This window comes from Brevundimonas sp. MYb52 (assembly GCF_002979535.1).
GTDB lineage: Bacteria > Pseudomonadota > Alphaproteobacteria > Caulobacterales > Caulobacteraceae > Brevundimonas.
In genome coordinates, this window is record NZ_PCPB01000018.1 from 1 (window position 1) to 45,033 (window position 45,033).

Below are 45,033 nucleotides of genomic sequence, written 5' to 3' on the forward strand. Positions count from 1 at the left end.
GCCTGGGGGCGGCTGCGGCGGGTGGGGGCGTGGGTGGCGTTGGCCAGCAGGCGTTGGGAATAGGGGTGCGTCATGCCGGTGCGGATGCGCGCGACGGGGGCTTCTTCGACCAGTTCGCCGTCCTTCATCACGGCCACGCGGTCGGCGGTTTCGGCCACCACGGCCAGGTCGTGGGTGATGAGGATCAGGCCCATGCCGTCCTCGCGCACCAGCCGCTTCAGCAGGTCCAGAACCTGGGCCTGGGTGGTGACGTCCAGCGCCGTCGTCGCCTCGTCCGCGATCAGCAGTTTCGGCGTCAGGGCGATGGCGATGGCGATGGCGACGCGCTGTCGCTGGCCGCCCGACAGTTCGTGCGGATAGCGGCTGAGCGGGAAGCGTTCGGCGGGCAGGCCGACGCGGTCCAGCACGGAACGGGCGACGGCGAGGGCCTCCTTGCGCGAGGCGCCCTTGTGCAGGCGGACTGTTTCAGCGACCTGATCGCCGATGGTCATGACGGGGTTCAGGGCCGTCATCGGCTCCTGGAAGATGATGCCGACATCGCGCCCGCGCACCTTTTGCAGGGCGGCGTCGGGGGCGTTGGAGATGATCTGGCCGTTCAGGCGGATCTCGCCGGTCATCGTCGCGCGCGGCGGCGTCAGGCCCAGAACGGCCAGCGCCGTCATCGACTTGCCCGAGCCGCTTTCGCCGACCAGGCCGAGGATCTCGCCGGGGCCGACGGACAGGTTGACGTTTTTCAGGATCGGCGTCGAACCGATCGACAGGCTGAGGTCGCGGATGTCGAGGACGCTCATGGTCAACGCTCCCGCCGCACGCGCGGGTCGAACAGGTCGCGCAGGCCGTCGCCCGTCAGGCTGAGGCCCAGGACGGTCACGAAGATGGCGAGACCGGGCATGATGGCCAGCCACGGCGCGAAGCCGATCATGGTCTGGGCCTCGGCCAGCATCCGGCCCCAGCTGGGCGCGGGCGGCTGGGCGCCCAGTCCGACGTAGGAGAGGCCCGCCTCGGCGACGATGCCGACGGCGAACTGGATCGCCGCCTGCACGACCAGCAGGCTCATCAGATTGGGTAGGATGTGCTGGAGCGAGATCAGGGCCTTGGACTTGCCCGCCGTGCGCGCCGCCAGAACGTACTCGCGGGTCCATAGACCCAGGGCCGCGCCGCGCGCGACGCGGGTGAAGACGGGGATGTTGAACAGGCCGATGGCGATGATGGCGTTGATCGCGCCGGGGCCGAAGACGGCGGTGATCATCACCGCCAGCAGCAGGGCCGGGAAGGCGAAGATCAGGTCGTTGCCGCGCATGACCAGCTCATCAACCCAGCCGCCGCGCGCCGCCGCTGTCAGCCCCAGAGGCACGCCGATCCCCGCGCCGATGCCGACCGCCACCAGAGCCACGGCCAGCGAGTTCTGCGCCCCGACCATGATCATCGACAGGACGTCGCGACCGAAATGGTCCGTGCCGAACGGGTGGGCGGCGTTGGGGGCGGTCAGCTTGGCGGCGATGTCCACCGCCTCGACGTCATAGGGCGTCCAGATGAAGGCGATCAGGGCGGTCGCCAGGACCACGGCGGTCAGCACGGCGCCGACGATCAGAGACAGGGGCCAACGCACGCGGGCCTTGGCGACGGGGATGGCGGGGGCGTCGGTCATGCGCGGCGTCCCCTCAGGCGCGGATCGGCGAACAGATAGGCGAGGTCGATCAGGAAGCTGACCAGAACTACGGCGAAGACCAGAACCACCACCACGCTCTGCACCACGATCAGGTCGCGCTGGGTGATGGCCTGGAACACCAGTCGGCCGAGGCCGGGCAGGGAGAAGACGTTCTCGATGATGATGCCGCCCGCCAGCAGGAAGGGGAACTGCAGGCCGAGGATGGTCAGGACCGGAATCCAGGCGTTCCTCAGGGCGTGACGCCACAGGGCCTGATTGACCGACAGCCCCTTGGCGCGGGCGGTGCGAACATAGTCCTCGTTCATTGTGTCGAGCAGGGCGGTGCGCAGGACGCGGGCGAGGATGGCGGCCTGCGGCGCGGCCAACGCCACGGCGGGCAGGATCAGGGCCTTGAAGGCGGGCCAGAAGCCCTGGCCCCAGCCGGGGAAGCCGCCCGCCGAGAACCAGCCGAGGTTCACCGAGAACAGCAGGATCAGCAGCATGGCGATCCAGAAGTTGGGCAGGGCGACGCCGACTTGCGTGACGCCGATCAGGCCGGTGTCGATGGCCGTGCCGCGTCGGCTGGCGGCCATGACGCCAATGGGCAGGGCGACGGTCAGCGACAGGACGGTGGCCATCAGGGCCAGGGGCGCCGACACCGCCAGACGTTCCGCGATCAGGCCGCCGACCGGCACCTGATAGGTGTAGCTGGTCCCGAACTTTCCGGTCAGCAGGTCGCCGAGCCAGGCGAAGTAGCGCTCCAGGCCCGAGCCTTCGAGGCCCATCTGCTGGCGCAGGGCGGCGATGCTTTCGGGGCTGGCGTTCAGCCCCATCATGTAGCTGGCCGGATCGCCCGGCACGACCTGCAGCAGCAGGAAGATGACCACGGTGGCCGCCAGCAGGGTCAGGGCGTGGCCGCCCAGCTTCTTCAGCAGCCAGGCTGCGCCGAAGCGCCAGGCGACGAAGGCCAGCAGGGCGACGCCTGCGATCAGGCTGATCCAGCCCCAGGGCAGGCCGCCGCTCGCGCGTTCGGCGCTGGCGGTCTCAGCCGCGCCCGCGCCGGTCCATCCGGCCCCGGTGACGTCGTTGGCGGCGATGGGACCGTTGATCCACAGGCCGTTCACGTCGGCCTTCCACACGCCGATGCGCGAGGACTGGAACAGGAAGCCGTTGACCGCGTCATCGGCGATGCGGCGTTGCAGGTCGCCCAGCAGACGCAGGCGCGTCGGCTCGTCCGGGGCGGCGTTCACCTGGGCCAGCAGGGCGTCGAAGGCCGGGCTGTCGTAGCCGAAGTAGTAGTCCTTGCGGCCGTAGATGTCGTAGTCCATCGGCTCGACGTGCTCGACGATGGTCAGGTCGAACTGGCGGCGCTTGAATACCTGGTCCAGCCACTGGGCCCACTCCAGATTCTCGATCTTCGCGCGGATGCCCGCCTGGGCCAGTTGCGAGATCAGCACTTCGCCGCTGCGCCGGGCGTAGGGGCGAGGCGGCAGGCGCAGCGTTACGTCGATGCCGTTCGGATAGCCCGCCTCGGCCAGCAGTCGCCGCGCCTTGGCGGGATCGTGGGGATAGAGGCCGGTCAGGTCGACATAGCCCGGCGCCTGACGCGAATAGTGGCTGCCGATCGGCTGGCCGAAGCCGAACATGGCCCCCTGGATCAGGGCGTCGCGGTCGATGGCGTAGGACAGGGCGCGGCGTACCCGCACGTCGTTGAACGGCGCCTTGGTGTTGTTGATGCCCAGAATGACCTTGCCCTCCGACGCGCCGACGACGACGCGGAAGCGCGGGTCGCGCTGGAACTGGGCCACGTTCTCGGGCGCCGGATAGTTGGGGAAGGCGTCCACGTCGCCGGCGCTGACGGCGGCGAAGGCGGCGGTCGGGTCGCTGATGAAGCGGAAGACGACGGTGTTCAGACGCGGCGCGGCGCCCCAGTAGCCGTCGCGGCGCACCAGGGTCAGCTGGCTGCCGCGTTGCCAGGCTTGCAGCGTGAACGGGCCGGTGCCGACCGGGTTAACGGCGTTGGTCGCAGCGCTCTTGGGCGAGACCATGACCGCGTCGCCCCAGGCCAGGACATAGGAAAGGGTCGCCATGGGGCGCGACAGGCGGATGCGCAGGGTCGCCGGATCGACGACCTCGACGGATCGGGTCGGCGCGAACAGGGCCTTTTGCGCGTTGGTCGAGCCCTCGGCGGTGATGCGGTCCAGCGAGAACTTGGCCACCGAGGCGTCGAAGGGCGAACCGTCCGAGAAGGTGACGCCGCGCCGCAGATGGAAGGTCCAACTGAGGCCGTCGGGCGCGGCCTCCCACGACTCGGCCAGTGCCGGGGCGACGGCGCCGTTCTGGGTCAGTTTGGTAAGGCCCTCGAAGACGTTGCCATAGACGACTTCATCCACCGCCGCCGCGGCGCCCGAGGTCGGGTCGAGGTTGGGGGGCTCAAGCGGCAGGCCCAGCACCAGACGGTCGCGGGGGGCAGCCTGGGCGCTGTGCGAACCCAGGGGCGCGAACATCGTCAGGACGACAAGCAGCGCCGTCGCCAGCAGCGACCGCTGCAGCCAAGTCCTTGCGCCTCTCGCTACGCCCTTGTTCACGCCGTCTTGCCTCCCCGTTTCGACCGCTGATCTTCGTCAGCCTACGTCATTCGTTTTCGATCGCATCACTCAATATGGGCAGCTCACCAGGGCTGGCGGGCCAGCGAGGCGGGACAGGCGGCTGTGGCCTCGGTCACGGCGGCGCGGGCGGCCTCGAACTCGACCTTGGCCTTGGCGAAGTCGGCCTGGAAGGCAGGATCGGCCTTCAGCCGCGTGACGATGGTCGCGCCGACGATGCGACCGGCCTCGACGTCGCTGGCGTAGTGGACGCCGCAGACCGCGCGGCTTTCGCCGTAGGCCAGGCCGCGACGCAGGATCTGATCGGCGCGGTCGGGCGCCAGCTCGGCCAGCACCAGCGACCATGCCCAGCCGAGGGCCGAGTGGCCGGACGGATAGGAGCCGCTGGCCCCCAGCCAGCTTTCCGGCGCGATGCAGGTCGGCAGGGATTCGACTACGAAGGGCCGCTTGCGGAAGTAGCCCTTCTTGGCCGGGGTCTGGATCATTTCCAGATCGCCCAGCATCTTGCCCATCAGCAGGGTCAGGGTCGGCATCTTCTCGGGCTCGAACTTGAAGCCCAGGGCGCAGTCGAAGGCGCGCGGCGCGCCGGGCGTCTCGATCTCGTTGTCGGCGCGGGCGATGTCCCAGCGTTCGGTCCCTTCCAGGGCGCGCATCTGGCGATAGGCGGCGATGTCGGCCTGTTCGCGCAGCGAGCCCTCGGCGGGCGGCGGCGGCAGGAAGTTGGCGGCGTTGGGCGTGTTCTCGGCGGTCAGATAGCCGTGCGGATGGTCGCGGAAGCCGGTCCAGAAGGTCACCGGGCCAGCGGCCGGAATGGCCGCGACGGCTTGCGGCGCCTCGACCTGACCGGCGCAGCCGCCGAGGACGAGGGCGGCGGCGAAGGCGGCGGCGCTGATCCGAACGAAGGGCTTGGGCTGCATGGGGGAACTCCTGAAAATCATGCTTCGACGGCGCCGGGCTTGCCAGCCTCGACCACCCAGGACCTGAGCGTCGAGATCGAAGCGTTCGGATCGCGCACGTCGGATATGGCGCGATAGCGGGTGCTCATACGGTCACGCTCGACGTCTATGGCCATATAGCCGCGCACGCGACTGTCGAAGAATTTGACCTGGGGGTTGTTCGGCATGGTGGCCATCAGGCCGTCATAGGTCGGGCCGGTCGAGGTGATGGAGGTGCCGACGAACTCGGTCGCCAGGGTCGGCGAGCCGGGATCGCGGCTGTCGGCCTTGACGTCATTGGTCCAGAAGGAATGGTAGTCGCCGCTGAGGACGACCGGGTTCTGCGGCTTGATGGCGGCCAGGGCGCCGGTCAGACGGTCGCGGGCGGCGGGGAAGCCGTCCCAGGTGTCGGTCCAGTAGCGCGGCTCGGAGCCGTCGGCGCCGCCGAGGCGCAGGCCCGCCATCACCAGGTTCTGACCCAGGATGTTCCAGCGGGCCTTTGACTGGGCCAGGTTGTCGTAGAGCCAGCGCTCCTGCTCGAAGCCGAGGAAGGTGCGCGACGGGTCGAGGCGGTCGGTGCAGGTCGCGTCGGCGACGATCTGGCCCTTGCCGCCGTTGGCGCCGTCGCTGCACGGCTGTTTCGAGCGATACTGTCGCCCGTCCAGCATGAAGAACTCGGCCAGCTGGCCATAGCGGACGCGGCGATAGATGGGCATCTGCATGGCCGCCGACAGCTGTGTACGGCGGATCGGCATGGCCTCGAAGAAGGCCTGATAGGCGGCGGCGCGGCGTTGCAGGAAGTCGCGCGGCGAGACGCCGGAGACCTTTGACCAGACGCCGGAATAGTCGTCCTGAACCTCGTGGTCGTCCCAGACGGCGAGGCAGGGGGCGGCGGCGTGCAGGCGCTGCAGATTGGCGTCGGTGCGGTGCAGGGCGTAGCGGTTGCGATAGCCCGCCAGGGTCGTGGCTTCCTCAAGGTTGTAGGGGCGCACCACCTGATCGGCGCGGTCCGGCCCCAGGCTGTATTCATAGATGTAGTCGCCCAGGAACAGGGTCAGGTCGGGGGCCTCATCGGCCATGTGGCCATAGGCGCTGAAATAGCCGCGCTCCCAGTGGGAGCAGGAGGCGACGGCCAGCCGCAGCTTGTCCAGATGCGCGCCGGCGGCGGGCGTGGTGCGGGCGCGACCGGCCGGGCTCTGCTGGCCCTGGGCGGTGAAGCGATACCAGTAGGGGCGGTCGGCACGCAGGCCCGCGACCTCGACGTGCACGCTGTGGGCGGCGTCGGCGCTGGCGAGGACCTGGCCCGAGGCGGCGATGCGGCGGAACTGATCGTCCGCAGCGACCTCCCAGTGAACGGGGACGGGCGCGGACAGGCCGCCCATGCCGTCGGCGGCCAGGGGATCGGCCGCCAGACGGGTCCAGATAACGAAGCCGTCGGGAGCCGGATCGCCGCTGGCGACGCCGAGCGGGAACAGATAGGCGCCGCCTGCCTGGGCCCGACCGAAGCTGAGCACCGCAGGCGCGACGACCAGGCCCGTCAGCAGGGCGCGGCGATCAAGGCGGGAGGACGGGAAACTCATGAAACAGACGGTCCGCGAGAAACGGGAAAAAGCGGGGGCGAGCCGACCGAAGCCGACCCGCCCCTTCGGGGAAGAGGGTTAGAAGTCCATCGACAGGCGCACGCCGTAGGTGCGGCCCTGGCTGGGCGAGGTGGTCGGACGAGCCGAGCCGTTGAAACCGTTGCGGGTCTCTTCGTAGTAGGTGTTGAAGAGGTTGCGGCCCCACAGACCGACACGCCAGTTGGCGCCAGTCGGGGCGACGCTGAAGTTGGCGTTCCACAGCCAGTAGGCGTCGATGATCGAAGAGGAACTGACCGAATACAGCTCGTCGCGATAGTTGTAGTTGGTCTCGGCGCGCAGCTCCCACCCGGCCATTTCCCAGTCATAGGCGACCGAACCGCCGTAGTTCATCTTGGGGAAGGACAGGCGTTCGCCGGAGCGGTCGTTGGTGATGATGATGTCCCAGGGGCCGTCCGGCGGGTTGGCGGCGTCGGTCTTGGCGCCGTCGATGGCGTTGTATTCATCATACTCGCCGGTCTTGTAGCCGATGTTCTGGCTTATGGTCAGGCCGTCCAGCGGCGCCCAGGTCAGCTCGATCTCGCCGCCGTAGATGTGCGACTTGGGCACATTGGTGATCTTGCCCAGGCGGCCGGTCAGGCGGTCGTATTCCAGGCCCTGAACCTGCTGGTCCTTGTAGTCGTAGTAGAAGAGGGCGCCGTTCAGACGCAGGCGGCGGTCGAACAGGTCCGACTTGATCCCGGCCTCATAGGCGATGACGATTTCCGGCTTGAACGGGGTCGCCGAGGTGGCGTTGTAGGTGGTGAAACCGCCCGACTTCACCCCGCGCGCCACGCTGGCGTAGAAGAGGGCGTCGTCGGTCAGCTTGTATTCCAGACCCAGGCGACCCGAGACCTCGTTCAGGTCGGTGTCGTAGCTGGTGGTCGGCGGGGGCGGATTGGGGGCGACGAAGGTGCCGCCGCTGTCCAGGGTCCGCTCTTCCGTTTCCCAGCGTAGGCCGGCGATCAGGTTCAGCCGCTCATTCACCTGATAGGAGTTGTGGGTGAAGATGCCGAAGGCCGACACCGACTGGCCATAGCCGGTGTTGATCAGGTTCGCGTTGCCCCGGAAGTTTGTATAGAAGCCGCCGTCGATGCTCTCGTCAGCATAGTGGGCGCCGACCATCCAACTGAGCGGACCGTCGCCGTTGGAGCTCAGACGCAGTTCCTGAGCAAAGACGTCAATGTCATTGTAGAAGAAGACGTTCGACTCGTTGAAGCGCGTGCTGTCCCAGTCGTTGAACTCGCTGCGCGAGAAGGTCTGATAGGCGGTGATCGAGGTCAGATCAGCCCAGCCCAGGTTGGCCTTGATGCGGGCGCTGACGTCGAAGCCGTCGTTGTCGCGGAACGGCTTGGCGTTCAGGCCGACCCCGGCCACAGCGGCCATGGCAGGCGAGATGCCCCAGCCGGTGATGCGCCAGGCGGTGTCCTTGGGATAGGTCACGGCGCCGCCCGAGACGGTGTAGGGGCCAAGCAGGCGGAAGCCGCGTCCGTCCGACTTGTCGACCGAATAGGTGGCGGCCAGATCGACGGTCAGGTCTTCGCTGGCGTCCCAGGTCAGACGGCCGCGCACGGCGGTCTTGTTGAGGTCGCCCAGCTTCTCGCCGGTGTCGCGGTGATACTGCCAGGCGCCGCCCTGTTCGGTGACGGCGGCCAGACGGCCCAGCAGGTTGGGCGCGATCTGACCCGAGACATAGCCCTCGACCTTGTAGCGGTCGTAGCTGCCATATTCGGCGTTGAAGCCGGCCTGGAAGTCGGCGGTCGGGGCGTTGGTGATGATATTGACGGCGCCGCCGGTGGTGTTGCGGCCATAGAGGGTGCCCTGCGGTCCGCGCAGGACTTCCATGCGGGCGATGTCGAACAGGGCGCCTTGGGTGGTCACCGTATAGGGGTGGGCCACTTCATCGACATAGATGCCGACGGTCGAGGCGTTGTTCGAGGAGTATTCACGCGCGCCGATGCCGCGAATGCGGAACTGGGGCTGGCCGCCGCCGAACTGGCTGTCGACCTCCATATTGGGGACGGCGTTCTCCAGGTCGTTGACGACCGAGATGCCTTTTTCGTCCAGTTGTTCGCCGCCGATGACGCTGAGCGAAACACCGACATCCTGGCTGGCCTGCTCGCGACGTTGAGCGGTGACGATGATCTCACCAATCGTCGTGGCTTGATGATTGTTGTTATTTGAAGTCGATTGAGCGTTTGCGACAGAAGATGCTGCAATCGTCAGAACGCTGATGGAAGCACTTAGCAGTAACTTTTTCATTGGTTCCCCCTCGTCGGTACGTCTTGTTTTAAGGCGTGCGGCGAATGATCTGTGATAGATGATCGATCAACTTATCGATCTGCGCGCGGCTGATAATCAAAGGAGGCGACAGCGCGATGACATCTCCGGTTACTCGAACCAAAATCCCTTCGTCGAAGGCGGCGTGGAAGACCGCTGTGGCCCGCGCGCCCGGCGCATCAGGGCGGGGCGCCAGTTCGACCGCGGCGACCATGCCCAGGTTGCGGATGTCGATGACGTTCGGCAGGCCCTTCAGACCGTGCACGGAGTCCTCCCAATAGGGGGCCATGTCGCTGGCGCGCTGGAACAGGCCTTCGGTCTCATAGACATCCAGCGTCGCCAGCCCGGCGGCGGCGGCCAGGGGGTGGCCGGAATAGGTATAACCGTGGAAGAATTCGATGCCGGGTGCGGCGGCCTGATTGACCACGGCGTCGTAGATCTCGCTGCGCACCCCGACTGCGCCCATCGGCACGGCGCCGTTGGTCAGACCCTTGGCGCAGACCAGGAGATCGGGGATGACGCCCAGGGTTTCAGACGCGGTCGCGCCGCCGACGCGGCCGAAGCCGGTGATGACCTCGTCGAAGATCAGCAGGATGCCGTGCTGGCGGGTGATCTCGCGCAGGCGCTCCAGATAGCCGACCGGCGGCACGATGACGCCCGCCGAGCCCGACAGGGGCTCGACGATGACGGCGGCGATGGTTTCGGCGCCATGCTCAGCGATCAGGACTTCCAGTTCGTCGGCCAGATGCCCGCCCCAGGTCGGCTGGCCGCGCGAGAAGGCGGCTTCATCCAGGTTCAGGGTGTGCGACAGGTGATCGACACCGGGCAGGGTGGGGAAGCCGCGCCGGTTGTTCTCAAGCCCGCCCACGGAAATGCCGCCGAAGCCGACGCCGTGATAGCCCTTCTGCCGGCCGATCAGGCGGGTGCGTTCGGGATGACCCTTGGCCTGCTGATAGGCCAGGGCGATCTTGAGGGCCGTATCGACCCCCTCGGAGCCTGAACCGGCGAAGAAGACATGGTCGATGTCGGCGGGGAAGAGCATCCCCAGCCGGGCCGCCAACTCGAACACCAGGGGATGGCCCAGTTGGAAGGTCGGGGCGTAGTCGAGCACCTCGGCCTGACGCTGAATGGCCTCGACGATGGGTTTGCGCGCGTGGCCGGCGTTGACGCACCACAGGCCGGCCGTGCCGTCCAGGATCGGGCGACCGTCGGGGGTGAAGTAGTGCATGTCCTTGGCCGAGGCCAACAGGCGCGGTTGGGCCTTGAAGCTGCGGTTCGCGGTGAACGGCATCCAGAAGGGATCAAGGTCGTTGGCGGCCCGTGCGGTCATGCATGCATCCTTTCGAGGCGACCAGTAGTCCTTGAACGGTCGAGGAAGGAAAGACTGTTATTGGTTCGGCCTAACCTGCTGATTTTGCGTCAATAGGAGGCGTGTCGATCAGGAAAGTGGGCGCCCTGATCAGGGGCGGGCTGGAAGGCGTACGGACACCTTCCAGCCCGGCGGCGGCGCTCAATACTGCAGGCTGAGACGCGCGCCGATGGTGCGGGGCCGACCCGGCTGAGCGATGTCGGCGCTGGTGAAGAAGTTGCGCGTCAGGTCGTATTCCTGATCGAACAGGTTGCGCGCCCAGAAGGTGACGGACCAGTTGGCCGTCTCTGGTCCCACGGTCACGCTGGCGTTGGCCAGCCAGTAGGCCTCGACGTCATACTTGGGCCCCAGCCACGACGGGTATTCGTCGCGATAGGAGTAGTTGGTCTCGGCAGTGACGGCGAAGCCGCTGACGGTCCAATCATAGCTGATCGAACCGGCGTAGCTCCAAGCGGGGAAGAGGATGGGGTCGCCCGCCTTGTCGTCATAGATGGCCATGTTGGCGGCGCGCGACGCGGGGACGTCGAGGGCTTCGTACTCGTCATATTCGCCCTTCTTGTAGCTGAGCGATTGACTGATGCGCAGGCCCTGGATCGGCTTCAGCACCGCCTCCAGCTCAGCGCCCCAGATGTGGGACGACGGCACATTGGTAAAGCGTCCAACCGGGCCGTTGGCCCCCCAGACCGCCGACAGCACCTGCTGGTCGGTATAGTCGTAGTAATAGGCCGCGCCGTTGAGCTGGAAGGCGCGCGACGGATCGGCCTTGAAGCCCACTTCGTAGGCCCAGAGGATTTCCGGGTTGAAGGGTTCGATGCCGCTGCGGTTGCCGGTGTTGTAGGTGGTGAAGCCGCCCGACTTGGCGCCCCGGCTGGCCGAGCCGTAGATCAGCAGGTTGTCGGTCGGTTTGAACTCCAGCGCCGCCTTGCCGGTCAGGGGGGTCATCTTGGTGTCGACCGTGGTCGGCGGCAGGGCGGTGGCGCCGCCGAAGGCCGAGCCGAAGCCCTGGAGCTCGCGGGTTTCTTCCTCGTAGCGCAGACCCAGTATGGCCTTCAGCTTGTCGGTGAAGGCGTATTCCGCCTGCCCGAACAGGCTCCATGACTCGACCGTCTGGTCGTAGGTGACCTGAGCGTAGGTGCCGTAGATGTCGATGAAGTCCGAGAAGTAGCGCTCGTTCAGGTCCTGCTTGGAATAGTAGAAGCCGGCGACCCAGGTCAGGTCGCTGTCATTGTCCGAGGCCAGGCGCAGTTCCTGAGACAGCACGTCCACGTCGCTGCCGAAGAAGGTGTCGGCTTCAACCGAGGCGCTGGAGTCCCAGTCGCCGTATTCGCTGCGGTCCAGGGTCTCGTAGCTGGTGATGCTGGTCAGGTTCATGCCCTTGAGCGCCAGGTTGGCGTTCAGCGACGTGCCCCAGGACGAGTTGTCCCGACCTGGCTTGGCGTTGACGTCACGGCCGATCGAGGCGGCGAAGCGAGGGGACAGGCCCCAGCCGGTCTTGGAGTGGTCCTTGTCGGCGGGGATGAGCGGGCCGGTTCCGCCGCGCGTGCGCAGGTCGCTGAGCAGGTAGAGGCCCTGGTTTTCGGACTTGTCGATGCCGCCGTGGACGTCCAGCAGCAGCGACAGGCTTTCGCTGGGGTCCCAGGCCAGCAGGGCGCGGGCGCCGGTGCGGTCGGCGTCGCCGAGCGATTCGCCGGTCGTACGGTTGCGCTGCCAGGCGCCGCCCTGTTCTGTCGAGACGGCCAGGCGGCCGCGCAGTCCGCCCGCCAGCGGACCGGAGACGTGGCCCTCGGCGCGGAACAGGTCGTGGCTGCCCCACTCGGTCATCAGGCCGGCTGACAACTCCTCGGTCGGGCGCTTGGTGACGAAGCTGATGGCCCCGCCGGTGGTGTTGCGGCCGTAGAGGGTGCCCTGCGGACCACGCAGGACCTCGACGCGATCGATGTCGAAGATCAGGCCCTGGGTCATGACCGGGACCGGATAGGCGACCTCGTTCACATAGACGCCGACGGTGGGCGAGTTGTTGGAGGCGTAGTCCTGGAAGCCGACGCCGCGCATGCGGAACTGGGCCGCGCCGCCGCCGAAGGCAGGTTCGACCTCCAGATTGGGCGTGGCGTTCTGAAGCTGGTTGACGTTGGTGATGCCCTGTTGCGTCAGGCTTTCGCCGCTGAGGACGCTGAGGGCGATACCGACGTCCTGGGCCGCCTGTTCGCGGCGCTGGGCCGTGACGATGACTTCGTCGATCGTCGTGGCGCGGTCAGGCGGGGCCTGCTGGGCCATGGCGGTGGTGGAACACAGGGCTGCGAGCGCCCCAACGGATACGCTGACCAAAAGACGATTCATCGTCTCATCCCTCCCATGACGCCGCGTGGACCGTTCTCAGCGGTCTTGCTGCGGCTGCGAACGGAACAGTGGTTCCGTCCTTCCTGCATCTATCCTCGGCCTCAAAAATTGTGCAACGCAGCAAGCGTCGCTATTTGCCTGACGGCTTCCCGGTGTCATCCCTTTGTCACGCACGAAGTAGCTGGCGAAATGAGATCCTCGGCAAGACTGTTTCTTGAGGGGGCCAATTCGCTGACAAATCGAGGATTTATATTTTTCTTGCTCAGTATTCCGATCAATCGCAACGCGGTCGTCAGAAGGTGGGCGGCGTGCAGGCGCTGATGACGACGCAGGGGGTGTCGCCGACATTGCGGAATCGGTGCGGCAGGGTGCTGGGAAACAGATAGCCGTCGCCCGCTTTGAGCACTCGCGATTGGCCGTCGACGGTGACTTCCAGGCGACCGGAAATGATCAATCCGCCTTCCTCGCCCTCGTGGGACAGCATCACGCGCCCGCTGTCCGAACCAGGCTGATAGGTCTCGTGCAGGATCTGCAGGCTGCTGTCCTGGCCCGAGCCGAGCTGGCGGTAGGAGACCTCGCCGCGCGAGATGTCGGTCAGTTCGTCGTGGCGATAGAAGTGCTTGGTCGGGGTCTCGAACTCGGAGCTGAAGAACTCGCCGAGCGACACCCCCGCCGCATCCAGCAGGCGCTTCAGCGAGCCGACTGAGGGGCTGGTGCGGCCGCTTTCGACCAGGCTGACGGTGCTGGACGGCACGCCTGCCTTTCGCGCCAGAGCGCGCTGCGACAGGCCGAGGCGGTCGCGAAGGGCGCGCAGGCGCGGCCCGATGATGTTGTCGCCGTCGTCTCCGTCTCCGCGCGCCATCTCACTCATCCTCGCTTGCGGGTCAGCAGGTCATAGGCCGCGCGGGCCATGACCTTGGCCGAGTTGGTCATGTCGTCGATGCCGACCCATTCGTCGGGCTGGTGCGCCAGGTCGAGCACGCCGGGGCCATAGGCGATGCAGTCCTTCAGCTTGCCGATGCGGTCGATGTGCTTCTGATCATAGGTGCCGGGCGAACAGACGAACTGGGCCTTCTTACCCAGCACAGTCTCGATGGCGGCGGCGGTGGTGCTGGCGACCGGGCCGTCGCGGTCGGCCATGCTGGGCGCCACCTGGAACAGGTCGCGCATCTCATAGCGGAAGCCGTGGCGCTGGGCCGCCAGGCCGTCGAGGATGGCCTTCACCTCGCCCTTCACGTCGTCCAGCGTCTCCTCGATCAGGAAGCGGCGGTCGATGATCATGCGGCTGGAATCGGCGACGCAGGGCGCGGGCAGGCCGTCAAAGCCCTCGGCTTGGCCGCCGTGGATGGAATTGATGTTCATCGTCGACTGACGGGCGCCTTCCGGCACGACCGGCATGTCGGAATGGCGGGCGGCCATGGCGGGATAGAGCTTGCTCTCGAACTCCTCCATCACCGCGCCCATGTGGCGGATGGCCGAGTCGCCCAGGAAGGGCATGGAGCCGTGGGCGATGCGGCCCTTGGTCTCGATCTCGGCCCACCAGACGCCGCGGTGGCCGATGCAGACCCGGTCCACGTTCAGCGGCTCGGGGATGATGACGTGGTTGACGCGGGGCTCCGAGAACCAGCCGCGCTCGGCCAGATAGGCGACGCCGCCATAACCGCCCGACTCCTCGTCCACCGTGCCGGAAATCTCCAGCGCGCCGGGCAGGGGCAGGCCGGAATCGATCAAGGCCTCGACGGCGATGATGGAGGCGGCCAGGCCCCCCTTCATGTCGCAGGCGCCCCGGCCATAGACCTTGCCGTCCTTCACCTCGCCGCCGAAGGGATCGACGGTCCAGCCGGCCCCGACCTCGACCACGTCGATATGGCTGTTGAAGTGGACGCAAGGCCCCGGTTCGGAGCCGGTCCAGCGGGCGATGACGTTGGTGCGGGGATATTTGTCGCTGTCGCCGGGCGAGCCCTCGCCGCGCACATATTCAACGGTGAAGCCGCGTTTCTTCAGCCGCTCGCCAATGTATTCGGCGCAGGGGCGATAGGCCTCGCCCGGCGGATTGACGGTGGGAAAACGGATCAGGTCCTGGGTCAGGGCGACCAGGTCGTCGGTGCGGCCGTCGATTAGCTCCATGACGGTCTGCAAGGTGGGGGCGCTCATCGGTCGGACCTCACTGGGACGCTGACAGGTGGTCGAGCGCGGCCAGCACCGCCTCGGTCATCTGAAGGGTGGAGACGGGGGCGACGCCGGCTTCGGCGATATCCGGGGTGCGGACGCCCTGGGCCACGACGCGGCGCACCGCGCGTTCCAGCAGGTCGGCCTGTTCCGGGGCGTTGAAGGAGTGGCGCAGGCACAGGGCGAAGGACAGGATGGTGCCAATGGGATTGGCGACGCCCTGTCCCGCGATGTCGGGCGCCGAGCCGTGGATCGGCTCATAGAGGGCGCGGCTGCGGCCGGGGTTTTCCAGCCCTGACAGCGATGCCGAGGGCAGCAGGCCCAGCGACCCGGTCAGGGCGGCCGCCGCATCCGACAGGATGTCGCCGAACAGGTTGTCGGTGACAATGACGTCGAACTGGGCGGGGCGGCGGACCAGTTGCATGGCGCAGTTGTCGGCGTACATATGGCTGAGTTCCACGTCGGGATAGTCGGCGGCGACCTCGCTGGCTACGGTGCGCCACAGGGCGCCCGTCTCCATGACATTGGCCTTGTCCACCGAGCAGACACGGCCCTGACGACCGCGCGCGATCTCGAAGGCGACGCGACAGACGCGGGCGATCTCGGCCTCGGTGTAGGCCTGGGTGTCATAGGCGCGGCGCTGGCCGTCGGGGCTGACTTCGTTGGCGCGGGGCAGGCTGAAATAGACCCCCGCCGTGGCCTCACGCACGATCAGGATGTCGAGGCCGCGGATCAGGTCGGGCTTCAGCGCCGAGGCGTCCAGCAGTTCGTCGAAACAGACGGCGGGGCGCAGGTTGGCGTAGAGGTCCAGCGCCTGACGCAGCCGCAGAATGCCCATCTCGGGCCGCTGGGCGCGGGGCAGGTGGTCCCACTTGGGTCCGCCGACTGCGCCGAACAGGACGGCGTCAGAGGCCAGCGCCTGCTCCACCACGTCCTCGGCGACCGGCGCGCCCACGGCGTCGATGCTGGCCCCTCCGGCCAGTCCCTCGCTCAGTTCAATTCGCAGCCCGGCGTTCCGGGCAAACCAGTCGGCGACGCGCAGGGTCTCACGGATGATCTCCGGCCCGATGCCGTCGCCCGGTAGGACGAGCAGCTTGAAGGGGCGGTCAGATGCAGCGGCCACCGTCCACCTCCATGGCCACGCCGGTGATCATCGAGGCGTCGTCCGAACAGAGGAAGGCGGCGGCGGCGCCCATGTCCTCGGGCGTCGAGAAGCGGCCGATGGGGATGGAGGCCAGGAACTTGGCCCGCACCTCGGGCGTGTCGGCGCCCATGAAGGTCTTCAGCAGGGGGGTGTCGCCCGCCACCGGGTTCAGCGCGTTCACGCGGATCTGGAAGGGCGCCAGTTCGACCGCCATGGCCCGCGTCGCCGTGATGACCCAGCCCTTGGAGGCGTTGTACCAGGTCAGGTTGGGCCGGGGGCTGACGCCGCCCGTCGAGGCGATGTTGAGAATGGCGCCGGACCCTTGCGCCTTCATCGCCGGGACGAAGGCCTTCGACATCAGATAGATGGAGCGCATGTTGACGTTGGCGATGCGGTCGAACATCTCGTCCGACAACTCGTCCAGCGGCTGGGGCGTGTGGCCGACGCCGGCGTTGTTGACCACGATGTCGACCCCGCCCAGCAAGCGATTGGCGGTCTCGGCCAGTGCGGCGACATCGGCGGCGCTGGACACATCGACCTGTACGCCCAGTTCCGCGTCGCCCAGTTCAGCGGCCAGGACGCGGGCTGCGTCGCCGTTCAGGTCGGCGACGATGACGCGGGCGCCTTCCTCGGCGAAGCGACGCGCGATGCCGGCGCCGAAGCCGGAGGCCCCGCCCGTGACGATCGCTCGCTTGCCCTCCAGCCGCTTCGATCTGTTCTCCCCCAAGACGCTACTCCCTGTGCGCTATCCGTGATGGGCCGCGACGGTCTTGAGGGTGGTGAAGGCGTAGAGCGCTTCGAACCCCTTCTCGCGACCGTGGCCCGATTTGCCGACACCGCCGAAGGGCAGTTCAACCCCGCCCGCCGCGCCATAGTTGTTGATGAAGACCTGTCCGGCCCGCAGCCGCTTCGCCAGCCGCATCTGCCTCCCGCCGTCGTTGGTCCAGACCCCGGCGACCAGGCCGTAGTCGGTGCCGTTGGCGATGGCGACCGCGTCGTCTTCGGTGTCGAAGGGGATGACGACCACGGCGGGGCCGAAAATTTCTTCCTGCGCCAGGGCGTGATCCGGGGCCACGCCCGCGAACAGGGTGGGGCGCACATAGTGGCCGCCGGCGGGGGCGTCGGCGACGATCTCGCCCTGGGCCGCGATCAGGCCGGCCTGCGCGCCGAGGTCCAGATAGCGGTCCACCATCGCCTTCTGCTTGGCCGAGATCAGCGGCCCCACGTCGCGGTCGTCGATGGCGGCGCCGACCCTGAGCGCGCGATAGCGTTCGCTCATCCGCGCTACGACCTCGTTATAGACGCCGCGCTGGACAAGGATGCGCGATCCGGCGGAACAGGTCTGGCCCGCGTTCTGGACGCCGGCGTTGACCAGGAAGGGCAGGGCCTTGTCCAGATCGGCGTCGTCGAACACCAGTTGCGGCGACTTTCCGCCCAGTTCCAGCGTCACCGGCACGGCGTTGATCGCCGCCGCCTGCTGGATGGCCACGCCCACCCCGGTCGAGCCGGTGAAGGACAGGTGGTTGATCCCCGGATGGGCCGCCAGCGCTGCGCCCGCCTCGGCCCCCGTGCCGGTCACGACGTTTAGCGCGCCGGCGGGCAGGCCGCAGTCGGCGGCGATATGGGCGAAGGCCAGGGCCGTCAGCGAGGCCTGTTCAGCGGGCTTCAGCACCACGGCGTTGCCGACGCACAGAGCGGCAACGACCGAGCGGCCGATGATCTGCATCGGATAGTTCCAAGGGATGATGTGGCCCGTCACCCCGTGCGGCTCGCGCAGGGTGTAGACCGTGTAGCCGTCGAGGAAGGGGATGGTCTCGCCGTGCAGCTTGTCTGCCGCCCCGGCGTAGAACTCCAGATAACGGGCCAGGGCGACCACGTCGGCCCGCGCCTGCTTCAGCGGCTTGCCGACATCCAGCGCCTCCAGTTGGGCCAGCATGTCGATGCGGGCCTCGACCTCGCGGCCCATGCGCGCCAGCACCCGGCCGCGCTCGGCCGCTGTCATCCGGCTCCAGGGGCCGTCCAGCGCCGTGCGCGCGGCTTGAACCGCCGCGTCGATGTCTTCGGCGCCGCCCGCCGCCAACGCGCCCATGGGCTCGCCGGTCGAGGGGTTCTCAACGGGCAGGACGCCGCCGCCGGCCGGCGCGCGCCACTGGCCGGCAATGAAGACCTGATCGGTAGGGAAGGGCGCGATCATAAAACCAAGCTCACCATCATCGCTCGCCGTCGCGAACGCTCACGGATCAGTGGGCATGATTATCGATTACGCAACAAGCCCTTTATGGCGTGAAGCTAAGTCACTGATCTTTGGTTTCGAGTGATCGGAATCATGAGCGAATGACGCGATCATGATCATGATCGACAGGCCATCCGCGCCGCCACGACGGCATGGGCCCGAAGGCCTGACTATCGGTTCTGATGGTCTGAAACGGCCTGAAAGGCCGGTGGCGGAGAGGGTGGGATTCGAACCCACGGTACGCTTCCACGTACGCCGCATTTCGAGTGCGGTACATTCGACCACTCTGCCACCTCTCCGCGGGGCCGATATTCGCTTGGTCGAGCGAGGGGCTTCTCTAGTCAAAGGCGCGGCGGGCCGCAAGCGATTCTGAGCAAGAAATTCGATAAAAGTTTCAGCGCTGTCCGGGCAGGGTCAGGCCGGGGGCGGGACCGCCCAGGGGATCGGCGCCGACGAAGCGGAAAAGCTCTGCCGGACGACCCCCGGTATCGCTGGCAAACACCCCCGTGGCCTGGACCAGGCCGGCGCGTTCGACGCCGCGACGGAAGTTCTGCTTGTGCAGGGAAAGCCCGGCCACGGCCTCGGCGGCGGCCTGCAAGGCGGACAGGGTGAAGGTGTCGGGCGTCAGGTCGAACAGGACCGGCCGATACTTCAGCTTGGAGCGCAGACGGCCGAGCGCCGTGGCGACGATGCGGCGGTGGTCCGAGGCCATGGGCAGGTCGGGCAGGGCGGTGGAGGCGGGCCGGTCATGGTCGCGGGCGGACTCGGCGACCAGGCCGGCCTCATAGAGCAACTCATAGCGTTCCAGCACTCGTTCCTCGTTCCAGCGGCGATCCGGCGTCAGGGCGAACAGACTCTCGGCCCGGCCCAGGCGGCGGGCGTCGTCGGCGGCCCAGGCGCGCAGGGCGGCCTCCAGCGTCGCCATCACGGCGGGCGGACCGTTGCGCCAGTCCTCCCACGGAAAGATGTCGAAGGCGGGGGTCCAGGCGGCGTCCAGGCCGGGGGCCTCGGGCGCCTCGGCGGTCAGGGCCAGATAGCCCACCGAGACCTCGCGGGCGCGCTCAGGGCCGGGCGTGGCGCGCGGTGAGGCGCGGCCCGCGTCGCCGAAGGTGTAGAGCTGTTCGACAAAGCCGAGCGGAAAGCCTGTCTGTTCAGTGACGAAGGCACGCAGGGCCAGCTCGAAGGTGCGGTCGCGCGCCGGGTCGAAGGGGCCGAAGGGAAGCGCCGGGGCGCCATCGGCGGCATGGGTGGTCAGGACCACGGCCTGGCCGGCGCGCAGGGCGATGACCACGGCCGACAGGCCGATCCGCACGCCTTGTTCGCCCCCTTGCGCCATTCAGTCCCTATTCCGTGTGCCAGGCGTCGGCGCCGGGCAGGATGCCGACAGCTTCGGCCAGAACGCGGTAGCGGTCCAGATAGCGTTGCTGCGCCACCGAGGCGGGCAGGGGGTCGATGATCAGGTCATAGCCAGGAGGCGGCGCGCCGAAGATCTGCAGCGACTCGCGGCGGTTGAAGCCGGCCAACTGCGTGGCCTCATAGAAGGCGCAGGCGCGGTCGGCCTTCTTGATCAGGGTCTTGATCGTCTGGGGCGTCTTGGGCGGCAGTTGGAAGCGGACGTGGATGGCGGCTTCCAGCCGGGCCTCGAAGTCCTTGTAGCCGGCGCCCAGGGCCGACTTGAACGGCGAGATCATGTCGCCGATCACATATTCCGAGGCATCGTGCAGCAGGGCGGCCAGGCGCCATTTCGGCTCCAGCCCCGGCCGGATGTGGGCGGCGATTTCCTCGACCACCAGCGAATGCTGGGCGACCGAGAAGGCGTGCTCGCCGATGGTCTGGCCGTTCCAGCGCGCGACGCGGGCCAGGCCGTGGGCGATGTCCTCGATCTCGATGTCGAACGGCGAGGGATCGAGCAGGTCGAGGCGACGTCCTGACAGCATCCTCTGCCAGGCGCGCGGGGGCTTGGGGGTTCTGGGCTTGGGCTTGAGCGCCAGGTCGTCGTGTTCTTCAGCCAAGGTCGGGGTCCTGCGCATGGGGCAGGTGAGGTGACGCATCCCGAACGCCCGATCAAGGGCAGGCGTTGCGATTCGTGGGGGTTAATCCCCGACGTTCAGCGTCACCAGGGCCTTGGCGGCCTCGAACACACGGTTTTCATTGCGATCCTTGCCGCGCACGGTGGCGACGACGATGGGGCCGCCCGAGGGGCCGCGCGCTTCATAGCCGACCACGCGCCAGCCGGTGCTCGACGACTGATCGGCGGTCATCATGAAGGTGGCGCGGACCGCCTCGCCCGGCGAACTGGTGCGAATGCGGGCGCCGCTGTCATTGGCGTCGATCGCCACGGCGTCGGCGTCCGAGCTCGAGCCTGAGTTGGTGCGGACATTGACCTGGCTGTTCTTGTCGTCGGCGCGGATCGTGATTCCGCCTATCCGAATGTTGGCGCGGTCGCCGTCGGCGTCGATATGCATGCCGGGCAGGCGAACCGTCGCCTTGTCGCCCTGGGCGTCGATACGCACGCCGGGGGCGCTGATGTGGGCCGAATCCGCAGTTGCGTCGGCAGCAGCTTCCGCCTGGGCGGCGGCGCGCTCGGCCTCCGCGCCCGCCCGTTCGGCGTCCGCTTCCGCCCTGGCGGCGTCGGCTTCAGCGCGCGCGGCCTCGGCGCGGGCGCGATCCTCGCTGGCGCGGGCTTCGGCCAGGGCTTCCGGCAGGTCGGCGCTCAGACGGTTCTCGAAGCCCTTCAGGGCGTCCTGCACCGAGCCGCCGTTCAGGGCCACCAGGTGCAGGGTGACTTCGGACCCGCGTGGGCCGCTATAGACGCAGGTGGCGCCGTCGGCGCGGGCCGAGCCCTTGCGGGTCAGAACCCCCTGGGTTTGCGGGCATTGCAGGGCGTCGACCACCTTCAGGACTCCGGCGACGTCCTTGCCGGACGAAGTCGTGGTGATGCGCACCGTGCCGCCGTTGTCGCAGGCGGCGGTCATCAGCGCGAGGGCGCAGGCGGGCCAGAGGAGATGATGCATGGTCGGCTCCTTTTCGGCTCCGATTGTGCGCGCAAGGCGCAGCTATTCCAGTGAAATCGCGGTAATCGAAGGCGGCGGGATCGCGGCTGGTTCAGGAACCGGGGCGGGCGCCTTCGCGACGGTTCAGGAAGGCCAGGCGCTCGAACAGGTGCACGTCCTGCTCATTCTTCAGCAGGGCGCCGTGCAGAGGCGGGATCAGCTTGCCAGGTGTCTTTTCGCGCAGGGTCTCTGGCGAAACATCGTCGACCAGCAGCAGCTTCAGCCAGTCCAGCAGTTCCGACGTCGAGGGCTTCTTCTTCAGGCCCGGCGTGTCGCGGATCTCGTAGAAGGTGCGCAGGGCCTCGGCCACCAGTCGCGGCTTGATGCCGGGGAAGTGCACCTCGACGATGTCCTGCATGGTCTCGGCATCCGGGAAGCGGATGTAGTGGAAGAAGCAGCGGCGCAGGAAGGCGTCCGGCAGTTCCTTCTCATTGTTGGAGGTGATGACGACCACGGGACGGACCTCGGCGCGGATCGTCTCGTCCGTTTCCTGGACGTAGAACTCCATGCGGTCGAGTTCCTGCAGCAGGTCGTTGGGGAACTCGATGTCGGCCTTGTCGATCTCGTCGATCAGCAGGACGGGGCGGACGGGGGCGGTGAAGGCCTCCCACAGCTTGCCCTTCTTCAGATAGTTGCGCACGTCATGGACGCGCTCGTCGCCCAACTGGCTGTCCCGCAGTCGGGAGACGGCGTCGTATTCATAGAGGCCGTTGTGGGCCTTGGTCGTCGATTTGACGTGCCAGGTGATCAGGGGCGCATTCAGCGCGCGGGCCAGTTCATAGGCCAGAACCGTCTTGCCGGTGCCCGGCTCGCCCTTGATCAGCAGGGGACGCTCCAGCGCCACCGCAGCATTGACGGCGACCTTCAGGTCGTCGGTGGCGATATAGTTGGACGTGCCTTCGAACCGGCTCATGAGCGACCTGCTCCTATCGGGGGGAGTAGAGCAGGTAGCTTATCAAGACGCGCCTGAACAGACCGCGCGGCGGCGCCCGTCAGGTGATGCGCTTGGCCGAGACGGGATCGCTGGCGGGGAAGGTTTCCTCGACGCCCTCGTCGATCAGGGCCTCCTGACGGTTTTCGGCGTCCTTTTCCTTGTCCTTCAACTGGTCCGGCTTGCCTTCCTCACGCGCGGCGCGCTTGGACGGCGCGGTGTTGGGGTCGGCGTCTTCCTGGGCCTTGGTAGGATGATGTTCGCTCATGCTCGCTCCTCGTTGTCGGGGCCGTAACCCAGGTCCGCGATGTCGTCGTCGGACAGGCGTTTGGCTTCCCAATGGGCGGCGCTGGCCTGCGCGCCGCGCTGATTGCGCATCAGACCGGCATAGACCAGTTCGATTTCGTCCGGGCTGGAAGCGACTTCGCCGGCGCTGTCGGCCTCGCTCAGGCGGACCGAATCCACGCCCAGCAAGGCGTCGGCTTCGGCTTCGACGCCGTCCAGCGCCAGATCGCCGTCCAGGTCGCGATCATCCTCGTCGAAGGTCTCGTCGTCGGCGTCGCCGTCGGCCTGGGTGACGTCCAGAACATCATCGGCTTCGTCCAGCGAAAGCTCGCCTTCGCCCTCGTCGTCGATGTGGGTCTCGTCATAGACCTCGGCTTGATCCTGAGCGTCGAAATCGGTTTCCGGCCTGCTCATCTGCGCCTCCTAGCTGAAGACGTAACGGCGCAGGCTGGCTCGACGTTCCGTTCTTTCGAGGGGCTTGAAGCACGCGGGTTTTTCCGCAGCGGCGAGTGAAGGGATGGTTAACCACGTTGCTTTACAGTTCATCAGCCGCCGACCCTCCAGGTTGGGGTGCGCTACGGAGATCCCCTTTGCCGCTGAAACTATCGCTCAAGCCCGGCGAGAAATTCGTCCTGAACGGCGCTGTTGTTCAGAACGGCGACCGGCGCGGCGTGCTGGTCCTGCAAAACAAGGCCAGCGTGCTGCGTGAAAAGGACATCATGCAGCCCGAAGAGGCGGTCACGCCCGCGCGCCGCATCTATTTCCCGGTCATGATGATGTATCTGGATGAGGCCGAGGCGCCGAAATTCTATGATGAATTCGCGCTGCGCCTGACGGAGTTCATGGGGGCGATCCGCAACCCGGATGTTCTGGCGGAGTGCGTGTCCTGCTCCAAGCATGTTCTGGCGCGGCAGTACTACAAGGCCCTGATGGGCGCCCGTAAGATCGTCGATTACGAAGACCAAAGGCTCGGCAATGTCGCTTCAAGCGTACAAGACGGCGGCGACGCGGGCTGAATCACCGCGCGAAATGGAATACCGGCTGTTCGGCCAGGTGACGCGCGCTCTGATGCACGCGTCCACGGTCGACAAGTCCGACATTACGACCCGGATCGACGCGATCGACTGGAACCGCCGGCTATGGTCGACCCTGTCCAGTTCATGCAGCGAGCCGTCTAACGCCATGCCGCAAGCGCTGCGGGCCCAGATCATTTCTCTGGACCTGTTCATCGGCCGGCACAGCTCGGCGGTGATGCGCGGCGATGGCGATTTCGAAACTCTGATCGACATCAACCGCATGGTGATGCAGGGCCTGGCGCCGCCGGCCCAGGCCGCGTGACGGCCGCTTGATCACGAAGGCGGGAGCGGGCTTTACGAGGGGCCGCGACCGGTCCTAGCCTGACCTTCCTGTTCAGCAGTCGAAAGGAGGTGGCCAGTGTCTCATTGTCATCAATCGCGAGCGAAGGCCGCGATCTGGACCTCGCGTGAGGCCCGGGCCTGATCCTTAGGGAAGGCAGCGGTCAGACCGTTCGCGGTCAGACAATGAAGCGTCGCTGAGGCAACCCGGCGGCGCTTTTTTGTGAGAAGGGAAGGCGCGGCGCGGTTGTCAGAACAGCGTGCCGACCCAATGGGCGATGCCGTGAATGATGGCGACGACCGTGGTCCAGACCAGAGCCAGATAGACGCCGCAGACCGCCGTTCCGATCAGGCCGGCGATGATGAAGACGCCATCCCTCTGGATGATGGCCAGGCCGAAGATCGCTAGCGTCAGGCCGGGCAGGGCGTCGCCGAACGGCACCGGCAGAGCCATCATCAGAGCCAGAAGAATGCAGATAATCCCGACGACGACATCGGCGAGTTCACCCGTCAGGACCGGGATGCGGGGACGGGTCAGGCGTTCCACCTGACGCAGGCGCGGCAGGATCTTCTGGCTGGCGCTCTGATAGGTGGCGCGGCTGACCGAGGCCTTCATCAGCCAGCGGGGCAGCCAGACCTTGTCGCGTTGCAGAGCCAGTTCGGCGGCGATCAGGATGATGGGAACGGAAAAGACCGCCTTGCCGCCCGGCGGCCAGGGAATCAGGGCCATCAGCGACAGCATCAGGATGACGGCGCCGAAGCCGCGCTCGCCGAAGGCCTCGACCATTTCCCTGAGGCTCAGTTGAGGGTCGTCGCCATAGCCGAGAGATTCCAGAACGTCCGAAAACGTCCGGTCCTCATCCGGCGGCAGGGGCGTGGAAACAAGCGTCATCAGGCGAGACTCGGGGAGCGAAGGTTCGCCAAGTTAGGGGCGGCGCGAACCCTGCGCCATCCCTGACGCGCCGGGTGCGGCTTAATGTTTCGTCACGTGCTCGGGCTTGCCCTTGCGAGGCGTGTGGGCGAACTCTTCCAGCTGTTTTTCGCTCATCGATTCCAGCATGGATTTCGAGGCGCCCTTCAGCTTGGACTTGGGCGTCTCGCCGCGCTTGGCGGACAGAGCGGCTCCGGCGGCCTTTTGCTGAGCGGCGGATTTGGCGGGCATGGCGGCTCTCCTGCGTGAGCAGGGAAAACCGTCCGCCCGCCGTGTCGTTCCGTCAGCCCAGAAGCTCGCGTCCGATCAGGAAGCGGCGGATTTCATTGGTGCCGGCGCCGATGTCGTAGAGCTTGGCGTCGCGGACCAGGCGTTCGACCGGCCATTCCTTGGTGTAGCCGGCGCCGCCCAGGGCCTGAACGGCCTCCAGCGACACCTTCACCGCGTTTTCCGAGGCCAGCAGGATGGCTCCGGCGGCATCGTAGCGGGTGGTCTTGCCCTGATCGCAGGCGCGAGCCACGGCATAGACATAGGCGCGGGCGCTGTTCAGAGCGACATACATATCGGCGACCTTGGCCTGCATCAGCTGGAAGTTGCCGATGGCCTTGCCGAACTGCTTGCGCTCGCGGACGTAGGGCAGGACCACGTCCAGCGCCGCCTGCATGATGCCCAGGGGGCCGGCCGACAGGACGGCGCGCTCATAATCCAGGCCGCTCATCAGCACGCCGGCGCCGCCGCCGACCGGACCCATGACGTTCTCTTCGGGGATCTCGCAATCCTCGAACACCAGCTCGGCGGTGTCGGAGCCGCGCATGCCCATCTTGTCCAGCTTCTTGGAGACGCTGAAACCCTTCATGCCGCGTTCGACCAGGAAGGCGGTGCAGCCCTTGGAGCCGGCCTCGGGATCGGTCTTGGCGTAAACGACCAGGGTGTCGGCCGAGGGGGCGTTGGTGATCCAGAACTTGGTGCCGTTCAGGACGTAGCGGTCGCCCTTCTTGTCGGCGCGGGTGCGCATCGACATGACGTCCGAGCCCGAGCCGGCCTCCGACATGGCCAGGGAGCCGACGTGCTCGCCCGAGATCAGTTTGGGCAGATACTTGTGCTTCTGTTCGGGCGTGCCCCAGCGGCGGATCTGGTTGACGCACAGGTTGGAGTGGGCGCCGTAGGACAGGCCGATCGAGGCCGAGGCGCGCGACACTTCTTCCATCGCCACGACGTGTTCGAGATAGCCGAGGCCGAGGCCGCCGAACTCTTCTTCCACCGTGATGCCGTGCAGGCCCAGTTCGCCCATTTCGGGCCAGAGCTCACGCTTGAACTCGTTCTTCTCGTCGATCTCGGCGGCGAGCGGGGCCAGCCGGTCGGCGGCCCAGCGGGCGGTGGTTTCACGAATGGCGTCGGCGTTCTCGCCGAGGCCGAATTCCATGGATTGGGGCGCGAAGGGAATGCTCATGCCGCAAGGCGTAGCATCGCGCACGCGCTTCGCAAAGCGGCCTTATACGACGCGTTTATCGTTCCGCTTGCGGGTCAGGTTCCAGCCCGCCACGCCAATGAAGATAAGGCCGATGACAGCCAGAACCCCGCCGATCAGGATCGTGCCGTCGGTGGCCTGATGGCCCGCGAGCGCACGGCGGAAGGCGGCGATTCCCGCTGCGAAGGCTAGAAGGCCGATGCCGCCGATGAAGACCACAGCGCCGGTGTCGTTCAGCACCGGCGCGGCGGCGCGTTTCTCGTGGCGCAGAACCTGAACCGTGGCGGGCTGACCTTCCTCGAGCGAAGCCTCGGTGCGGGCGCCGGGACCGTGAACCGGGGCCGTCAGCAGCAGGTCCAGCGGCGCGGGCCGGTCGGGCGCGGCGTCGAACAGGGCGCGCTCGGCCGAGCGGCGGCGATAGGGGGCGTCGACGGCGGGCTGAACCCGGTCGGGCCAGCCGCTCAGGGCCTCGGCGGCGCGGGCCGGGGCGCCGGCGTTCAACTGCTCCAGCACGTCGGAGCCTTCAAAGCGCTGGACGCCGACCGAGAAGATGAAGCTGGCCAGGGCGTCGAACTGATGCTGGTTCAGGGGGATCGACACGCGGCTGTTGATGGCCTCGACAATGGGCAGCAGGTCGTACTGCAGCAGCAGTTCGGCCTCGGTCTCGGTGATCGTCGCGCCGGGGCGGGCCGATTTCACATGGCCGTAGCCGATCACCGGCGTCCCGTCGCGACGACGCACGGTCCGGGGGCGAAAGCCCTCGAAGCTCTTGATCAGAAGCAGGCCCTCGCGGGACACCTTCAGACGCTGGGACGTGGCTGCGGACACGGAATGACCCATTTCGAAACGGGCGCGCTCGCCCGCAAGGCGAAGCAGCAAGCCGCGTTCCGAACGGCGTCGGGTCAGAGCAGGACGCCTGCTCTAGAGCAGGACGATGGTCGCCAGGCCCAGGAAGATCAGGAAGCCGAAGAAGTCTGTCGTCGCCGTCACGAACACCGCCGAAGACACAGCCGGGTCGAACTTCAGCTTGGACAGGGTCAGCGGCGTCAGCACGCCGACGGTGGCCGCGACCAGCAGGTTCAGGATCATGGCTGTGGCGATGACCGCCCCGATGCGCCAGTCGTGGAACCAGAAGCCCGCCGCCAGGCCGACCAGGGGCGACAGCACCAGGCCATTGGCCAGGCCCACGGTCAACTCGCGCCAGAAGGTGCGCACGGCGTTGGACGAGGTCAGTTCGCGCGTCGCCAGGGCGCGGACCGTGACGGTCAGGGCCTGGGTGCCGGCATTGCCGCCGATGGCCGAGACGATGGGCATCAGCACGGCCAGGGCGACGATCTGCTGGATCGTGCCCTCGAAGAAGGCGATGACACCGGCGCCGAGGATGGCTGTGAACAGGTTGATGCCCAGCCACGGCACGCGACCGCGCACGATCTCCAGCACGCCCGAGGAGCGGTCCTCGTCGGAAACGCCGGCCAGGCGCAGGATGTCCTCGCGGTTCTCTTCCTGAATGATGTGGACGATGTCATCGACCGTCAGCTGACCGACCAGCCGCCCGCCGGTATCAACGACGGGAGCAGAGATCAGGTTGTACTTCTCGAAGATGTAGGCGACCTCTTCCTGGTCGACGTCGACGTCGATGGCGTTGATCGGCTCCATCAGCTCGATTAGCGGCGTCTCGCGCGGGGCCCGCAGCAGGCGGCTGATGGCCACGCCGCCGACGGGGCGGTTCACCGGATCGACGACATAGATGTCGAAGAAGAGCTCAGGCAACTCCTCGCCCTGACGCCGGACGTGGTCGATGGTGTCGCCGACGTTCCAGAACTGCGGCGCGGCCATGACCTCGCGCTGCATCAGACGACCGGCGGAATCCTCTGGATAGCCCAGGGAGCTTTCGATCGCGGCGCGATCGACCTCGGGCATGGCAGCCAGCACCTTCTCGCGCTGGTCGTCCTCCAGGTCCTCGACCACGGCGGCGGCGTCGTCGGAGTCCAGCTCCTGCAGCGCCTCGGCCAGGGTCAGGTGAGGCACTCGCTCCAGCACCTCTTCGCGGATGCCGTCGTCCAGCTCGGGCAGGGTGTCGGCCAGCAGCTCCGGCGGCAGCCACTGGACCACCACGGCGCGATGCTCGGACGTCAGGAAGCCCATCAGATCGGCGACGTCGGCGGGGTGCAGGTCTTCCAGCAGGCCGCGCAGGCGCATGCCGTCGCCGTCGTCGGCGGCGTCCACGACCTTTTCGACGAAGGACGCCGTCAGGGCGTAGTCCTCGCCCAGGGCGACGTGATCTTCGGTTTCGATTTCGTGTGCAGGGGCCGGGGAGGCGGAATCCGTGTGGGTCACGTGTCTGCCTCCCCGAATGTTTTCGGCCTTGGTAGAAAGCCGAATATCGCCCTGTCAGATCGATGGTGCGGTCGAGAAGACTCGAACTTCCACGGGTTGCCCCACAGCGACCTCAACGCTGCGCGTCTACCAATTCCGCCACGACCGCTCGCATCGGAGGGCGGGCAATAGCGGAGAGGCGACGGAAAGAAAAGGGGCTTTTGCGGAAATAGGCGAAGGCGCTGCTTTTCCTCCCCATTTCATGGGGAGGGGGACCACGAAGTGGTGGAGGGGGCGGCGCAATCGGTTGACGGGGAGTCGCCCCCTCCGTCACGGCGCTGTGCACCGCGCCACCTCCCCATTCGCTCCGCGAACAGGGAGGAAAGCAGCTCAAGCGGCGCCGGCCATGAAGTCGTAGATGTCGGCGGGGCGAGTGACGGTGATGGCGATGCGGTCGTCGCGAATCTCGATCTCGCCGCGCGCCACCGGGTGGTTGTTGGCCAGGATCCAGACCTCGTCCCGTTCCGAGGCGTCGAGCGGGATCACCGCGCCGCGACCCATGCGCAGCAGCTGTTGCATCGGCAGGACCGAACGGCCCAGCACGACCGAAATCTCGACATCGACGGCTTCGATCTGGCTCAAGACGATACTCACAATCAACGGGAGGCCCTTGCGCCGCCGCGTTCGGACACACATTGAAGCCTCATGCTTGCCGACCCGTTAAGCCTGACCGAACCTTTGCTGATCCGCGCTGACGGCCGCCTTGTCCAATGGGCGGTCTCGACCGGCTATGTCGATTATGAACCGGCTGTCGCGGCCATGGAGGCCCGCGTCGCCGCCATCGCGGCGGGTGAGGCCGAGGAGGTGGTCTGGCTGCTGGAGCACCCGCCGCTCTATACGGCTGGGGTCTCGGCCAAGGACGACGACCTTCTGGCGCCCGACCGTTTCCCGGTCCACCAGACGGGGCGGGGCGGGCAGTTCACCTATCACGGCCCCGGCCAGCGCGTGGCCTATGTCATGCTGGACCTGAACCGGCGCGGCAGGGACGTGCGCGCCTTCGTGCATGGCCTGGAAGACTGGATCATTGGCGCCCTGGACCAGTTCGGCGTCGAGGCCGGCATGCGAGAGGGGCGCGTCGGGGTCTGGGTCGAGCGCAAGGGCGCGGGCTGGAGCCGCGAAGACAAGATCGCCGCCATCGGCGTCAAGGTCCGCAAATGGGTCAGCTTCCACGGCATCAGTCTGAACGTGGAGCCGGACCTCGACCATTTCGGCGGCATCGTGCCCTGCGGCATCACCGAGCACGGCGTCACCAGCCTGGTCGATCTCGGCGTCCTGGCGACCATGGATGAGGCGGACGGGGCGCTGAAGGCCTCGTTCCAGCGGGTGTTCGGCCCGGTTCAGGACGGCGAAGCGCCGCTCTGACCCTTCGGCGGGGCGCCATAGCGATTGAACGCCTTCTGTCCCGGCGCCAGGGTCAGGTCGATGATCGCCAGGATCAGGACGGCGGCGGCGATCCAGTCCAACGGCGCCTGAGGACGCGGCCAAGCCATGGCCACGGCCAGCAGGATGGGACCGCTCCACCACCCCGACCGCCCCCGGTCATGCAGCCGCTGCGACAGGACGCAGGCGCCGCCATAAAGCAGGGCCGCCGCGACCAGCCAGCCGACGAGATCGCGCGCCTTCAGCGGCGCCAGCAGGTCGAACCCCGCCCACAGCGCCAGTAAGACGCCGCCGCCAAGAATAAAGGCGATCCGACCGATGCGGCCGCTGGACGTCAGGAACAGGTCTGAGAAGCGGTGCATCCGGCCTCGGGTCCAGGAATAGTGACCGTCTCGCTTAGGGCGCTGACCGGCATGAGTAAACCGGCGCAGATCGCGCCAAGCGCAGCGGTCAATTCGTCGCGGGGCTTTAACGCGGGGCTTTCTTGGGTTTAAACACGGCCAAACTGCGTTTCGACGGCCTACTGGGAGTCCCCACCATGCAACGTCTGCTCACCGCCTCGGCGGCTGTTCTCGCCCTGGCCTTCGCGGCCGGCGGCGCTGCGGCCCAGGATTTCAGCACTCTGGCCCGTCAGGACCTTCAGGCCATGCACGACGCGCTGAAGGCGAACCATCCCGCCGCCGTCACGCCGGGCGCCGCCAGCGAAGGTTTCCGCAACTGGATCGACGCCGGTCTGCAGGACGCCCAGGGCAAGGCCGGTCAGGTCAACAGCGGCGAAAGCCATGCCTACCTGCTGAGCTACTACGCCAACGGCTTCCGCGACTCGAACATCGCGGCCGTTCCGACGTTTGAACGGGCCAGCCCCTTCTTCGCCACCAGCTGGCCCGGCGTCGCCACGGCCTGGCGCAACGGCGAGTATGTGGTTTCCTATGTCCAGCCAGGCGTGCGCGGCGCGCCGCCGGTCGGCGCCGTGGTCAAGAGCTGCAACCTGCAGCCGATCGACGAGGTCGCCAAGACCAAGCTGGACCGTTTTGAAGGCGATCTGACGACCGAGGCGGGGCGCGTTCGCACTGCCCCCTACCTGCTGTGGAACCGCAACAACCCGATGGCGGGCGGTGTGCCCTCGACCTGCGAATTCCAGGTCGGCCGCCGCGCTCGTGAATACAAGCTGAGCCCGCAGCCGGCGACGCCGGCCAATCTTGAGGCCGCCTACCGCGCCTCGGTCTTCACGCCGGGCGCGACCAAGCTGTCGGTCGAACAGATTGACGGCCGTCCGTGGGTGCATGTGAACTCGCTGGACGACAGCGCGGGCTGGGACGCCTTCTTCGCTCAGGTCGAGGCGCAAGTCGCCACGCTGCGCGGCGCCCAGGGCCTGGTCATCGACCTGCGCGGCGCCGACGGCGATTCGATCAACGCCACCTCGCGCGGCTATGGTCTGGCCAACCGCATCTGGTCGCCGGAGTTCACCGTCAGCCGCCAGCCGGAAGCCGGTCAGATCACCTATCGCGCCACCCCGGCCAACCGTCAGTGGTTTGCCGAGACCCTGGGCCGGATGCAGGCCGACCCGCGCTTCGTGCAGGAATCGGGTCCGGTCATCGAACAAACCCAGGCCATTGTGGCCGCCTTTGACTCGGCCCTGGCCGCTGGTCAGCAGACCTTCGTCATGCCGGGCCGTCCCGCTGTGGCCGACACCGGCGCCGCCAACCCCGTCCAAGGCCAGGTCGTGGTTCTGGTCGACGGCGGCTGCACCAACGGCTGCCTGGACACCCTGGACCTGTTGACCCGCCTGCCGAACGTCCGTCTGGTGGGCGCCCCGACTGCGGTGGACTCGATCTTCATCGAGCCGACGGTGCAGCGTCTGCCGTCCAACTATTCGGACCTCAGCTATGGTCATAAGGCCTGGACCACGCGTCAGCGCGGCAACAACCAGGGCTATGTCCCGGCTCAGGGCCTGGCCTTCACGGGCAATCCCGCTGATGAAGCCGCCGTGCGCGCCTGGGTTGGAACGCTCTTTTAGGGGGCCTACCGCCCTTCGGGCTACTTGAGGCCCATGTTTCTAGGGCCTACCGCGCTTCGCGCTACTTGAGGCCCGCAAGGGCCAGGGATTTGGGCCGGACGGTGGAAACATCGTCCGGCCCTTCCTATTTTGGGCTCATGACCCAGACCGAATCCCCCACGCCGCTGCGTTCGCCCTCGGGCTTTGATCTGACGCCGCCGAGCGAGAGCCAGCGCGTGGCGCTGGAGGCTGATCTGTCGCCGGAGGAAAAGCGCGTCCTGCTGGCCCACGGCACTGAGGCGCCTTTCTGCGGGACCTTGCTGGGCGAGAAGCGGGCCGGGGTCTTCTGTTGCCGCGAATGCGGCCTGCCGCTGTTCCGCTCGGCGACCAAGTTCGAAAGCGGCACCGGTTGGCCCAGCTTCAGCGTTCCGGTGGACGAGGCGCACGTTCGCGCCGTGCGCGACGACAGCTACGGCATGGTTCGGGTCGAGACCCGCTGCGCCCGCTGTGACAGCCACCAGGGTCACGTCTTTCCCGATGGCCCGCCGCCGTCCGGTCTGCGCTACTGCATCAACTCCGTGGCGCTCAGCTTCGTGCCCGAGGGCGGGGCCTTGCCTGACCCGCTCGGGCGCGGCGATGGGACGGCCTGAGCGAATAGTCGTTTTGGGGCCGCATTTGCGGTTAGGGTAGGGACGAACGGGAGTACGGGCGCATGATGATCGAACTGACCGCCGCCGCGATGATGCTGGCGAACATGGACCCTGAGGGCGTGGTCACAACCGCGCCGCGCGGCAATGACGCGGTGCTGACGGCATCGGCGGCCACGCTGGCTGGCTCGACCAGCCACGCCTCGCCCAGCACCACCGTCCAGAGCGCCGCCCCGCATGGCCTATCCACCGACGAACAGATCGCCCGCTGGATAGGCGAACGCACCGCCGAGACGTCCAGCCGGGCGCCTGCTGATCCCTGGGCCGAATCCGAACCGCGCAAGATGCATGGCGAGTTCAGCGTCGGCATGGGGACGGGCGGCTATCAGGACTATTCGGCGGCGGTGTCCCTGCCTGTGGGCGAGACAGGCACGCTGAACCTCATGGTCAGCCAAACCAAGAACAGCCCCTGGGGCTATGGTTACGGCTCTCCCTGGGGCTATGGGGGCTATGGGGGCTATGGCCGCCCCTTCGGCGTGGTGGAAGCGCCGGGCTTCGAGGGGACCTATTTCCGCGGTCGGCCCTATGCGCCGCTGCGCGCGCGCTCAGGCTCGATGCAGGAAACGAGCACTTCGGTCGGGTTCTCGCTGCGCAGCGGCGACTGAAATCCGCAGTCCGATCCTCTGAACTGAGGCCTTCGCGCCACGGCGCGGTCGGTTTCGACCGGGGCGTCCCATCGCCGCATTCCCTTTGGGGCGCGATCTCCCATATGCGTTGGGAGATAGAGGACCAGTATGGATAGTTTGCTTAGTTCGGCCGCCGATTTCATCGCCAGACACCATGTCTGGGCCGGGGTCGTTCTGGGGTTGGTCACCTTCTTCGAGTCTCTGGTCGTCATCGGCGCCTTTGTTCCGGCGACCGGCTTGTTGGTCGCGGCGGGCGGTCTGGTGGCGGCGGGCGTTCTGGACCCGGTCTCGGTCATTGCCGGCTGCGTCATCGGCGCGGTCATGGGCGACGCCATCTCCTATTGGATCGGGCGTCGGCTGGGGACGGGCGTGCTGCGCCAGCCCATGCTGCTGCCGCATCGTCGCAAGATCGCCTGGACGCGGCTCTATTGCCGTCGCTACGGCGTGGCCTCCATCTTCATCGGCCGCTTCTTTGGTCCGTTGCGGGCCTTTGTGCCGGTCATGGTCGGCGTGCTGCGGATGCGCCAGCGCGTATTCCAGTTGGCCAATGTCACCTCGGCCTTTGTCTGGGTCCTGGCCATGCTGGCGCCGGGCTATCTGGCCGCCAAGGGCTTGGCGCAGCTGGAGTTCATGAGCGAGGCCCACGGCCCGACGCTGATGCTGATCGCCTTTGGCGTGGTGGTGATCGGGGCGGTGATCCTGATGCGCTGGCTGAAGGGCCGGGCCGCCAAGCGGTCGGCCTTGCTGGCGGCGACGGTCGAGTAGTCCACGACGTCATCCCGGTCGAAGCGTAGCGGAGAGCCGGGACCGCCCAGGAAGCAGTCGTCAGCAACCGACCATGAAAAAGGCCCGACCGGATGGTCGGGCCTTCTTCGTTTCAGGACTGACGCGGGTCAGTCGTGACCATGGGCATGGCCGTGCGCATCGGCCTCTGCCGAGGCTGCGCCCGCGCTCCAGGCCTGACCCTCGGCGCTCTGGTGCCAGAAGGGCTGACGCGGGGCCTGACCCACCTCGTTCATGTGGTTGTCGAAGATGCGGCCGTTGATCATGGTGTAGCCGATCTTGACCGTGTTCCGCAGGTTCTCCAGCGGGTTGGCGTCCAGCACGACCAGGTCCGCCAGCTTGCCGGTTTCCAGCGAGCCGATGTCCTTGTCCATGCCGAGCGCCGCCGCCCCATTCAGGGTGCCCACGCGCAGGGCTTCGTGCGGGGTCATGCCGCCCTGCTCGAACATCCACAGCTCCCAGTGGGCGCCGAGGCCTTCGCGCTGGCCGTGGGCGCCGATCTGCACCGACACGCCCTCGTCCGACAGGCGCTTGGCCTCACGCGCGATGTCGATGTGGTTCAGCTCGTTTTCCGGCACATGGACCGGGCGACGGGCGCGGCTGTCCAGAATGCGGCGCGGCACGTACTGGGTCAGGATCGGATCATTCCAGACGTCGGTGGCCTGATACCAGTAGTTCTCGCCCCAGTTGCCGCCGTAGGCGACGACGAGGGTGGGGGTGTAGGCCACCTTGGTCTGACGCCACAGCTGATGCACGTCGGCATACAGATGGGCCAGCGGGATCGAGTGCTCGATCGTGGTGTGACCGTCCACCACCATGCTCATGTTGTGCTGATAGAGCGAGCCGCCCTCGGGCACGACCATCATGCCCAACTCGCGCGCGGCTTCCAGAATCTGCTGACGCTGGTCGCGGCGGGGCTGGTTGTAGCTCTTGACGCTCCAGGCGCCGATGGCCTGCATCCGGCGCAGGTTGGACAGGGCGTCGTCCAGATCATTGACCTGAGCCGTAAAGGGCGTCGCCGCCCCATACAGGATGGTGCCGGTCGAGAAGATGCGCGGCCCGACCACGCGGCCGGCCTTGGCCAGTTCGCTGTGAGCGAAGATCTCGCTCGAATCATTGGACGGATCGTGGATGGTGGTCACGCCGAAGGCGAGCGCGGCGTAGTTGACCCAGGACTGCTGCGGAATGATCTCGTCCGAGCCCATCGAGCCGTGCCAGTGGGCGTCGACCAGGCCGGGGATGATGGTCTTGCCGGCCATGTCCATGACGCGGGCGTCGGTAGGCACCGTGACCGAGCCGCGCGGGCCGATGGCCTCGATGCGGTTGCCGTTGATGACGACCACGCCGTCCTCGATGACCTCGTCGCCCTTCATGGTGATCAGGCGGGCGCCGCTCAGGACCACGCGGCCGGTGGGCTTGGCGTAGTCGGCGCTGAAGCCGATCTTGATTCCATGCTCGGCGGGCTTGGGCAGTTCGGCCGGTGCGCCCTCGGCGAAGGCGAAGCTTTCCTGCAGCGGGCGCGAGAACAGCTCCGGGCCCATCGACCATTGCAGGCGGCTGGAATCGCCCGACCAGTGCAGCCATTCGCCGGCGTCGCGGGTGACGCGGGTCTGGGGCAGGGCCTTGGTCTCGGCGCCGACGGTGATGGCGCGACCCGTGGCGACGAAGGGCGTGACATAGGCGTTGAAGCGCTCGGTCCAGGCCACCCAGTGCTCGTCGGGCGAGACCGAGAACTCGGCCGCCCATTCGCTGCTCAGGTGGGTGCGGGGATCGTCGCCCGACAGGTTGACCGACTTCAGCACCCGCTTGTCGCCGTCGCGCGCCGTCAGGAAGACGCGGTCGTTGCGGGCGCCGAACTGCGGGTTGGAGCCCTCTTCGGTGATCTTGACCGGCTCGCCTCCGCGCACCGAGGTGCGATAGACGCCGGGCTCGCGGCTCCACAGGGCCGTGCGCAGATAGCCGTCGCTGGAGGTGCGATAGACGACCGTCTGGCCGTCCGGCGAGAACTGCGGCTCCAGATAGTGGCCGGGATGGGCGCTGATGACGCGGCCCTCGCCGCCGGCGGCGGGAATCACCCGCAGCGTGCCCAGGTCCTGATCGTTCCAGGTAGTGTAGACGATGGAGCGGCTGTCACGCGACCAGGACGGATAGAGCTCAAAGTGGTCGCTTTGGCGCGTCAGGCGGCGCGGGGCGCCAGCGACGCCGTTGCGCAGGTCGCGGATCCACAGGTTGCCCAGGGCCTCGAACACCACCTTGGAGCCGTCGGGCGAAGTTTGCGCCCAGCGGGCCATCTTCACGTCGAACTGGTCAGGCGCGACCTCGACGGGGAAACGCACGGCCTCCTGCACGCGGCGGGTGTCGGCGACGTGGAAGGGGATTTCGCTGACGGCCTTGGAGGCCACGTCGATCCGATGGATCTTGCCGCCCGCCCAGAAGACGATGCCGCGGTTGTCGGGCGTCCAACTCATGGTCGGATAGACGCCGTGGATGGCCCAGGTTTCCTGCAGATCGCGGTCCAGGGCGTCGTAGATCGGGGTCTCGCGGCCGGATTCGAGGTCCATGACATAGAGAACGGACTTGTAGCGGTCGCGCCGGATGAAGGCCAAGGACTTGCCGTCGGGCGAGGGGGTGGGGCGAATCGAGCCGCCCGGCCCGGTGACGAAGGGCGTGATCTCGCCGGTCTCGCGATCCAGACGACGGATCACATAGATCTGGGTGTTGGGGTCCTTGGAATAGTCGAACACGCCGCCCGAGGTGGCGTCGTCGCTGAAGTAGAGGTAGCGGCCGTCGGGCGAGAAGGCGGGCTCGCCCGTGTCCTTCTGCTGGGTGCGGCGTTCGGTCAGTTGCACGCCGCCGCCGCCGCCACGGTGATACATCCACATCTCGCCCGCGCCCAGCGAACGCGACGAGGTGAAGTGCTTGCGGCCGACGATGAACTGGCCGTCCGGCGACCAGTCGGGCTGGGTCAGCAGGCGGAAGGTCTCGTTCGACACCTGTTTGGCGTTGGCGCCGTCCCGATCCATGACCCACAGGTTGTCGCCGCCGCCCCGGTCCGAGGTGAAGGCGATGGAGCGACCGTCCGGCGAGAACTTGGGCTGCATGTCCCAGGCCACGCCCGAGGCGATGGCGCGGGCCTCGCCGCCGCTGATCGGCATGACATAGATGTCGCCCAGCAGGTCGAAGACGATTTCCCGGCCGTCAGGGCTGACGTCCAGCGACATCCAGGTGCCTTCGGTGACGTCGATGCTTGCGTCATGCGATGCGCCCGGCGGGTTCTGGACATCCCATTTGGGCTTGGCGGGCGTGGTCGCGGCGGTCGCCGTCGAATCGCTGGCCGGCGCATTTTGCGCGAACGCCGGGAAGGCCACGGCCAGGGCCGCGACGGTGGTCAACAAACTACGCTTCATGAAAGCCCCAACCCCCTTACAACTGAGGTTGAAAAGTCTAGCGGGCAGGGGACTGTCTTGACCAGACGTCAGGCGTCCCATGGGTGCGACAAAGTCGGCGGCTCGCAGCCTTCCTGCCTTGTCCGGCTACTGAAGCATCCAGCCGGCGGCGAAGCAGGCAGCGGCGAACAGGGCCAGAATCACCTTGAAGCCGTGCTTCTCCCAGAAGGTCTTGGGACGAAGGTCGGAGACATCATCGTCGTCGTTGTCAGGGGGGATCGCCATGCCTTCATCTCGACGTCATCCAGCGTCAGAAAACGCCTCTGGCCGAGAGTTGAACAGCGAGATCAGATTGTCGAGGAAAGTGGCCCGGACCCTTGCAAATCATTGGATCTGCAAGGGTCCGGATGGTGCCGCCGGGGGGAATCGAACCCACGACCTCAGCCTTACCAAGGATGCGCTCTACCACTGAGCTACGGCGGCCCTCAACGAGGAGAGCGGCCGTATAGCCAACGACTTCGGGGCGGCACAAGCGGAAAATGCATGCTTGATCAAAAACTTTGCTCGGGCTCTGCTGCACAACATGGATACCTCGCCCAAAGACGCCGTTCCCGCCGCTCCGGTCGTGGAGCCGACACGCGAACAGAAGGCCAAGGCTGAACGGGCCGTGCGCCTGGCCGCCGCCCTGCGGACGAATCTGAAACGTCGCAAGGCGCCGGGCGCCGCGTCACGCCCTGCTGCAGATCGCAACTGAAAGTCATCGTGTCTACGCGCATCGGCCTCTTTCGCGAGGGCCTAAGGGCTTGCTAGATAAGCGGTTCGCCGGGACGCAGGGTTTCCGGCCGCGAAAGATTCCATGGACAGCATCGTCATCCACGGCGGCAACCGCCTGAACGGCCAGATCGAGGTCAGCGGCGCCAAGAATTCGGCCATCAAGCTGATGGCGGCTTCGATCCTGACGGATCAGCCCCTGCTGCTGACCAATATGCCACGCCTGGCCGACACCCGCTTCCTCGGCCAACTGCTCCAGCAGTTCGGCGTCGAAGTGACCGAGCGTCACGGCGCCGATGGTCAGGAAACCCTATTTCACGCTCCCGAACTGACTTCGACCTTCGCCCCCTATGATCTGGTTCGCCAGATGCGCGCCTCGTTCAACGTCCTGGGCCCGCTGCTGGCCCGCTCGGGCGAGGCCAAGGTCTCGCTGCCTGGCGGCTGCACCATCGGGGCGCGCCCGGTCGACCTGCACCTGATGGCCCTGACGGCCATGGGCGCACAGATCGAGTTGGAGGAGGGCTATGTCTCCGCCCATGCGCCCAAGGGGCTGCAGGGCGCCGAGATCGAGTTCCCCTTCGTCTCGGTCGGCGCCACCGAACATGCTCTGCTGGCGGCGGTGCTGGCGAACGGAACGACGGTGCTGAAGCGCGCCGCCCGCGAGCCCGAGATCGGCGACCTGGCCCGCTGCCTGATCGCCATGGGCGCCAAGATCGAGGGCCTGGACACCGACGTCCTGACCATCACCGGGGTGTCGTCGCTGAATGGCGCGACCTGGTCGGTGATTCCCGACCGCATCGAGATGGGCAGTTATGCGCTGGCCGCGGCCATGGCCGGGGGCGAGGTGCGCCTGACCAAGGGGCGCGCCGATCTGATCAACGCCCTGACGGACAAGATGATCGAGGCCGGGGTCGAGGTCGAAGCGACGGCCGACGGCGTCATCGTGCGCCGCGATCCGACGCAGCGGTTGAAGGCCGTCAATGTCACGACCGAGATCTATCCGGGCTTCGCCACCGATCTGCAGGCTCAGTTCATGGCCCTGATGACGGTCGCCGAAGGGACGAGCGTCATTCACGAGAACATCTTCGAGAACCGCTTCATGCACGCGCCCGAGCTGGCGCGTCTGGGCGCCGACATCTCGGTCCACGCGGGCGAAGCCCATGTGCGCGGCGTCGAGAAGCTGCATGGCGCCCCGGTCATGGCCACCGATCTGCGGGCCTCGATCAGCCTGGTGATGGCCGGGCTGGTTGCGGATGGCGAAACCACGGTCGGTCGTGTGTATCATCTGGATCGCGGCTTCGAGCGGATGGAAGAAAAGCTGGGAGCCTGCGGCGCCGATGTGCGGCGCGTGAAAGGCGAGGCGGATGAGCACTGAGGTCGAGGCGATCTTCGACAACGACGCGGCGGCGGAAGCCCTGACGCCGATGGAGCCCTTGCGCCTGCTGGCCGAGGACGCTGTTGATCTGCAGATCATCTCGGCCGCGCTTCAGGACGCCATCATGCGGCCTGTCGACATCCGTTGGGAAAAGGAAGCCCGGCGCCTGACCATCGTCCTGTCGCGCTTCTGCTGGGAATGCGGCGGCACGCGCGTTATGGCGGCCATGCAGTTCGGCGACGTCGAGGCGGTCAAGAGCCGCCGCCTGCCGCGCCTGCCCGAATCGGCGCTGGAGCTTCTGGCGCTGGACTTCGAGCCGACCGAGGCGCCCGGCGGGCGGGTCATCCTGATGTTCGCCGGCGGCGGCGATCTGCGCATCGACGTGGAATGCCTGGACGCTGTGCTGACTGATCTGTCCGACCGTTGGCCCGCGCGCGTGGCGCCGACCCATCTGGACGACGCCCCTTCCGACGAGGTCAAATCGTGAGCGGTCCGCACAAGCTGTCCTCCATCGAGGTGGACGCCGCCACTCTTCCGGCCGCCACCGCCGAGATCGAGCATCAGCGCCGTGTCGCCATCTTCGACCTGGTCGAGCAGAACAGTTTTACGCCCGAAGGGGCCGAGGGCGGGCCCTACACTCTACGCCTGTCGTCGCAGGACAACCGCCTGGCTTTCGACATCGCCGGGCCGGACTTCGCCCGCACCCACGTCCTGTCGTTGTCGCCGATGAAGACGGTGATCCGCGACTACGCCCTGATCTGCGAAAGCTATTACGAAGCCCTGCGCGGCTCGTCGCCCAGCCAGATCGAGTCGGTCGATATGGGGCGTCGCGGCCTGCACAACGAGGGCGCCGAACTGCTGCGCGTGCGTCTCGAAGGCAAGGTCGAGATCGACAAGGAAACCGCCCGTCGTCTGTTCACGCTGGTTTGCGCTGTCTATCGACGCGGCTGAACTCGACTATTTCGGCGTTTTGGTGCATTAGGCGCCTCCTTCACGGCTCGCGTTCACGCCCGACGCGAGCCTTAAGCTGTTTTTCGGGCGAGAGAGACCGCATGGCCAAGGAAGAGCTTCTCGAGTTCCCCGGCGTCGTCAGCGAACTGCTGCCGAACGCCACTTTCCGCGTGACGCTGGAAAACGATCACGAGATCATCGCCCACACCGCCGGCAAGATGCGCAAGAACCGCATCCGCGTTCTGGCGGGCGACAAGGTGCTGGTCGAAATGACGCCCTATGATCTGACCAAGGGTCGCATCACCTATCGCTTCAAGTAAGGACGCGCGTGTCGCGTCCTGACCTTTCGGCTCCGAGGCTGGTTCTGGCCTCGTCGAGCCCGCGCCGCATTGAACTGCTGGCGCAGATCGGGGTGACGCCCGATCATGTTGATCCCGCCGACATCGATGAGACGCCGCTGAAGAACGAGACGCCGTCGCGTCTGGCCGAGCGCCTGGCGCGCGGCAAGGCCGAGGTGGTGGCCGCGCGCTCGCCCGACGCCATCGTCCTGGCCGCCGACACCGTCGTCGCCCTGGGCCGTCGCCTGCTGGAAAAGCCGGCGGACGAGGCCGAGGCCAAGCGCTTCCTCGAACTGCTGTCGGGCCGCAATCACCGCGTCTTCACCGGCGTCGTCGTGATCGCCAATGGTCAGGCGACCTGCCGGGTCGTCGACACCCGCGTTTCCTTCAAGACCCTGTCGCCGGAAGAGATCGCCATTTACGTCGCCTCGGGCGAATGGCGCGGCAAGGCGGGCGGGTATGGCATCCAGGGGGCGGCCGCCGCCTTCGTGCGCCGCATCGTCGGCAGCCACCCGGCCGTCATGGGCCTGCCCCTCTATGAGGCGGCGAATCTGCTACGGGGCGCCGGCTGGCGACCCAAGAGCCGCTGACGTGGCCGACGTCGAGGTCTTCCTCGATGAGACGCCGGGCGAGACCCGCGGCGTCATCGCCCGCGACGGTCTCTATACGCATCTGATCCTGCAGCGTGACAGCGATCGGCCGAGCGATCGGCTGGGCGCGCGCTGCGTCGGCCGTATCGCGCGCGTCGAACCCGGCCTGCGCGGCGCCTTCGTCGATCTGGGCGCGGGCGAGCCGTTCGGCTTCCTGCCCCTGGGCAAGGACGACAAGGCGGGGGAGGGGGCCAAGATCGAGGTCGAGGTCGTCGCCGAACCCCGCGAACGCAAGGGCCCGGTGCTGCGCCGTCTGGGCGAAGCGACCGGCGAGCTGCGCCTGTTGGCGGCGGGCTCGGACGTGGCCGCGATTCTTTCCCGTTTGGCGCCGGGCGTCGCGCCCCAGACCGGCGTGGCCGCCATTCGCGCCGTCCTGGAAGCCGAGGAGGACGCCCTGTCCGCCACTGTCGTCGATCCCGCCAGCGGTCTGGACCTGATGATCCAGCGCACCCGCGCCCTGATCGCCGTCGATATCGACCACGCCCCTGCGCCTGGCCGCGACTCCCGCAAGGGCCGCGAAATGGCCAACCGCGTCGGACTGTCGCACGCGGCCCGCTTGCTGGGGTTGAAGGGGTGGGGCGGTCTGGTCGTGATCGACCTGATCGGCGTCGGCCTGCACGGCGACACTATAATGAAGATGGTGCGCGCGGCCTTCGCCGCCGAGACCCAGGCCGCCTTTGGGCCGTTGAGTCGGTTCGGCCTGATGCAGGTGTCGCTGCCGTGGCGGCGCATGCCTTTGGACGAGCGGCTGCTGGACGCCGGCGGGAGCCCGACTCTGGAGGCGCGGGCCATCGCCGTTGTGCGTCGACTGCGTCTGGCCCTGCTGTCTGATTCCGCATCGCCGCGCCTGGTCGCGCGTTGCCGTCCCGATGAGGCTGCTGCGGCCGCTCCTCTGATTCAGGCCCTGGGCCCTAGGGCCGGCCTGGTTGTCGATGCGTCGATGGCGGCCGGCGCCGCCCGAATTGAAGAGGCCTGATTCATGTCGCTCTGCCCCATCTGCCGCCGTCAGGAGGCCGTACCGGCCTACAAGCCCTTCTGCTCCAAGCGCTGCGCCGACGTGGATCTGCAACGCTGGTTCACCGGCGGCTACGCCATTCCGACCGAAGAAGCGGTCGAAGATGAAAAAGATCGCTGAATTGAGTGAATTGGCGTCTGGACAGCCCCGCCAGCCTCGCCTATAGACCCGCCTCTCGCGACGACGTCGTGCGCCTGGATAGCTCAGCTGGTAGAGCAGCGGATTGAAAATCCGCGTGTCGGTGGTTCGAACCCGCCTCCAGGCACCACTCCCCCCTTACAAGCGAACGTCTTTCCCTTAGGGGGAAGCTGTGCCGTAAAATGGCCTAAATTTCGCCTTGGGAATTGCTTTCCCGTAACATGGCGTGATGCGACGTTTTCATGTCGCCACCATCACAAATACCGAAAATATTTTGCCCAACTTCCTGATTGCTGCAGGTGCGAAGGGGAAAAGAAACTTTGCGCACTTGACGCTAAGATAGGCGTTCGCCAAAGGGACTTAACCGCATTCCTGCTTGCAGGTCGGGGTGACCGGGATATTGTGTCCCGGACCTTGGCGGCGACGCTCGTTTTCGAACGGGAGTTGCAGGGGGGCGGCTCCACTTGTCGGCTCGATCCGACAGTGGCGCAATTTCATTATAGGGACGGCCGACTGACGCGGTCCGTGTCTTGGGTTCCACGTGTCAGACCAAAGCAGGAACTGGCGAACAATGCTCGATAGCAAGAAGACGAATATCCTCCTCGCACTGGCCGGCGCCGCCGTCCTGATGGCGAGCTCGCCGGTTCTGGCGCAAGACGCCGCAACCCCGGCCGCTGCTCCGGCAGCCGCTGCCTCGACCGCCGCTCCGGCCGCCGACGCTGCTGCTCCCGCCGCCGACGCCGCTCCCGCTGCCGACCCCTCGACGGTTGCTGACTCGGTCAGCGGCGGTCATGGCAGCGGCGGCATCACCCCCGTGTCCATGTTCATGGAAGCCACCGCGGTCGTTAAGGTCGTCATGATCGGCCTGCTGCTGGCCTCGATCTTCTCCTGGACCCTGCTGCTCATCAAGCTGCTCGAGTTCGGCGCCCTGAACAAAGCCACCGACCGCTTCCTGGAAGCCTTCCGCGGCGCCCGCACGATCGCTGACATGCGTCGTGTTTCGACCTCGGAAGAGTTTGACGGCAACCCGCTGGCCGACATGGCCGCTGCCGCCACCGAGGAAATCGAACTGTCGCGTCAAGCTGGCCTGCAAGTGACCGGCGATCACCGCGACTCGGCGCTGCTGCGCGCCCAGACCGCCGTGGCTGCTGTTCAGTCGGGTCTGCCCAAGCGCCTCTCGGGCGGCCAACAGTTCCTGGCTTCGGTCGGTTCGACCGGTCCGTTCGTCGGTCTGTTCGGCACCGTTTACGGCATCATGAACTCCTTCATCGGCATCGCCGAGTCCAACACGACCAACCTGGCCGTCGTTGCTCCGGGTATTGCTGAGGCCCTGCTGGCCACCGGTATCGGCCTGTTCGCCGCTATCCCGGCCGTTATCTTCTACAACTACTTCAACACGCGCATCTCGAACTACGGCACGCGTTCGGACGGCTTCAACGCTGAACTGATCAACGCCATCTCGCGTCAGCTCGACAAGGGAGCGTAAGACGGATGGCCGCCAAACTTTCCGGTTCCGGCGGCGGCAAGTACACCGTCGAGGCTAATGCCGAGATCAATGTCACACCCTTCGTGGACATCATGCTCGTGCTCCTCATCATCTTCATGGTGGCGGCTCCGCTCGCCACCGTGTCGGTGCCGGTGAAACTGCCTCGCGCCGTTGCGCCTCCGGGTAAGAATCCGCCGACGCCGGTCTTCATCTCCATCCAGAACGATGGCGATGTTTGGATCGGTGACCTGAAGTCCTCGCCTGCTTCTCTGGGTGACGACCTGCGGGTTCAGATCGGTCGCAGGAACCCTTCGGAAGAGCGTATTTTCATTCGTGCAGACCAACAGACCCGGTACGGCGACTTCATGCAGGTCATGAACGCCCTCCAGGACAATGGTTTCTACAGCGTCGCCCTGGTTGGCGAAGACAACTCGTAAGGGGGCGGGGCGCATAGCATGACAGCTGAACCTCACGTCCACCGCGATCCGATCCTGGATCCGCCGAAGAAGAAGAAGAAGCTTTCGACCGGCGCCATCGTGGGCATCGCCATGTCGGTGATCGTCCACGGTCTGGCGGGCCTGTACTTGTATAACAACAAGTTCGTGCTGAAGGAGATGACCTACGAGGACGAGGCCGTCGACGTCGAGCTGATGGAGGTTCCGCCTCCGCCGCCGCCGCCGCCGCGTTCAATGCTC

General features: G+C 66.9%; 45 protein-coding genes, 4 tRNA genes and 1 pseudogene. 19 read left to right on the forward strand and 31 right to left on the reverse strand.

Annotated elements, in window-relative coordinates:
* The 20 genes from CQ039_RS15050 to CQ039_RS15145 all read right to left on the reverse strand — a co-directional run.
* On the reverse strand, positions 1–791 hold a 791-nt coding region (locus CQ039_RS15050), incomplete at its 3' end, for an ABC transporter ATP-binding protein (RefSeq protein ID WP_146113546.1).
* Positions 792–793: 2 nt separating this feature from the next.
* Positions 794–1,648: an ABC transporter permease gene (locus CQ039_RS15055; protein WP_105564486.1), complete on the reverse strand. Its 855-nt coding sequence runs from the start codon at positions 1,646–1,648 to the stop codon at positions 794–796.
* Positions 1,645–4,236, reverse strand: coding sequence for an ABC transporter substrate-binding protein (locus CQ039_RS15060; RefSeq protein ID WP_233190305.1), 2,592 nt, complete (start codon positions 4,234–4,236; stop codon positions 1,645–1,647). Before CQ039_RS15060 ends, CQ039_RS15055 begins: the two co-directional genes overlap by 4 nt.
* Positions 4,237–4,319: 83 nt before the next feature.
* Complete coding sequence (locus CQ039_RS15065; protein ID WP_105564485.1) at positions 4,320–5,171, reverse strand: phosphatase PAP2 family protein; 852 nt, start codon at positions 5,169–5,171, stop codon at positions 4,320–4,322.
* Between the two features lie 17 nt (positions 5,172–5,188).
* Positions 5,189–6,769, reverse strand: a complete 1,581-nt coding sequence (locus tag CQ039_RS15070) for an alkaline phosphatase (RefSeq protein WP_105564484.1) — start codon at positions 6,767–6,769, stop codon at positions 5,189–5,191.
* A 78-nt stretch (positions 6,770–6,847) separates the two neighbouring features.
* Positions 6,848–9,067: a TonB-dependent receptor gene (locus CQ039_RS15075; protein ID WP_105564483.1), complete on the reverse strand. Its 2,220-nt coding sequence runs from the start codon at positions 9,065–9,067 to the stop codon at positions 6,848–6,850.
* 28 nt (positions 9,068–9,095) lie between these two features.
* Complete coding sequence (locus CQ039_RS15080; protein ID WP_105564482.1) at positions 9,096–10,415, reverse strand: aspartate aminotransferase family protein; 1,320 nt, start codon at positions 10,413–10,415, stop codon at positions 9,096–9,098.
* Between the two features lie 180 nt (positions 10,416–10,595).
* Entirely contained in the window at positions 10,596–12,791 is a 2,196-nt protein-coding gene (locus CQ039_RS15085) for a TonB-dependent receptor (protein ID WP_105564481.1), read from the reverse strand.
* Positions 12,792–13,083: 292 nt separating this feature from the next.
* The gene (locus CQ039_RS15090; RefSeq protein ID WP_105564480.1) at positions 13,084–13,653 is read right to left on the reverse strand and encodes a cupin domain-containing protein; all 570 of its coding nucleotides are present in this window, start codon (positions 13,651–13,653) and stop codon (positions 13,084–13,086) included.
* Between the two features lie 5 nt (positions 13,654–13,658).
* On the reverse strand, positions 13,659–14,945 hold the full coding sequence (locus CQ039_RS15095) for an acetylornithine deacetylase/succinyl-diaminopimelate desuccinylase family protein (protein WP_105564479.1): 1,287 nt from the start codon (positions 14,943–14,945) through the stop codon (positions 13,659–13,661).
* 10 nt (positions 14,946–14,955) lie between these two features.
* Entirely contained in the window at positions 14,956–16,083 is a 1,128-nt protein-coding gene (leuB, locus tag CQ039_RS15100) for a 3-isopropylmalate dehydrogenase (RefSeq protein ID WP_105564478.1), read from the reverse strand.
* A complete protein-coding gene (locus tag CQ039_RS15105) occupies positions 16,067–16,831 on the reverse strand; it encodes a glucose 1-dehydrogenase (protein WP_105564477.1) in 765 nt (254 codons plus the stop codon). The genes leuB and CQ039_RS15105 overlap by 17 nt, the downstream gene beginning before the upstream one ends.
* An 18-nt stretch (positions 16,832–16,849) precedes the next feature.
* On the reverse strand, positions 16,850–18,298 hold the full coding sequence (locus CQ039_RS15110; protein ID WP_105564476.1) for an aldehyde dehydrogenase family protein: 1,449 nt from the start codon (positions 18,296–18,298) through the stop codon (positions 16,850–16,852).
* Positions 18,299–18,546: 248 nt separating this feature from the next.
* Positions 18,547–18,636: transfer RNA gene (locus CQ039_RS15115), tRNA-Ser, on the reverse strand.
* Between the two features lie 95 nt (positions 18,637–18,731).
* Complete coding sequence (locus tag CQ039_RS15120; RefSeq protein ID WP_105564475.1) at positions 18,732–19,673, reverse strand: NAD regulator; 942 nt, start codon at positions 19,671–19,673, stop codon at positions 18,732–18,734.
* A 7-nt stretch (positions 19,674–19,680) separates the two neighbouring features.
* Positions 19,681–20,274 (reverse strand): YfbR-like 5'-deoxynucleotidase, encoded by a 594-nt coding sequence (locus CQ039_RS15125; protein ID WP_105564487.1) that lies wholly within the window; start codon positions 20,272–20,274, stop codon positions 19,681–19,683.
* A gap of 156 nt (positions 20,275–20,430) precedes the next feature.
* Entirely contained in the window at positions 20,431–21,351 is a 921-nt protein-coding gene (locus CQ039_RS15130; RefSeq protein ID WP_105564474.1) for a methyltransferase type 11, read from the reverse strand.
* 91 nt (positions 21,352–21,442) lie between these two features.
* Entirely contained in the window at positions 21,443–22,303 is an 861-nt protein-coding gene (locus CQ039_RS15135) for a MoxR family ATPase (protein WP_105564473.1), read from the reverse strand.
* 79 nt (positions 22,304–22,382) lie between these two features.
* Positions 22,383–22,589: a hypothetical protein gene (locus CQ039_RS15140; protein ID WP_105564472.1), complete on the reverse strand. Its 207-nt coding sequence runs from the start codon at positions 22,587–22,589 to the stop codon at positions 22,383–22,385.
* On the reverse strand, positions 22,586–23,020 hold the full coding sequence (locus tag CQ039_RS15145; RefSeq protein WP_105564471.1) for a hypothetical protein: 435 nt from the start codon (positions 23,018–23,020) through the stop codon (positions 22,586–22,588). Before CQ039_RS15145 ends, CQ039_RS15140 begins: the two co-directional genes overlap by 4 nt.
* Positions 23,021–23,196: 176 nt before the next feature.
* Between CQ039_RS15145 and flbT the strand changes: the two genes are divergently transcribed.
* Together flbT and flaF are read left to right on the forward strand one after the other, a co-directional pair.
* On the forward strand, positions 23,197–23,622 hold the full coding sequence (gene flbT / locus CQ039_RS15150) for a flagellar biosynthesis repressor FlbT (protein WP_105564470.1): 426 nt from the start codon (positions 23,197–23,199) through the stop codon (positions 23,620–23,622).
* A complete protein-coding gene (gene flaF / locus CQ039_RS15155) occupies positions 23,582–23,944 on the forward strand; it encodes a flagellar biosynthesis regulator FlaF (RefSeq protein WP_105564469.1) in 363 nt (120 codons plus the stop codon). The genes flbT and flaF overlap by 41 nt, the downstream gene beginning before the upstream one ends.
* A gap of 267 nt (positions 23,945–24,211) precedes the next feature.
* Here the strand turns inward: flaF and CQ039_RS15160 are convergent, their stop codons facing one another.
* The 7 genes from CQ039_RS15160 to CQ039_RS15190 all read right to left on the reverse strand — a co-directional run bounded on the left by CQ039_RS15160 (position 24,212) and on the right by CQ039_RS15190 (position 29,372).
* Positions 24,212–24,853 carry an exopolysaccharide biosynthesis protein gene (locus CQ039_RS15160; RefSeq protein WP_105564468.1) on the reverse strand — a complete coding sequence of 214 codons (642 nt, stop codon included), beginning with the start codon at positions 24,851–24,853 and terminating at the stop codon, positions 24,212–24,214.
* Positions 24,854–24,934: 81 nt separating this feature from the next.
* The gene (locus CQ039_RS15165; protein ID WP_105564467.1) at positions 24,935–25,123 is read right to left on the reverse strand and encodes a DUF3008 family protein; all 189 of its coding nucleotides are present in this window, start codon (positions 25,121–25,123) and stop codon (positions 24,935–24,937) included.
* A 52-nt stretch (positions 25,124–25,175) separates the two neighbouring features.
* Positions 25,176–26,342: an isovaleryl-CoA dehydrogenase gene (locus tag CQ039_RS15170; protein WP_105564466.1), complete on the reverse strand. Its 1,167-nt coding sequence runs from the start codon at positions 26,340–26,342 to the stop codon at positions 25,176–25,178.
* A gap of 42 nt (positions 26,343–26,384) precedes the next feature.
* A complete protein-coding gene (locus CQ039_RS15175; RefSeq protein ID WP_105564465.1) occupies positions 26,385–27,239 on the reverse strand; it encodes a lysozyme in 855 nt (284 codons plus the stop codon).
* A 42-nt stretch (positions 27,240–27,281) separates the two neighbouring features.
* Positions 27,282–28,697 carry a magnesium transporter gene (gene mgtE, locus CQ039_RS15180; RefSeq protein WP_105564464.1) on the reverse strand — a complete coding sequence of 472 codons (1,416 nt, stop codon included), beginning with the start codon at positions 28,695–28,697 and terminating at the stop codon, positions 27,282–27,284.
* Between the two features lie 63 nt (positions 28,698–28,760).
* Positions 28,761–28,845: transfer RNA gene (locus CQ039_RS15185), tRNA-Leu, on the reverse strand.
* A 221-nt stretch (positions 28,846–29,066) separates the two neighbouring features.
* Positions 29,067–29,372, reverse strand: a complete 306-nt coding sequence (locus CQ039_RS15190; protein ID WP_105564463.1) for a FliM/FliN family flagellar motor switch protein — start codon at positions 29,370–29,372, stop codon at positions 29,067–29,069.
* Between the two features lie 9 nt (positions 29,373–29,381).
* On the opposite strand from CQ039_RS15190, the gene lipB reads away from it, so the two are divergent.
* Positions 29,382–30,098 (forward strand): lipoyl(octanoyl) transferase LipB, encoded by a 717-nt coding sequence (gene lipB / locus CQ039_RS15195; protein WP_105564462.1) that lies wholly within the window; start codon positions 29,382–29,384, stop codon positions 30,096–30,098.
* On the opposite strand, the gene CQ039_RS15200 is transcribed toward lipB, so the two are convergent.
* On the reverse strand, positions 30,074–30,478 hold the full coding sequence (locus CQ039_RS15200) for a DUF805 domain-containing protein (RefSeq protein WP_105564461.1): 405 nt from the start codon (positions 30,476–30,478) through the stop codon (positions 30,074–30,076). The two genes, lipB and CQ039_RS15200, sit on opposite strands and share 25 nt — an antisense overlap.
* A 176-nt stretch (positions 30,479–30,654) precedes the next feature.
* Here CQ039_RS15200 and CQ039_RS15205 point away from each other — a divergent pair, with 176 nt between their 5' ends.
* The 4 genes from CQ039_RS15205 to CQ039_RS15220 all read left to right on the forward strand — a co-directional run bounded on the left by CQ039_RS15205 (position 30,655) and on the right by CQ039_RS15220 (position 34,210).
* Positions 30,655–32,133, forward strand: a complete 1,479-nt coding sequence (locus CQ039_RS15205; RefSeq protein ID WP_105564460.1) for a hypothetical protein — start codon at positions 30,655–30,657, stop codon at positions 32,131–32,133.
* 137 nt (positions 32,134–32,270) lie between these two features.
* A complete protein-coding gene (gene msrB / locus CQ039_RS15210) occupies positions 32,271–32,762 on the forward strand; it encodes a peptide-methionine (R)-S-oxide reductase MsrB (protein ID WP_105564459.1) in 492 nt (163 codons plus the stop codon).
* 62 nt (positions 32,763–32,824) lie between these two features.
* Positions 32,825–33,424: a hypothetical protein gene (locus CQ039_RS16720; protein WP_199183670.1), complete on the forward strand. Its 600-nt coding sequence runs from the start codon at positions 32,825–32,827 to the stop codon at positions 33,422–33,424.
* Between the two features lie 129 nt (positions 33,425–33,553).
* Complete coding sequence (locus CQ039_RS15220; protein WP_105564458.1) at positions 33,554–34,210, forward strand: DedA family protein; 657 nt, start codon at positions 33,554–33,556, stop codon at positions 34,208–34,210.
* A 128-nt stretch (positions 34,211–34,338) separates the two neighbouring features.
* Here the strand turns inward: CQ039_RS15220 and CQ039_RS15225 are convergent, their stop codons facing one another.
* The 3 genes from CQ039_RS15225 to CQ039_RS15230 form a co-directional block, all read right to left on the reverse strand.
* On the reverse strand, positions 34,339–37,623 hold the full coding sequence (locus CQ039_RS15225; protein WP_369831569.1) for an amidohydrolase family protein: 3,285 nt from the start codon (positions 37,621–37,623) through the stop codon (positions 34,339–34,341).
* Positions 37,624–37,761: 138 nt separating this feature from the next.
* The gene (locus tag CQ039_RS16660) at positions 37,762–37,899 is read right to left on the reverse strand and encodes a hypothetical protein (protein ID WP_158256016.1); all 138 of its coding nucleotides are present in this window, start codon (positions 37,897–37,899) and stop codon (positions 37,762–37,764) included.
* A gap of 123 nt (positions 37,900–38,022) precedes the next feature.
* A tRNA-Thr gene (locus tag CQ039_RS15230) sits at positions 38,023–38,097 on the reverse strand.
* A gap of 64 nt (positions 38,098–38,161) precedes the next feature.
* On the opposite strand from CQ039_RS15230, the gene CQ039_RS15235 reads away from it, so the two are divergent.
* The 12 genes and pseudogenes from CQ039_RS15235 to CQ039_RS15290 form a co-directional block, all read left to right on the forward strand.
* Positions 38,162–38,368, forward strand: a complete 207-nt coding sequence (locus CQ039_RS15235; RefSeq protein WP_105564456.1) for a hypothetical protein — start codon at positions 38,162–38,164, stop codon at positions 38,366–38,368.
* 102 nt (positions 38,369–38,470) lie between these two features.
* Positions 38,471–39,760, forward strand: a complete 1,290-nt coding sequence (murA, locus tag CQ039_RS15240) for a UDP-N-acetylglucosamine 1-carboxyvinyltransferase (protein WP_105564455.1) — start codon at positions 38,471–38,473, stop codon at positions 39,758–39,760.
* Positions 39,750–40,247 carry a DUF2948 family protein gene (locus CQ039_RS15245; RefSeq protein WP_105564454.1) on the forward strand — a complete coding sequence of 166 codons (498 nt, stop codon included), beginning with the start codon at positions 39,750–39,752 and terminating at the stop codon, positions 40,245–40,247. The genes murA and CQ039_RS15245 overlap by 11 nt, the downstream gene beginning before the upstream one ends.
* On the forward strand, positions 40,244–40,711 hold the full coding sequence (locus tag CQ039_RS15250) for a UPF0262 family protein (protein ID WP_105564453.1): 468 nt from the start codon (positions 40,244–40,246) through the stop codon (positions 40,709–40,711). Before CQ039_RS15245 ends, CQ039_RS15250 begins: the two co-directional genes overlap by 4 nt.
* A 101-nt stretch (positions 40,712–40,812) precedes the next feature.
* Entirely contained in the window at positions 40,813–41,031 is a 219-nt protein-coding gene (infA, locus tag CQ039_RS15255) for a translation initiation factor IF-1 (protein WP_003164348.1), read from the forward strand.
* An 8-nt stretch (positions 41,032–41,039) separates the two neighbouring features.
* The gene (locus CQ039_RS15260) at positions 41,040–41,639 is read left to right on the forward strand and encodes a nucleoside triphosphate pyrophosphatase (RefSeq protein WP_105564452.1); all 600 of its coding nucleotides are present in this window, start codon (positions 41,040–41,042) and stop codon (positions 41,637–41,639) included.
* A 1-nt stretch (position 41,640) separates the two neighbouring features.
* Entirely contained in the window at positions 41,641–42,675 is a 1,035-nt protein-coding gene (locus CQ039_RS15265) for a ribonuclease E/G (protein ID WP_105564451.1), read from the forward strand.
* A 3-nt stretch (positions 42,676–42,678) separates the two neighbouring features.
* Positions 42,679–42,834 (forward strand): DNA gyrase inhibitor YacG, encoded by a 156-nt coding sequence (locus tag CQ039_RS15270; protein ID WP_105564450.1) that lies wholly within the window; start codon positions 42,679–42,681, stop codon positions 42,832–42,834.
* A 72-nt stretch (positions 42,835–42,906) separates the two neighbouring features.
* Positions 42,907–42,982 (forward strand) — tRNA-Phe (locus CQ039_RS15275).
* A 441-nt stretch (positions 42,983–43,423) separates the two neighbouring features.
* On the forward strand, positions 43,424–44,338 hold the full coding sequence (locus CQ039_RS15280) for a MotA/TolQ/ExbB proton channel family protein (RefSeq protein WP_105564449.1): 915 nt from the start codon (positions 43,424–43,426) through the stop codon (positions 44,336–44,338).
* A gap of 5 nt (positions 44,339–44,343) precedes the next feature.
* Complete coding sequence (locus CQ039_RS15285) at positions 44,344–44,775, forward strand: biopolymer transporter ExbD (RefSeq protein WP_105564448.1); 432 nt, start codon at positions 44,344–44,346, stop codon at positions 44,773–44,775.
* 18 nt (positions 44,776–44,793) lie between these two features.
* Positions 44,794–45,033: pseudogene (locus tag CQ039_RS15290) on the forward strand (energy transducer TonB); the annotation flags it as partial.

Excerpts from the sequence above, each read along its gene's own strand:
- CQ039_RS15245 (WP_105564454.1), top strand. The coding sequence starts at position 39,750 with ATGAGCACTGAGGTCGAGGCGATCTTCGACAACGACGCGGCGGCGGAA.
- CQ039_RS15145 (WP_105564471.1), bottom strand. The coding sequence starts at position 23,020 with ATGAGCAGGCCGGAAACCGATTTCGACGCTCAGGATCAAGCCGAGGTC.
- CQ039_RS15170 (WP_105564466.1), bottom strand. The coding sequence starts at position 26,342 with ATGAGCATTCCCTTCGCGCCCCAATCCATGGAATTCGGCCTCGGCGAG.
- CQ039_RS15110 (WP_105564476.1), bottom strand. The coding sequence starts at position 18,298 with ATGATCGCGCCCTTCCCTACCGATCAGGTCTTCATTGCCGGCCAGTGG.
- CQ039_RS16660 (WP_158256016.1), bottom strand. The coding sequence starts at position 37,899 with ATGGCGATCCCCCCTGACAACGACGACGATGATGTCTCCGACCTTCGT.
- CQ039_RS15280 (WP_105564449.1), top strand. The coding sequence starts at position 43,424 with ATGCTCGATAGCAAGAAGACGAATATCCTCCTCGCACTGGCCGGCGCC.
- murA (WP_105564455.1), top strand. The coding sequence starts at position 38,471 with ATGGACAGCATCGTCATCCACGGCGGCAACCGCCTGAACGGCCAGATC.
- CQ039_RS15055 (WP_105564486.1), bottom strand. The coding sequence starts at position 1,648 with ATGACCGACGCCCCCGCCATCCCCGTCGCCAAGGCCCGCGTGCGTTGG.
- CQ039_RS16720 (WP_199183670.1), top strand. The coding sequence starts at position 32,825 with ATGATGATCGAACTGACCGCCGCCGCGATGATGCTGGCGAACATGGAC.
- CQ039_RS15205 (WP_105564460.1), top strand. The coding sequence starts at position 30,655 with ATGCAACGTCTGCTCACCGCCTCGGCGGCTGTTCTCGCCCTGGCCTTC.
- CQ039_RS15190 (WP_105564463.1), bottom strand. The coding sequence starts at position 29,372 with ATGTGTGTCCGAACGCGGCGGCGCAAGGGCCTCCCGTTGATTGTGAGT.
- CQ039_RS15070 (WP_105564484.1), bottom strand. The coding sequence starts at position 6,769 with ATGAGTTTCCCGTCCTCCCGCCTTGATCGCCGCGCCCTGCTGACGGGC.
- CQ039_RS15165 (WP_105564467.1), bottom strand. The coding sequence starts at position 25,123 with ATGCCCGCCAAATCCGCCGCTCAGCAAAAGGCCGCCGGAGCCGCTCTG.
- CQ039_RS15140 (WP_105564472.1), bottom strand. The coding sequence starts at position 22,589 with ATGAGCGAACATCATCCTACCAAGGCCCAGGAAGACGCCGACCCCAAC.
- CQ039_RS15135 (WP_105564473.1), bottom strand. The coding sequence starts at position 22,303 with ATGAGCCGGTTCGAAGGCACGTCCAACTATATCGCCACCGACGACCTG.
- CQ039_RS15065 (WP_105564485.1), bottom strand. The coding sequence starts at position 5,171 with ATGCAGCCCAAGCCCTTCGTTCGGATCAGCGCCGCCGCCTTCGCCGCC.
- CQ039_RS15090 (WP_105564480.1), bottom strand. The coding sequence starts at position 13,653 with ATGGCGCGCGGAGACGGAGACGACGGCGACAACATCATCGGGCCGCGC.
- CQ039_RS15075 (WP_105564483.1), bottom strand. The coding sequence starts at position 9,067 with ATGAAAAAGTTACTGCTAAGTGCTTCCATCAGCGTTCTGACGATTGCA.
- CQ039_RS15200 (WP_105564461.1), bottom strand. The coding sequence starts at position 30,478 with ATGCACCGCTTCTCAGACCTGTTCCTGACGTCCAGCGGCCGCATCGGT.
- CQ039_RS15095 (WP_105564479.1), bottom strand. The coding sequence starts at position 14,945 with ATGAGCGCCCCCACCTTGCAGACCGTCATGGAGCTAATCGACGGCCGC.
- CQ039_RS15220 (WP_105564458.1), top strand. The coding sequence starts at position 33,554 with ATGGATAGTTTGCTTAGTTCGGCCGCCGATTTCATCGCCAGACACCAT.
- infA (WP_003164348.1), top strand. The coding sequence starts at position 40,813 with ATGGCCAAGGAAGAGCTTCTCGAGTTCCCCGGCGTCGTCAGCGAACTG.
- lipB (WP_105564462.1), top strand. The coding sequence starts at position 29,382 with ATGCTTGCCGACCCGTTAAGCCTGACCGAACCTTTGCTGATCCGCGCT.
- flaF (WP_105564469.1), top strand. The coding sequence starts at position 23,582 with ATGTCGCTTCAAGCGTACAAGACGGCGGCGACGCGGGCTGAATCACCG.
- CQ039_RS15285 (WP_105564448.1), top strand. The coding sequence starts at position 44,344 with ATGGCCGCCAAACTTTCCGGTTCCGGCGGCGGCAAGTACACCGTCGAG.
- CQ039_RS15160 (WP_105564468.1), bottom strand. The coding sequence starts at position 24,853 with ATGACGCTTGTTTCCACGCCCCTGCCGCCGGATGAGGACCGGACGTTT.
- CQ039_RS15130 (WP_105564474.1), bottom strand. The coding sequence starts at position 21,351 with ATGCATCATCTCCTCTGGCCCGCCTGCGCCCTCGCGCTGATGACCGCC.
- CQ039_RS15080 (WP_105564482.1), bottom strand. The coding sequence starts at position 10,415 with ATGACCGCACGGGCCGCCAACGACCTTGATCCCTTCTGGATGCCGTTC.
- CQ039_RS15270 (WP_105564450.1), top strand. The coding sequence starts at position 42,679 with ATGTCGCTCTGCCCCATCTGCCGCCGTCAGGAGGCCGTACCGGCCTAC.
- CQ039_RS15120 (WP_105564475.1), bottom strand. The coding sequence starts at position 19,673 with ATGGCGCAAGGGGGCGAACAAGGCGTGCGGATCGGCCTGTCGGCCGTG.
- msrB (WP_105564459.1), top strand. The coding sequence starts at position 32,271 with ATGACCCAGACCGAATCCCCCACGCCGCTGCGTTCGCCCTCGGGCTTT.
- CQ039_RS15085 (WP_105564481.1), bottom strand. The coding sequence starts at position 12,791 with ATGAATCGTCTTTTGGTCAGCGTATCCGTTGGGGCGCTCGCAGCCCTG.
- CQ039_RS15125 (WP_105564487.1), bottom strand. The coding sequence starts at position 20,274 with ATGCTGTCAGGACGTCGCCTCGACCTGCTCGATCCCTCGCCGTTCGAC.